The organism is Aeromicrobium sp. Root472D3, assembly GCF_001426485.1.
Taxonomy (GTDB): domain Bacteria; phylum Actinomycetota; class Actinomycetes; order Propionibacteriales; family Nocardioidaceae; genus Aeromicrobium.
Genome location: NZ_LMET01000001.1, coordinates 1,433,311 through 1,489,150 on the forward strand (window position 1 = coordinate 1,433,311; position 55,840 = coordinate 1,489,150).

Here is a 55,840-nt window from a genome sequence, read left to right on the forward strand (position 1 = left end):
CGCGGACCATGCCGATCTCGGCCGGCGTCTCGTAGTGCGGGCCGGGCAGCTGGACGTACACGCCCTCGTCGAGGCTGGGGTCGGCCTCGCGGCACAGGGCGCGCAGGCGGCTGGAGTACAGGTCGGTGAGGTCGACGAAGTGCGCGCCCTCGAGTGGCGACGTCGCCGTCATGTTGATGTGGTCGCTGATCAGCACGGGGGTGCCGGGGGACCATGCGGGGTTGAGGCCGCCGCAGCCGTTGGTCAGCACGAGCGTCGAGACGCCCGCGGCGGCGGCCGTGCGGACGCCGTGGACGACGGCGGCGACGCCCTTGCCCTCGTAGAAGTGGGTGCGACCGAGGAAGATCAGCAGCCGCTTGTCGCCGAGGCGCACCGAGCGGACCGTCCCGCCGTGGCCCTGGACGGCGGGGGCGCTGAATCCGGGCAGCTCGGCCAGGGGCACCTCGTGCTCGGGGGTGCCCAGCGCATCGGCGGCGGGGAGCCAGCCGGACCCCATCACGAGGGCGATGTCGTGGTCACCTCCACCGGTGCGTTCACGGAGGGCATCGGCGGCCTGTCGGGCGAGTTCGGTGGAGGTCACCTGCCGTACATTACGACAATGCCGAAGATCATTGGTGGCTCGCTCGAGCAGCACCGCGAGCAGACCCGTCGCCGTGTCTTCGACGCGTTCACGGCGCTGCTGGCCGAGCGCTCGTTCGACGCCCTGACGATGGCCGATCTGGCCGCGCAGGCCGGCATCGGCCGCACCGCGATCTACAACCACTTCGCCGACAAGGACGCCGTCGTGGTGGGCTTCGCGAGCGCCGAGACCGACCGCTACCTCGCCCGGCTGGGTGCCGCCCTCGAGCGGGCGGAGGGACCGGCCGAGGCGATGCGCATCTACGTCCTCGAGCACCTCGACTCCTCGGACGAGTTCCACTTCGGCTTCGGCCCCGAGCTGTACGGCATGCTGTCGCGCGAGTCGATCGCCGAGATCCGCGAGCACGTCGTCGCAGTCGAGTCGGTGCTGCGCGGCATCATCGACGACGGTGTCGCGGCGGGCGTCTTCACGGTCGACGACGTGACGTCGACGATGGCGCTGGTGCACTCGTGCCTCTCGACCCGCCGCGTCACGCCCGCCGCCGTCGAGACGTTCGTGCTGCGCGCCCTCGGCGCCCCCTGACCCCCGCCCCGACCCGGACCCGCGAGTGGTGCGGTCTGGTCTTTCTGGGACGGTGTGTCGGACCACAGAGCACCGTTCGGGCACGCGAACGCAGCACTCGCGCGACGGTCCCGGACGCGGCTCGGCCCGGCCACGAACATCCGTGGCCGGCCCGAGCGCGTGCGCGTGACTACTTCGTGACCGTGAAGGAGCCGCGCTTCAGGGTCGCCGTCCGCTGGAAGCTCGCCGTGCCGGCGAACTTCACCGAGACGGCCCACGTGCCCTTGGCGAGCTTGGGGATCGTGACGGCCGCCTTGCCGTTCCTGACCGTCACCGTCTTGGTCTTGGACTTCTTGCCCTTCTTCTTGAAGGTGACGACGGCCTTGCCGGTGACCGCGGCGCCGTTCGCGGCCGAGACGGTGATGGACGTCCGGCCCGTCCTCTTCGTGGTGGGCTTCGTGGTGCTGCCGCGCTTGACGGAGACCTTCGACGGCGCGATGGGCTGGGCCACGGGGGGCGTCACGACCGGCGGCTCGACGACCGGCGGCTGGGTGGACCCGAAGGTCAGCGGCGTGTACGTCTCGTAGGCGGGCTGGGTCGCGCCGCCGCCGGGGTACGTGTAGATGCCGTAGTTCTTGAGCGTCGTGGCCGTGGCCGTCGTGTCGAGCGCGGCCTTGTCGATCGTCAGCTCGGTCGTGAACGACCCGTCGGCGCCCAGCTCGACGGCTCCGGCGTTCGGGCCACCGATCGTCGCGGTGTCGGCCGCCAGGACGGCCCACTTGGTGGCACTGCCGAGGTTCGAGCGGGCCGACGCCGCGGCGCTCTCGGACGGCTTCCAGACGTCGGCGTACTTGCCGAACGCGATGTAGGTGCCGGAGGGCTTGCCGGCGAGCGGCGGACGGCTGCCCGTGGCGATCGCGGGGTCGAAGTTGCGGCCCGAGACCGTGATGGTCGCCGTGTCGCCCTGGGCGATCGCGGACTCCGAGACCGTGACGGTCGGCGCGGGCCCGGCGATCGACAGACCGACCGTCAGCGGTGCAGCGGGCTTGGCCGCGTCACGAGCCCCGCCGGACGAGTACCAGTACGACGACTGTCCGGTGAGCTGCTGGAAGTCGATGTACGACTGCGGGAACGATCCCCAGCTCGCGCCGGAGGTCGCCTGGGCGGTCCCGGTGCCGGTCTGGACCGTGACGCCGAGGTAGTCGGGCGTGATCGCGGGGCTCGAGGACCCACCCACGACGAGACCGGAGCTCGTCACGTCGACGTTCTTGAGGGTGGCGAGGGTGATGGTCCGCGGAGCGATCGTGGTCCACTTCGTGGTGTCCTGCATGTCGGTGCCGTAGCCGCTGGCCGTCGCGGTGACGGTGCCCGTGCCGTCGGGCCTGACCACGAGCTTGGGGTTGGTCGCGGACCAGTAGGTCAGACCGCCGTAGAAGACCGACGTGAAGGATCCGGTCCACTGGATGTTGGCGGTGTTGTCGGCGACGCTGACCGCGCCCTTGCCGGCCGTGATCCTGACCTGGTTGCCGGTCTTGGAGGAGGTGCTCGCCGCGACGACGGGAGTTCCGGCGGCTGTCTGGCACTTGGTCGACCACGTGGGCGCGACGGGCGCACCGGTGGAGTCGGGCTTCTGGATCGTGACGTTGCCGTCGACGTTCTTGTAGAAGCCGTCGGCCTCGGTCCACAGGCGGCTCGAGCCGGTGTTGCCGGCCGCGCCGGCGGACAGGAAGTTGCAGCCGCCGAAGAAGGCCCCACCGCCCTGCTCGTCGCTCAGACCCCAGGTGAAGGTCGCGTCGACGACGGGGTTGCTGCCGACGGTGGTGACCGGGGCGGCGTGGGCGGGCGTGGCCGCCAGGGCGACGAACCCGCCGGTGGTCAGGACCGCTGCGACGGTCGTCGCGAGCCCTCGGCGGGCTCGGGAGGTGATGGACATGTTCTACCTTTCGGACGGTGCCGGGATGATCCCGGCGATCGGGGGAGGGGGGAGCGGTAAGGCAAGGCTGCCCTTGGTCAGATGGATCCGGGGCGCGGAGATCCGCGGTGCGGACGGCGTCACGCTCAGTCCTTCCGGACGGCGGAGTAGGCGAACGGGCTGGCTGCGGCCAGGAGGGCTGCGGCGAGCAGCACGCCTCCGAGCACCCAGACGCCGGTCTCGCTGGAACCCTCGGTCGACGGTCGGGCGCCCAGAACGGTCGACGCCGGTCGGAACTGGGTCAGGGTCGTCCCGCTGGCGGGCCGGTCGACGGCACCGGGGACGACCGCGGCCCCGGGCCCCCCGGTCGTGAGCCCCGGGGCGGCGGGCGCGTCGTTGCTCGGTGCCTCCGGCGCGTCGTTCTCGACCGCCGGGGTCTTGACACCCTTGGTGCTGGGCGGCCGGGTGACGACGGGTGCACCCGACGAGTAGCTGACGGTCACCGGCTTGGCGACCTTGTGGGCGTCCGCCGATCCGCCGCTGGAGTACCAGTACGAGCCGGTGCCGGACGTCAGCTGGAAGTCGATGAACGACTGGGGGAACGAGCCCCAGGTGCTGCCCGTCCTGGCCTGCGGGGTCTGGTCCCTCACGTCGACGGCGACCCCCGTGTAGGCCGGTTGCGCGGTGAAGCCGAGGTCCTTCGTCAGGTCGACGGGACCGAGGTCGGCCAGGACGGTGCCGGGTGCGTCGGGCACGGGCCGCCACGTCGTCATGTCCTCCATCGACGACCCGAACCCGCTGAGGGTCCCTGTCACGGTGCCGATGCCGTCGACGACCGTCAGTCGTGGATCGGACACGTAGAAGAAGCTGTAGCCCGAGTAGTAGACGACCGTGAAGGAGCCGGTCCACCTGATCGAGGCTGTCCGCGTCGTGGGATCGACCGTGCCGGTGCCACCGGAGATGACGACCTCGTGGTTGCTGAACGGGCCGTTCGTGCCGGACATCGTCGTCCCGGCCGAGGTCGTCTGCAGGCCGGCCCACGTCGCCGGCACCCAGCTGCCGTTCGCGTACTTCTCGATCGAGACGTCACCGGACCGCTGCCTCCAGCTCGACTGCGGCATGATCACGCCGCCGCGTCCCGGGTCGGGGATCTTGCCTGCGGAGAAGAAGTTGAAGGTCCCCGGGGCGAACGCCCGGTTGTTCGACTCGTCGTTGACCCCCCAGCGCAGCTGGGCATCGGTGATCGTGCGGGTCGTGGACGGCGCCTCGGTCGTCGGCGTCGGTACCTCGGGTGTCGGGGTCGGCTCCGGCGTCGGAGCGGTGTCGTCGGGTGTCGGGGCGGGCGTGGGTGACGACGACGTCGGCGAGGCGGTCGGTGTCGTCGCGGTCGCCGTCGGATCGGGCTCGGCCGGGTCGGCGTCGGCGGCCAGCGCCATCGTCGCCGAGCCCATGAGGACGGCGGCGGTCGCGAGGACGGCCAGCGCGGTGCGGATGTCAGATCGCATGGGCGGGCCTGCGCATCCTGCGGATCCGGATCGCGGCGAAGGCGACGGCACCGAGCAGCGCGACGGCCGCGAGCCCGACGAACGCCAACGGCACCCAGCCGGGCAGCCCGCCGTCGTCGGTCGTGGCCGATGCCGAGGCCGGCGCCGGGTCGGCCGCGATCGGGAAGTTGACGGTGGGGGTCGCGCCGGAGGCTGCCCCGGTGAGCTTGAGGACGTGGGTGCCGGTCGTCGTGCCCTCCGGCAGCTGCAGGACGCCGGCGATCTCGCCGGACGGACCGGCGCTGAGCGGGCCGACGGCCGCCATGCCGTCGTCGAGCGTCGCGACGACCTGCTCGCCGGGGGTGAACCCGCTGCCGGTGAACGACAGCACCCGTCCGACGACCGCGGTGCTCGGGTCGACGACGGTCCTGGCGTCGGCCGCCTTCGCCGTGGTCGGCTGGGCCGCCGCGGACGTCGGGGCGTCCGCGCTGGGGGCCGCGGCGCCGGCCGCGGGTGCGTCGGTCGCGGACGCCGCGGGCTCCCGCGAGGCGCCCAGCGACCCGAACGCCACGGGGGTGAAGGTCTCGTTGCGGGCGTTCTTGACCCCGTGCGCACCGATCGTGATGACGCCGCACGTGACCTTCAGGCAGTCGACCTCGACGGCCTTGCCCGAGCGGTCGACGGTCTTGAACGTGGCGCCGGGGACGGTCAGGGACGTCGACCAGCGTCCGTCCGCCGCGATCGTGCCGCCGTTGGCGGCACCCGCGGTGTCGCTGCCGGGGAACGCCACGAACCGCTGGAAGCCCTGGTTGTTCTTGCTCTCGCTGTCGGGCACGTAGCGGTAGTTGGTGCCCACCTGGCCACCCCTGCTGGGCTGCCACGTGCCCGACACGGTGCCGAAGAAGACGTAGACGCCGCCGTGCCCGCCCTTGATCGACTGGAATCCCGACCCCTTGACCTCCAGCGTCGTCGCGTAGGTCGGGTCGGCCTTCGCGGCCCCCTGGTCGTTGCTGACGGTGACCCTGGCGGCGGCCTGGGCGGGCGCGGGGACGGACAGGGCGACCGCGCACAGGGCCGTCGCGGTCAGGAGAGAGCGGACACGCACGGTGCCTCCTCGGAGTGGTCGATCAGGTGGGGCAGGACGACGAGGCGTCCGCGGTGGTCGATGACGTCGACGGGGTGGCCGTACACCTCGCCGAGGACGTCGGGGGTCAGGACGTCGCGGGGGTGGCCGTCGGCGCGCAGGCGGCCCTCCGCGAGCACGCACACACGATCGGCGTGGGCGGCCGCGACGGTCAGGTCGTGCAGCACCGCGACGACCGCGTGGCCGTCCGCCGCGAGCCGGCGCGCCTCCGACAGCACCTGCTCCTGGTGGCGGATGTCGAGGGCCGCGGTGGGCTCGTCGAGCAGGACGACGGACGTCTGCTGGGCCAGCACGCGGGCGAACGACGTCCGGGCCTTCTCGCCGCCCGACAGCGTCGGGAACGAGCGGTCGGCCAGCGGCAGGACGTCGGTGCGCTGCATCGAGTCGGCCACCACGACGTCGTCGAGGTCCTCCTCCGGCAGACGCGCCCACGGCGCTCGGCCCATGCGGACGACGTCGACGGCCCGGAAGCCGAAGGCGAGCCGCTGCTCCTGCGGCAGGACGGCGCGCCGGCGGGCCAGGGCGGCGACCTTCCAGCGGTGCAGCTCGACGCCGTCGAGCTCGGCGCGCCCCACGGACGGGACGACGTCTCCCGACATGACGCCCAGCAGCGTGGTCTTGCCGGCACCGTTGGGCCCGACCAGTGCGACGAGCTCTCCGGGGACGATCTCGAGCGAGACGTCGTGCAGGATCGGGTGGCCGCCGAGCTGCGCGGAGACCCGCGTGATGCGCAGGGTCATGCCGTCTCGCCGCCCGAAAGAGCATGGTCGCGGGGCGCCGGCACGACAGTTCCGCGGTTCGCTCGCTGGCGCTCGCTCATGCCCACCCCCCGGCCGTCCGGCGCGTGCGGCGCAGCAGCCAGAAGAAGAACGGTCCGCCGACCAGCGACGTCAGCATGCCGATCGGCAGATCGGCTCCCGTCACCGCGGTGCGCGCGATCAGGTCGGCGGCGAGCAGCAGCACGGCCCCGGCCAGCGCGCTCGCCGGGACGAGCACGCGGTGGCCCGGGCCGACCAGCATCCGGATCAGGTGCGGCACGACGAGGCCGACGAAGGCGATGATGCCCGCGAACGACACCGCCGCGGCGGTGAGCAGCGCCACCAGCACGATCGCGACGAGGCGCAGCCGCTCGACGTCGATCCCGACGTGACGCGCGGCGCGGTCGCCGAGCGCGAGGACGTCGAGGCGGCGGGCCATCAGCATCGCGCCGACCAGCCCGACCACGACCAAGGGGGTGACGACGCCGACGTACTCCCAGCGGCTGCCGTTGAGGCTGCCGAGCTGCCAGAACACGATCTGCTCGCGCTCCTGCGTGTCGCCGAGGAAGATCATGAGGGCCAGGCCGGACGCGCACACCGCGTTGACCGCGATGCCCGTCAGCACGAGCGTCACGACCTCGGTGCGTCCGTCGGCGCGCGACAAAGCGTAGACGAGCAGCGTCGTGACGAGGCCGCCGACGAAGGCGAACAGTGCGGTCGTCCACGTGCCGATGAGCTGGATCTGGAAGACGATCACGACGGCCGCGGCGAAGGCGGCACCGGTCGAGACGCCCACGACGCTGGGCTCGGCCAGCGGGTTGCCGAAGATGCCCTGCATCAGGGCGCCGGCGGTCGAGAGCGCGGCACCGACGACGATCGCGAGCGCGATGCGGGGGAACCGCACCTGCCACAGGGTGTTGTCGCCCTGCGGGTGCGTCGGCAGCGTGCCCCAGTCGAGCCCGATGCGGTGCATCAGCGAGCCCCACACCTCGTGCGCCGGGATCGCGAGCTGGCCGCGGCCGGCCGCGTAGACCGTCAGCAGCACGAGCGCCGCGCCGAGCACCACGAACAGGGCGGTGGCGCGGGCGCCGCGGCGGCGGGGGAGCGCCGGCGGCTCGGCGACGGTCGACGACGCGCGCGCCGGCAGCGTCGCCGTCATCGCGTCGACCCCGGCGCGTAGACCGACACGGCCAGCGAGTTGAGCACCTCGGCCGTCCGGGGACCGAAGCTCAGCACCTGCGTGTCCTGCATGTCGACGATGCGGCGCTTCTGGCCCGCGGGGGTGTTGGCGATCGCGGGCAGGCGGTCGAGCAGGCCGTCGACGCCGCCGACCGACTCCAGGCCCTTGCTCATCATGATGATGAGATCGGGCTGCGCCGCGATGATGGCCTCGTCGTTGACGGGTTTCATGCCGTTCCAGTCGATCTCGCGGGCGACGTCGTAGCCGCCGAGCGCGTCGATCAGGCCGTCGGCGCCCGAGCCCTCGCCGAACATGTAGTAGACGCCGGCCTGGCCGCGGACGTACAGGAACACCATGCGCAGCTTGTCCTGCACGGCGGTCGGCGCGATCTTCGCGATCTCGGCCCGTGTCGCGGCGGTCTCCTGCTCGATGCGCTGCCCGAGCTCGACGCCCTCGTCGGGGACGCCAAGGGCGTCGGCGACCTCCTGCGTCAGCGATCCGATGTTGTCGAGGCTGCGCCGGGAGTCGGTGACCACGACGGGGATGCCGGAGTCGCGCATCTGCAGGATGACGTCCCACGGCCCGAGCGACGTGTCGGTGAGGATCACGGTGGGGTTCAGCTCGAGGATCGACTCGGCGTTGAGGTCGTGGCCGTTGCTCGTGACGAGCGGCAGCTTCTTCGCCTCGTCGAACTGGGTGGAGACGTCGCGGCCGACGACCTGGTCGCCGAGACCCAGCTCGAAGACGGTCTGCGACAGCGTCCCGTAGATGTCGAGGGCCAGGATGCGGCTCGTGTCGGTGATCGTGACCTCGGTGCCCTGGGCGTCGGTCACGGTGACGGGCAGTTCCTGCCGGGGCGACGAGCTGACCGGGGTGATCTCGGTGTCGGCCAGCGAGGCGTGCGACGCGCCCTCGTACGCCTTGGGGTCGTCGAGGACCGTCGCGGCGGACAGGTCGACGGCTGCGACGTCCGAGCTCTCCCCGGCGCCCCCGGTGCCGCCGGGGGACGTGCCGCACGCGGCGACGACCGTCGTCGCGAGGGTCAGCGCGGCGAGGCGGCGGGCGGCGGAGAGGACGGGACGTCGCACGGGAATCCTTCGATCGGGCTCCGGTTCCGGTCACGGACCGGCTGAGCAAGGGTAGGCTAACATCACTAAGGGTTGCCTACCCATACTGTGACATACGTCATGACATGTTGTCATATCAATCTGACTGTGTGTCATAATCGTGGGGAACACCCGCCATCCGTCACCAGGAGACCGCCATGACCCTCGTCGCCGAGTCCCGCGAGACGTCCCTCTCGGCCCTCCTGCGCTCGGGCTCGCAGGCCGAGCACACCGCCGCCGAGGGCTCGACCTTCATGTCCGAGCTGCTGGCCGGTCGCATCGACGGTGCGGGCTACGCGCACTTCCTGGGTCTGCTGCGCCGCGTGTACGAGGCGCTCGAGACGACGGCCGCCGAGCTGGCCCACGACCCCGTCGCCTCGGCGGTCGTCGACCCGTCGATCGAGCGGCTCGCGGCGATCGACGCCGACCTCGACCACTGGGGCCGCGTCACGGTCGACAGCCCCGCGACCGACGCCTACGTCGCGCGCATCCGGGCGTCCGCCGCGTGGGGCGGGCTGTTCGTGGCCCACCACTACACGCGCTACCTCGGCGACCTCAGCGGCGGTCAGGCGATCGGTCGCATCATCGGCCGCGAGTTCGGGCTCGACGGGGGAGTGGGCACGGCCTTCTACTCGTTCGAGAACGTGCCCAAGCCCAAGCTCTACAAGGACGCCTACCGCGCCCGGCTCGACGCCCTGCCGCTCGACGACGCCGGGCGTCTGCGCGTCCTCGACGAGGTCAAGGCGGTCTTCGCCCTCAACGGCGGCCTCTTCGCCGAGATGACGACCCACCTCGACCGCTACACCCGCTAGCCCACCTCGCCGACGAGGGGGTTACCGCCCCTCGGCGAGGGGGTTGTCGCCCTTGGGTCGGGCGACAACCCCCTCCTCAGGGGGCCGTAACCCCCTCCTCGGCGGGAAGCGGGCGATTGGCCTCGGGGGGCGCCGGTGCGAGAGGATGGCCGCGTGGCTCATGTGACGATCGTCGGCGGCGGACCCGGTGGATACGAGGCGGCGCTGGTCGCCTCACGACTCGGGGCGCAGGTGACGCTCGTCGAGCGTGACGGCATCGGCGGCTCGACGGTCCTGACCGACTGCGTGCCCAGCAAGACGCTCATCGCGACGTCCGACCTGCTCACCGACGTCAGCACCGCGGGCGAGCTGGGGGTCAAGGTGCCCGCCTCGATCCGCGCCGACCTGGCCTCGGTCGACGCCCGCGTCCTGCGCCTGGCGCAGGCCCAGTCCGACGACATCGCGCACCGGCTCGCCGCGAGCGACGTCGTCATGATCGACGGCACCGCGACGATCGAGACCGCCGGCTCCGTGCGGGTCGAGACCGCGGACGGCGAGCACCTCATCGAGACCGACGCGATCCTCGTCGCGACCGGCGCCCACCCCCGCGTCAGCCCCGACGCGCAGCCCGACGGCGAGCGCATCCTGACGTGGGAGCAGGTCTACGGCCTGCAGGAGCTGCCCGAGCACATGATCGTCGTCGGCTCCGGCGTGACGGGGGCCGAGTTCGCGAGCGCCTACAACGGTCTCGGCGCGGCCGTGACCCTCGTGTCGAGCCGCGACCGCGTCCTGCCCGGCGAGGACGTCGACGCCGCCAACGTGATCGAGGACGTGTTCACCCGCCGCGGCATGACCGTCATGGGCAACTCGCGCATGGCGTCGGTCGTCCGCACCGACGCCGGCGTGCGCGTGACGCTGACCGACGGGCGCACCGTCGAGGGCTCGCACTGCCTGCTCGCCCTCGGCTCGATCCCCAACACGCAGGGCCTCGGCCTCGAGGAGGTCGGCGTCGTCCTGGACGACGCGGGCTTCATCACGGTCGACCGGGTCTCGCGCACGTCGGTGCGCGGCATCTACTCCGCGGGTGACTGCACGGGCGTCCTGATGCTGGCGTCGGTCGCGGCGCAGCAGGGACGCATCGCGATGTCGCACCTGCTGGGCGACGCGGTGCACCCGCTCGACCTGTCGAAGGTCTCGAGCAACGTGTTCACGTCACCCGAGATCGCGACGGTCGGCATGTCGCAGAAGCAGGTCGAGGAGAGCGATCTGCAGATCGACGTCGCGATGCTGCCGCTGGCCTCCAACGCGCGCGCCAAGATGCAGGGCGTGCACGACGGCTTCGTCAAGATCTTCTGCCGTCGGGGGATGGGCGTCGTGGTCGGCGGCGTCGTCGTGGGCCCCCGCGCCAGCGAGCTGATCCACGCGCTGTCGATCGCGGTGTCGGCCTCGCTGACGGTCGACCAGGTCGCCGACGCGTTCACGGTGTACCCGTCGATGTCGGGCTCGGTCGCCGAGGCGGCACGCCGTCTGCACCACATCGGCTGACAGGTTGTCGGACGGTCCTGGGACGGTCCCCCCTGCAACCGCAGGAATGACACGCGTGTAGTTCTCCGGATCGCCGATTTCTGGTCGCATTTCGGGAAAAACTGTGGGCATAATCGTCCGGCGGCCACTCTGGTCACATCCGTCACATCAGTCACAGGAATGGACTTCCCCCATGCTTTCCTGGAGCGCAGCCCGGCGTCTGTCGGGCCTCTCGATCGCCCTCGTGGTCACGGCGGGCCTGCTCGCGCCCTCTTCGGCGCAGGCCGCCGGCACCGAGGTGACGGGTGACGCTCCGGGTGCCGTGGCCCCGCCGGCGTCGTCGTCACCGGCCGCCACCGACGCGCCCGCGCCGGCCGTCGACGTGACGTCGACTGCCGTCCCGCAGGCCGGGCCCGCCGAGACCACGCAGCCCGACCCGGCCGCGCCCTCGACCAGCAAGGTCGTGGCCGAGCTGCCCAAGACGACGACGTCCGACTTCCGCATGGTCGGCGTGACGTGGACCAGCGGCCCGGCCACGGGCGTGACGGTCGAGGTGCGCACCCGCACGTCGGGCACGTGGTCGGCGTGGACGACCCTCGATCCCGAGGTGCAGGACGGCGAGGGCGGCCAGCCCGGCACCGAGCCCCTCTGGGTGGGCGACGCCGACGGAGTCGCGGCGCGCGTCACGAGCCAGTCGGGCGAGCTGCAGGGCGTGCGCATCGCGACGATCGACCCCGGCGCCGACGACGCGACGCAGGCCGGCGCCGCCGCACAGGCACAGGCCGGTGACGGCACCGAGGTCACGGGCGCCTCGTACCGCACCGCCGCCGCGACCGCCGTCGCCGCGACGTCCGACGGGGCGCCGGCCTACACCGGCCAGCCCACGGTCATCACGCGCGCCCAGTGGGGCGCCTCGGCGGGCACGCCGTGCGACACGCCGGCCGCCGGCGACCGCACCCGCGGCGTCGTCGTCCACCACACCGCGGGCACCAACTCGTACACCAAGGCGCAGTCGGCCTCGATCGTGCGGGCCACGCAGGCCTATCACGTCACGTCGCGCAAGTGGTGCGACCTCGGCTACAACTTCCTGGTCGACAAGTACGGCCAGATCTTCGAGGGACGTCGCGGCGGCATCGACCGCGCCATCCGCGCCGCCCACTCCGGCAACGCCGCGGTCAACACCTACACCATGGGCGTCTCGATGATGGGCAACTACGACCTCGTCAAGCCGACGGCCGCGCTGAAGGACGCCATGGTCAAGCTCATCGGCTGGCGCATGGGCACGAACTACCTCAAGGCCAAGGGCACCTACAGCCTCGGCGGCAAGACGCTCAACATGATCGCCGGGCACCGCGACGTGCTGCAGACCGCGTGCCCCGGACGCTACGGGTACGCGTGGCTGTCGGAGTCGGGCGGGCTGCGCGACCGCGTAGAGGCCTACCTCGCGGGCTACACCAGCACCGTCAAGTCGCGCTACAACGCGCTGGGCGCCACGGCGGCCGGTCCGATCTTCATCGGCGAGGCGCAGACGTCGACGGGCAGCCGGCTGCGGGCCAAGAACCTCGACATCTACGCCAAGGGCGCGGGCGGCACGGGCCGTGCGTTCACCGTCGCGGGTGCCGCCCGCACCGAGTACGACCGGGTCGGCTCCCGCACCGGCGCGCTCGGCTACCCGACCGGCGACGCCGTCGCGGTGTCGGGCGGCACGCGCCAGCCGTTCGAGGGCGGATACGTCATGACGGTCGCCGCGACGGGCCGCGCCACGGCCTACACCCACTCGGGTGCGGTCATCACCGGCGGCGGACCCGCCACGCCGGCTCCGGCGCCGGCCACGACCAAGCCGGGGACGGTCGGGTCGATCACGGTCAAGGCCGGCCGCAAGTCGGCCCGCCTGCGGTGGACGGCGGTCGCGCGGGCGACGTCGTACGACGTCTGCCTGGTCGCCACGAAGACCACCAAGACGTGCGACCGGAGCATGACCGGCGTGACGTCACCGACCGCGCTGATGTCGCGGCTCAAGCCGACCAGGGACACCGACTGGTACGCCAAGGTGCGCGGCGTCAACGGCGGCGTGAAGGGCTCCTACTCCAAGCTCAAGGGCTTCAACCTCTCCGGTGGTGTGGCGCCCGCGAGCACCTCGACGGCCCCGACGTCGTCGGGCACGCCGGTGCTGAACGCCGCGTCGATGTCGAAGGCGTCGACCTCGTCGGGCTCGGCCAACACCGTCACGGTGCCGGCGTCGGGACGCATCACGCTGTCGGGTCACGGATTCGGCCACGGCATCGGCATGAGCCAGTACGGCGCCCAGGGCGCGGCCCGCCAGGGCGTCACCTACGACCGGATCCTTGCGACGTACTACCCGGGCACCGCCCTGGGGGCCCGCGGCGGCTCGATCCGCGTCCTGATCTCGCAGGACACCTCGGACGCCGTCGACGTCCGCGCGGCGTCGGGGCTCCGGTTCCGCAAGCTCGCCTCGTCGTTCAAGAGGTCGCTGCCGACGTCGGTCGGCGGCCGCAAGGTCACGACGTGGCGCATCGTGCGCGTCTCGTCGCGCAAGACCCAGTCGACGCTGCAGTACCGCGTCTCGGGCAGCAGCACGTTCCGCACCTACAAGGGCATCCGCTGGACCGGCGACGGCCAGTTCGAGGGCCCGGCCCGCATCGCGCTGGTGCTGCCCGGCGGCACCGTCACGAGCTATCGCGGTGCGATCCGCTCGGCCGTGCCGGCGAAGGGCTCGACGGCCCGCGACACCGTCAACGTCCTGCCGCTCGAGCACTACGTGCGCGGCGTCATCGCCGCCGAGATGCCGGCCGGCTGGGCGGCGGAGGCGCTGAAGGCGCAGGCCGTCGCGGCCCGGACGTACGGCGTCCGCAGCCTCGCCCCGTCCCGCTACTACGACATCTGCAGCACCACCGCGTGCCAGGTGTACGGAGGGGCGTCGCGCGAGACCGCGTCGACCGACGCCGCGGCCCGGGCCACCAGCGGTCAGTACGTGTCCTACCAAGGTGCGCCGGCGTTGACGCAGTTCTCGTCATCCTCGGGCGGGCGCACCTCGGTGGGTTCACAGCCGTACCTCGTGGCGGGCGACGACCCGTACGACGGCTGGTCGGGCAACGCCAACCACGACTGGACGACCACGGTGTCGGCCAGCACGATCCAGAAGGCGTACCCCCGCATCGGCACGCTGCGCTCGCTCACCGTGACGAAGCGGTCGGGCGGCGGGTCGTGGGGCGGACGCGTCTCGGCCGTGACGCTCGCGGGGACCGCCGGCTCCGTCTCGATCTCCGGCAACGACGCCCGTTGGGCGTTCGGCCTCAAGTCCAATTGGTTCAGCTTCAGCAGTTAGGTTTCACACATGCGTTTCATCTCGGGGGCGATCGTCGGGGCCGTGCTGGCCACGTCCATGACGTACGTCGCAGCAGGATCGGCCCAGGCCGACGACATCGCGCTGCCGACGTCGACGGCCGCAGCCGTCGACGTCGAGAGCACGACGGTGCCGGCGGCACCGCAGGCACTCTCGGCGCAGGGCGTCGAGGGGGCCGACGCGGCGGGTGCGGCCGGTGACCCGTCCGATCTCGTCGCCGAGCTGCCGGCGCGCAGCACCGACGACTTCGGGCTGGTCGGCGTGACGTGGGACCGCGGCTTCGACACCACGGGCCTGCTGGTCGAGGTCAGGCTCCGCACGGACGGCGCGTGGGGCGAGTGGGAGGAGCTGCACGTCGAGGCCGACGACGGCTCCGAGGGTGGCCAGGACGGCACCGAGCCCCTGTGGGTCGGATCGGCCGACGGCGTCTCGGTGCGCGTGACGAGCCCGAGCGGCGAGCGTCCGGCCGGGCTCAAGGTCGCCACGATCGATGCCGGCGCCACCTCGACGTCGACCTCCGACGTCAGCCCCGCGGTGTACCGCGCGTCGGCCGCCGGGTCCGTCACGACGGCCGCGACCACGTCGCGTCCGGCGATCATCCTGCGCTCGCAGTGGGGGGCCGCACCCAACACCAAGTGCGACAGCCCGACGGTCAGCAGCGGCATCCGCGGCGCCGTCGTCCACCACACCGCCGGCACCAACTCGTACACCGCGGCGCAGTCGGCGCAGATCGTCCGGGCCACGCAGGCGTACCACATGAAGTCGCGCAAGTGGTGCGACCTCGGCTACAACTTCCTGGTCGACAAGTACGGCCAGATCTTCGAGGGCCGCAACGGCGGCGTCGACAAGGCCGTGCGCGCCGCCCACTCCGGCAACGCCGCAGTCAACACGTACACGATGGGCGTCTCGATGATGGGCACGTTCGCGACCAGCGCCCCGACGCAGGCCACCAAGGACGCCGTGGCCAAGCTCATCAGCTGGCGCCTCAGCGCGGCGGGAGTCCCGGCGACCGGCACGTACTCGCTGGGCGGCAAGACGCTCAACCGCATCGCGGGCCACCGCGACGTCGTCGGCACGGAGTGCCCCGGGGCCGCGGCGTACGCGTGGCTCAGCGCCTCCGGCGGTCTGCGCCAGAGCGTCGCGTCGATGATGTCGGCGTCCGACACCGCGATCTCGCAGCGCGCCGACAAGCTCGGCCCCAAGGCTACCGGCGCGCTCGTGAAGGCCGAGTACCCCTTCGGCTCGGCCCCGGGTGGCACGAAGGCCCGCTACCGCAAGATCGACATCATCTCGACGCGCTTCGGCACGTTCTCGCTGGGTGACGTCGTGCGCTCGCGCTACAACTCGCTCGGCGCGCAGTCCGGCGTCATGGGTGCACCGACCACGATCGTCACGACGACGCGTCGCTCCCAGGTGCGGGTGCAGCGCTTCCACCACGGCACGATCTACCGCGTCAAGCGCAAGAACAAGCCGCTCGCGGGCTTCGCGCTGTACGACCGGATCGAGAACAAGTACCGCTCGCTGAAGGAGGCCAGCGGCAAGCTGGGCGTCCCGACGAAGTCGCAGCGGGCGATCTCCGGCGGACGTCAGCGCGCGTACTTCACGCAGGGCACGCTGACCCTCGAGGCGAACGGCCGTGTCACGGTGTCCGTGAAGTGATCGCCGTCGCCCGGACCGCCGCGATCGCCGCGGCGGCCAATGCGCTGTCCCTGGGCTTCGCGGCCTGGGTGTTCGACCGCTTCGACATCCGCTTCGGCTGGTTCGTGGCGGCGGTCGTGCTGTTCACGGTGCTGACGGTCGTGCTGCGCGGCGTCGTGGTGGGCACCGTCAACCGGTTCGCCCGCGGCTACACGATCGTGGGTGGGCTGGTGCTGACCCTGCTGGTGCTGGCCATCGTCGATCTGGTCGTCCCCAGCGACGGGTTCGAGATCGAGGGGTGGGGCACGTGGATCGGCGTGACGCTGATCGTGTGGGCCGCGGGCGTCGCCTTCGGCGAGGTCGACAACCAGGCTCCCGCCCCCCGGCGGCACTGACCCCACCCTGACCCAGAAGTGCGGAGAACCGGACCACATCCCTGACGGGATTCGGTCCGGTTCTCCGCACTTCTGGGCGGGGTTACTCCGCGGCCGGGGCGTCCTTGATGTCGGCGACGACCTCGCCCGAGCCGATGGGTCCGCCGACCTCGACCTTCAGGCCCGTGACGACGCCGGCCTTGTGGGCGTTGATGGGCTGCTCCATCTTCATGGCCTCGACGACGATGATCTGGTCGCCGGCGGCGACCTCCTGACCCTCGGTGACCGTGACCTTGACGACGGTGCCCTGCATCGGGGCGACCAGCGAGTCGCCGGACGCCGCGGCGCCGGCTGCCTTGCCGGCCTTGCGCTTGGCCTTCTTGGCGCCCGCGGGGGCTGCCGAGGCTCCGAGGCCTCCGGGCAGGACGACCTCGACGCGCTTGCCGCCGACCTCGACGACGACGCGCTCGCGCTCGGCGGGCTCGTCGGCGTCCGCGGACGCGCCGGAGTACGGCTCGAGCTGGTTGTCGTAGTCGGTCTCGATCCACGTCGTGTAGACGTCGAACGAGCCGCCCTCGGCTGTGAACGCCGGGTCGTCGACGACCGAGCGGTGGAACGGGATGACGGTCGGCATGCCGTCGACGACGAACTCGTCGAGCGCGCGACGCGAGCGGGCCAGCACCTGCTCGCGGCTCGTGCCGGTGATGATGAGCTTGGCGATCAGCGAGTCGAACGCGCCGGGGATCGTCTCGCCCTCCTCGTAGCCGCCGTCGAGGCGGACGCCGGGGCCCGACGGGGGAGCCCAGCGGGTCAGCGTGCCGGGGGCGGGCAGGAAGCCGCGGCCCCCGTCCTCGGCGTTGATGCGGAACTCCATCGAGTGCCCGCGGATCTCGGGGTCGCCGTAGCCGAGCTCCTCGCCGGCGGCGATGCGGAACATCTCGCGCACCAGGTCGAGGCCCGTGACCTCCTCGGAGACGCAGTGCTCGACCTGCAGGCGGGTGTTGACCTCGAGGAAGCTGATCGTGCCGTCGGCCGCGACGAGGAACTCGCACGTGCCGGCGCCGACGTAGCCGGCCTCGCTCAGGATCGCCTTGGAGGACGTGTAGAGCCGCTCGATCTGGTCGTCGGTCAGGTAGGGCGCCGGTGCCTCCTCGACGAGCTTCTGGTGGCGGCGCTGCAGCGAGCAGTCGCGGGTCGAGACGACCACGACGTTGCCGTGGCTGTCGGCCAGGCACTGGGTCTCGACGTGGCGGGGCTTGTCGAGGAACTTCTCGACGAGGCACTCGCCGCGGCCGAAGGCGCTGACGGCCTCGCGCACGGCCGACTCGTAGAGCTCGGGGATCTCCTCCATCGTGCGGGCGACCTTCAGGCCGCGACCGCCGCCGCCGAACACGGCCTTGATCGCGACCGGCAGGCCGTTCTCCTCGGCGAAGGCGGTGACCTCGCTGGCGTCCTTGACGGCGTCCTTGGTGCCCGGGGCGAGCGGGGCGCTCGCCTTCTGCGCGATGTGCTTGGCCTTGGCCTTGTCGCCGAGGGCCTCGATGGCGTGCGGCGGGGGGCCGATCCAGATCAGCCCGGCGTCGATGACGGCCTGGGCGAACTCGGCGTTCTCGGCCAGGAAGCCGTAGCCGGGGTGGACGCTGTCGGCGCCCGAGCGCTTCGCGACGTCGATGATCTTCTCGATCGACAGGTACGACTCGGCCGGCGTCGAGCCCTCGAGGGAGTACGCCTCGTCGGCGATGCGGACGAACACGGCGTCGCGATCGGGCTCGGCGTAGACCGCGACGCTGCCGATGCCGGAGTCCTTGCAGGCTCGGATGACGCGGACGGCGATCTCGCCGCGGTTGGCGATCAGGACCTTGGCCAGGGGCTTGCTCACTGAGTCTTCTCCTTGTGCGACGGAATCCTGCCGCAGTCTAGGGCGTCGATTAGTAGGACGTCATATGAGGTAGCCCACGTCCGGCTTGTCGCGTCTGGTTAATGGTTGTTAACATCGCGGCATGTCCTTCGCCCTGTCGCCCGAGCACGAGACCTTCCGCCGCAGCGTCCGCGAGTTCGCCGAGGGCGAGGTCGCACCGCACGTCGCGGCGTGGGACAAGGCCCACCACTTCCCGGTCGACGTCGTGCGGGCGATGGGCGACCTCGGCCTGTTCGGGCTGACGGCGCCCGAGGAGTTCGGTGGCTCCGGGGGCGACTTCACGTCGCTGTGCGTCGCGATCGAGGAGCTCGGCCGCGTCGACCAGTCGATCGGCATCACGCTGCAGGCCGGGGTCGGGCTCGGCATCACGCCGATCCTCGAGTACGGCACCGCCGAGCAGAAGCAGACGTGGCTGCCCGACCTCGTGGCCGGACGTCGTCTGGCCGGCTTCGGCCTCACCGAGCCGGGCGCCGGCTCGGACGCCTCCGCGACCAGGACCAAGGCCGTGCTCGACGGCGACGCGTGGGTCGTCAACGGCTCGAAGCAGTTCATCACCAACTCCGGCAGCGACATCACCTCGCTCGTGACCGTCACGGCCCGCACCGGCACGCGCGAGAACGGGACTCCCGAGATCTCGGCGATCATGCTGCCGTCGGGCACGCCCGGCTTCGTCGCCGAGGCGGCCTACGACAAGCTCGGCTGGCACATCTCCGACACCCACCCGCTGTCGTTCAGCGACGCCCGCGTGCCGGCCGACCACCTGCTCGGCGAGCGCGGACGGGGCTACGCGCAGTTCCTCGCGACGCTCGACGACGGACGCGTCGCGATCTCGGCGCTCGCGGTCGGCTGCCTGCAGGCGTGCCTCGACCTGTGCGTCCAGTACGCGGGGGAGCGCACGACGTTCGGCGCGCCGATCGGCGCCAAGCAGGGGGTCGCGTTCCAGATCGCCGACATCGCCACGATGGTGCGCGCCGGCCGGGCGCTGACGTACCAGGCCGCCGCGCTCAAGGACGCCGGCGCGTCGGCCCGGGAGTTCAAGCAGGCCGCCTCGATCGCGAAGCTCTACACGTCCGAGTCGGCCGTCACCGCGACCCGCATCGCGACCCAGGTGTTCGGCGGCTACGGCTTCATGGAGGAGTACCCCGTGGCCCGCTTCTACCGCGACGCCAAGATCCTCGAGATCGGTGAGGGCACGTCCGAGGTGCAGCGCATGCTGATCGCGCGCGGTCTCGGCCTCCCGGTGGAGTAGGCCGAGGCACCGCGTCGACCCGGAACGAGCGGTCGACGACGTCACACCCGGTGTTCACCGCGGCCCGCCGTCATAGGCGACGCCATGGCACCTCTCGTCAGGTGAGCGGCACGGACCGCTCGCCGTCGAGTGGTCGGAGTCTCCTGTGTCGTGTCGTCTGTGCGGGTCCGCACGCCTGAGGAGCGTCCTCGATCTCGGGGCCACGCCGCCGTGCGAGCTGTTCCTGACCGCCGAGGGGCTCGACCTGCCGGAGCCGACCTACCCGCTGCACCTGCGTTTGTGCGAGGACTGCCTGCTGCTGCAGATCCCCGCGCTGATCCTGCCCGAGGAGACGTTCGTCGACTACGCGTACTACTCCTCGTTCTCCGACTCGTGGGTCGAGCACGCACGTGCCTTCGTCGACGGCGCGGTCGAGCGCCTGGGCCTGACGTCCGACAGCTCGGTGATCGAGGTCGCGAGCAACGACGGCTACCTGCTGCAGCACGTCGTCGCGGCCGGCATCCCGTGCCTCGGGATCGAGCCGTCGGTCAACGTCGGCGAGGCGGCCCGCGAGCGTGGCGTCCCGACGCTCACGACGTTCCTCGACGAGCAGGTCGCGGACGACGTCGTCGCCGAGCGGGGCCCGGCGTCGCTCGTCGTGGCCAACAACGTCTACGCCCACGTCCCCGACCTGCTGGGCTTCAGCCGGGCGCTGCGGACGCTGACGGCCGACGACGGCTGGGTCAGCATCGAGGTGCACCACGCCCTCAACCTCGTCGCGCTGGGCCAGTTCGACACGGTCTACCACGAGCACTTCCAGTACTACACGGTCCTGTCGATCAGCCGGGCGCTCGCCACCGCGGGCCTGACGGTCGTCGACGTCGACCTGATCGGCACGCACGGCGGCTCGATCCGCGTGTGGGCCCGGCCCGCCGAGGTCGCGGGCGAGCCGAGCCGGGCCGTCGCCGACGCGCTCGCCGAGGAGGAGGCGGCCGGCCTGCACGCCGTCGAGGGCTACCTCGACCTCGAGCCCCGTTCGCAGCGGGTGCGCCAGGAGCTGCTGCGCTTCCTGCTCGACGCCAAGGCCGCCGGCCGCCGCGTCGTCGGCTACGGCGCGCCGGGCAAGGGCAACACGCTGCTGAACTACTGCGGCATCCGCCCCGACCTGCTCGAGTACACCGTCGACCGCAACCCGTACAAGCACGGTCGGTTCACGCCCGGGACGCGCGTCCCGATCCACGCGCCCGAGCGCATCGCCGACGACCGCCCCGACGTCGTCCTGGTGCTGCCGTGGAACCTCGAGACCGAGATCGCCGCCCAGCTGTCGTACGTCCGCGACTGGGGCGGCGAGATCGTCGTGCCCCTGCCGCACGTCCACACCGTCCCGGCCCCCGCGGCCGCCACTCCCACGGAGGTCCTGTCATGAAGGTCGTGCTCTTCTGCGGCGGCTACGGCATGCGCATGCGCAACGGCGACGCCGACGTCATCCCCAAGCCGCTCCAGATGGTCGGTCCGCGGCCGCTGATCTGGCACGTCATGCGCTACTACGCGCACTTCGGGCACACCGAGTTCGTGCTGTGCCTGGGCTACGGCGCCAAGCAGATCAAGGAGTTCTTCACGTCGTACTCCGAGACCGAGTCGAACGACTTCGTGCTGCGCGACGGCAAGGTCGAGCTGCTGTCGACCGACATCAGCGACTGGTCGATCACGTTCGTCGACACGGGTCTCGAGACGCCGATCGGCGAGCGCCTGCGCCGCGTGCGACCGCACCTGAAGGGCGACGAGTTCTTCCTGGCCAACTACGCCGACGTGCTGTGCGACGCCCCGCTCGACGCCATGATCAAGGAGTTCCACGACTTCGGCGCCGCGGCCTCGATGATCGTCGTGCCGCCGCAGTCGTCGTTCCACATCGTCGACGTCGCGGACGGCGGTGGCGTCACCGGCATCTCGCCCGTCAGCGACCTGCCGCTGGGCGAGAACGGCGGCTACTTCGTGCTGTCGCAGGAGGTCTTCGACCACCTGCCCGAGAACGGCGACCTCGTGGCGGACGCGTGCACGGCGCTCGCGGCGCAGGGCAAGCTCTACGGCTACCGCTACGACGGCTTCTGGAAGCCCGCCGACACGTTCAAGGAGCGGGCCGAGCTCGACGCCGCCTACTCCGACGGCAGCCGTCCGTGGGCCGTCTGGGAGGACCGCGGTGTGACCGCATGATCCGGCTCGGCCTCGACGACGTCCGCGAGGTCGCCCTCCTCGCGGCGCACTGCGACGACCTCGCGATCGGCATGGGCGGCACGCTGCTGACGCTCAAGCGGGCGCACCCCGACGTCCGGGTGCGGGCGCTCGTGCTCGGCGGCGCCGGCACCCCCCGCGAGAGCGAGGAGCGGGCAGCCCTCGCGGCGCTGGCGGGCGACGTCGACCTGACGATCCTCGACGTGCCCGACGGTCGCGCCCCCGCCCACTGGGACCGCATCAAGGACGCGATGGGCGAGTTCGCCCGCGGCGGCGACGCCGACCTGGTCTTCGCCCCGCACCGGCGCGACGCGCACCAGGACCACCGGCTCGTCGCCGAGCTCGCGCCGACCGAGTTCCGCGACCACCTCGTGCTGGGCTACGAGATCCTCAAGTGGGAGACCGACACCCCGCAACCCGTCCTGATGCACCCGCTCGAGCCCGACGTCGCGGCCCAGAAGCTGCGCGTCCTCATGTCGTCGTACCCCTCGCAGCAGTCGAAGGACTGGTACGACGAGTCGGCGTTCGCGGCCCTCATGCGCCTGCGCGGCGTGCAGTGCCACCACGAGCACGCCGAGGCCTTCGTCGTCGAGAAGGCCGTCCTGTCCCTCGTACCTCCTCCCTCCTCCCGCCCTCTCCCAGGAGCTGAACACGCATGAAGGTCCTCCTCACCGGCCACCAGGGCTACCTCGGCACCGTCATGGCGCCGATGCTCGCCGAGTCCGGTCACGACGTCACGGGCCTCGACACGGGCCTGTTCGCCGACTGCGTCATCGGCCCCGCGCCGGTCGACCCCGAGACGCTCGCGGTCGACCTGCGCGACGTCACGCCGGAGCACCTCGCGGGCTTCGACGCCGTCATCCACCTCGCGGCGCTCTCGAACGACCCCCTCGGTGCCCTGGCGCCCCAGATCACGTACGACATCAACCACGCCGCGTCGGTGCGCCTGGCGCGGGCGGCCAAGGAGGCCGGCGTCTCGCGCTTCCTGTACGCCTCGACGTGCTCGGTGTACGGCTCGGCGGGCGACGGCCTCGTCACCGAGGACGCGCCCCTCAACCCCCTGACGCCCTACGCCGAGAGCAAGGTGCGGGTCGAGGCCGACGTCAGCGAGCTGGCCGACGACTCGTTCAGCCCGTCGTACCTGCGCAACGCGACGGCCTTCGGGTTCTCGCCGCGCCTGCGCGCCGACATCGTGCTCAACAACCTCGTGGGGCACGCCGTGCTGACCGGCGAGGTCAAGGTGCTGTCGGACGGCACCCCGTGGCGACCGCTCGTGCACGCGCGCGACATCGCGACGGCGTTCGTCCGGACGCTCGAGGCGCCCGCCGATGCGATCCACGACCGCGCGTTCAACGTCGGCACCGAGGCCAACAACGTCACGGTCGCCGAGATCGCCCAGGCCGTCGCCGACACCGTCCCGGGCTCACGGCTGTCGATCACGGGCGAGACGGGCGCCGACCCCCGGTCGTACCGCGTCGACTTCTCGCTGATCCGCCAGGTCCTGCCCGGCTACGACGCGACGTGGTCGATCGCCGACGGTGCCGCCGAGCTGTTCGACCACTACACGCGCCACGGGCTGACGCAGGAGTCGTTCGACCGGCGCTTCACCCGGCTCGCGGTGCTGAAGCGGCGACAGGCCGAGGGCAGCCTCGACGAGAGCATGAGGCCGCTGATCCGATGAGGGCCGGTGCCACGAGATCAGACCAGCGACGACCGGAGGCTCGCCCACGAGCCGGCCGACCGGTCGCGGTCCGACACGATCGTCACGGGGTCGGGCCACGCGATCGCGAGGTCGGGGTCGTCGTACGCGACGCCGATGTCCTCGCCGGGCTCGTGCGGGCGGTCGATGCGATAGCAGACGTCGGCCGACTCGCTCGTCACCTGGAACCCGTGCAGGAAGCCGGGGGGGACGTAGAGGTGCGCGTGCAGTTCGTCGTCGAGCTCAAACATCGCCTGCTGACCGAAGGTCGGGGAGCCCGGCCGGACGTCGACCAGCACGTCGACGACCGAGCCGTGCGCGCACCGCACGAGCTTGGCCTCGCCGCGACCCCCGCGACCGTGCAGGCCGCGGACGACGCCTCGTCGCGACCTCGACTGCGAGTCCTGGGTGAAGTCGCCCGAGCGCACGGCGATGCCGGCCTCGGCGGCGGCACGGTCGAAGATCGCGGTGTCGAACGTGCGGGCGAACCAGCCGCGGTCGTCGCCGAACTCCTCGGGGACCATCAGCAGGACCTCGTGCAGGGACGTGCCGTCGACGCGCATGGGGTCATGCTGCCATGACGGCGCCCCCCACGTGCTGCGCCTGCGGGTCCGACGCCACCGACATCGTGCTCGACCTCGGCAGCGTCCCGGTCGCCGACACGTTCCCGCCCGTCACGAGCGACCCGGCGGCCGATCCGCGGCACCCCCTCGCGATGGCGCTGTGCCGCACGTGCGGGCTGGCGCAGATCGCCCACGACGACACCGAGGCGGAGCAGCCCCTCGGCGTCGAGCCGCGGGCGCTGGTCGAGCAGGCGGGGCGCGCCGTGGCGGTCGCCGCCGGCCGCGGCTGGCTGCCGGGCCGGACCGTGCGCGAGTTCCCCAGCCCGCACGGCGGCACCTGGGTGCCGCTCGTCACGGCGCGCGGCCACGTCGAGACGTCCGGTCGCGCGTCGGTCGTGCTCGACAGCTTCGGCGTGATGCACGAGCCCGACCAGCGTGCGGCGTGGCGAGCACGCGCCGCGGCGACCGACGCCGACGGCGTCCTGCTGGTCCAGTTCCACTCGCTGGCGGCGATCGTGCGCCACTCCCAGTGGGCGTCGCTGCGGCACGGCCACGCCGCGTACTACTCGCTGACGGCGCTGCGCCGCCTGCTCGCCGACGTCGGCATGTCGCTCGTCGGCGTCGAGTCGTTCGACCTCTACGGCGGGACGGTGCTGGCCGCGGCACGGCACGGCGAGCACGGCCCCGACGCCGGCGTCGACGCGATGCTGGCCGACGAGGACGCCCTCGGCGTCACCGATGCCGCGGTCGTCGGCCGCCTGCAGGCCACGGTCGACCGTGACGTCGCGGGGCTCCGCAGCTGGCTCGAGGCGCGATCGGCCGAGGGCCGCCGCGTGCTGGGCTACGGTGCCGCGTCGGTGGCGGTGGCCCAGCTCGGGCTGGCCGGTGTCGACGCCTCGCTGCTCGGGGCGGTCGCCGACGCGTCGCCCGGCAAGCAGGGGCGGCGCATGCCGGGCACCGACGTCCCGATCGTCTCGCCCGACGACCTCGTGGCGTCCTCGCCCGACCTGGTGCTGCTGACGCTGCCCGACCTGCTGCCCGAGCTCGAGGCGTCGTACCCCGCTCTCGCGGGGCGATGGGTCGTCAGGGGTGACCGTGAGCCGTCGTGATCAGGTGAGCAGCGCCCACTGCCGGTGCTCCCGCACGTCGCCGAGCGGCGGTGCCGCCCAGCCCTCGCAGACGAATCCGGAGGTGGCCAGCGCCGCCTCGAGCGCGGTGTCGTCGACCGGCACGAACCACGCCACCCGGCGCACGTCCGCCCGCACGCCCGCGACGACGAGGTCGACGACGTCGGACGCCATCTCGTCGGGCACCTGCGAGGAGCACTCGGCGGTCGAGGTGCCGGCGTCGACGCGGCACGTGAGCCGTCCGACGGCCACGCCGTCGACCAGCACGGCCGATCGCGGCGGCGTCACCTCGACGGTGCCGCGCGGTCCGGTGGACGTCCAGGTCGCCGTCGCGCGGCGGTCGGACCGTCCTCGACGGCGCACCCGCCGCACCGCGATGCGGGCCGTCGCCGGCAGCATCTCGACCCCGTGGGCCACGCGACGGACGAGCGGCTGCGGCATGTCGTCCATGGTAGGCCGACCTCCCACGAGGGGCCGGGCCGATGGGTGAGCCGCGCCCCGTGAGGGTGCTGACGATCGGGCCCGCGCCGCTGTCGGCCGACAGCCGCGGCGGCATGGCCACGGTCCTGACGCTGATGGAGGCCCACCCCGATCCGCGGGTCACGATCCGCGTCGTCCCGACGTACGCCGACCACGGGCTCGTGCGCCGGACGCTGCTGGGCCTGCGCGGCATGCTCGTCGCGTCCGCACTGATCCTGGCGGGGCGCGTCGACGTGCTGCACGTGCACCTGGCCCACGGGGGCAGCGTCGCCCGCAAGTCGCTGCCGCTCGCGGCTGCCCGGCTGCGCGGCACCGCGACCGTCGTGCACGAGCACAGCTACGACTTCTCGGGCTGGTTCGACCGCCTGCCGGCGTGGGGCCGGGCGCTGGTGCGGCGGGGCGTGGCGGCCGACGTCTGGCTCGTGCTGGCGACGCACCACGTCGCCGAGTTCGGCCGACGCCTGCACATGGACGAGGGGCGCATCCGGGTGCTTCACAACCCCGTCGTGCTGCCCCGGACCGCCGCGGGGCACGACGTGCCCGGTGCCCACGACGTCGTCCGAGCCGTCTCGCTCGGGCGTCTCGGTCGCCGCAAGGGCAGCTACGACGTCGTCGCGGCCGTGGCGCTGCTGCCGTCCGACGTCCGGGGGCGGTTGAGCGTCGTGCTGGCCGGCGACGGCGAGATCGACGAGGTGCGCGCGGCCGTCGCGCGGGCCGGGGTGTCGGACGTCGTCGAGGTGCGCGGCTGGCAGGGCCCCGCCGAGCGCGACGACCTCGTGCGCGGGTCGGACGTCTTCCTGCTGCCGAGCTACGAGGAGGGCCTGCCGATGGCGATGCTCGAGGCGATGGTCCAGGGTCTCGCGCCGATCGTCAGCCCCGTCGGCGGCATCCCGAACGTCGTCGGCGACGGCGTCGAGGGCCTGCTGGTCGAGCCGGGCGACGTCGACGCGCTGGCCGTGGCCCTGCGCCGTCTCGTCGACGACCCGGACCTCCGGCAGCGGGTCGCGGCCGCCGCCCGGGCGCGCGCCGAGCACTTCGACGTCGACCACTGGTACGACGACCTGACCGAGCTGTGGATCAGCCTCGATCGCGCCGCGCGGCGGTCACGCGGCTGATCGCCTCGCCGAGGGCCGCCGCGACGTGCGGCCGGCCGTGCCGCTGCGTGTAGGTGTCGCGCGCGATCCGCCCCTGACGCTCGGCCTCGGCCGGGTCGGCGAGCACGTCGAGCGCATCGGCCAGGCCCCGGGCGTCGTCGACGTCGACGACGGGCCCGCCGGGCGGCTGCAGCTCGGGCAGCGCGCCCTCCGGCGACACCAGCGGCATGACGCCGAGCTGCATCGCGAGCACCTGGACGCCGCTCTGGGTGGCCCGGCGGTAGTGCACCAGCGAGCCCTTCGCGCGGGCGAGGGTGCCGAGCTCGTCGGCGTAGCGGAACGGTCCGCGCTGCCAGCGGACGCCGGCCGGCAGGTCGCCCGCGAGGTCGCCGTCGCCGATCAGCACGAGCTCGTCGCCGCGGTGGTGCGGTCCGTCGCGGTGCATCGCCCAGGCCTCGAGCGCCACCGGGATGTTCTTGTAGGCGTTGAGGCGGCCGCTCAGCACGAAGTCGCGGCGCCCGTCGGCCTCGACGAACGGCGGCACGGCGGAGTCGGCGACGTCGCTGCTGAGGGGGACGACGGCGCGGTCGCCCCGGCCGGCCTGGTCGGCGACGTACTCGCTGAAGAACACCGTCAGGTCGGCGCGGGCCCGCCACCGGTCGAAGACCGCCCGCTCCCACCGCGGGCGCTCCTCGCCGGCGTCGTGCGGCCGGTCGTCGTGGACGACGTCGATGCGCGGCGCGGCGCCGGCCAGCGAGATCCAGCGGGGGTCGCGGACGAGCTCGGAGACGACGACGTCGGGGGCGAAGTCGCGCACCTCGCGGCGCACCCGCAGGAACGGCCGGTACGTCGAGGCCTGCTTCGGCCGCGGGTCGAGCACCCACTCGTCGTGGCGGGCGGGCCCCGACTCGGGGTGCTGGTCGGACGTCAGGAGCCGCACGTCGTGACCGACCGAGCGCAGCGCGTCGGCGTGGACGCGGGCCAGCGGGCGCATCCAGGGGGACATCCACAGGATCTTCACGACAGGACCTCCGTGATCGCGTTCTCGTAGGCGTCGGCCATCGCCTCGATCGTGTAGTGGTCGCGCGTGCGCGCGAGGCCGCGGTCGGCGAGGGCGGACAGGCCCGTCGGGTCGTCCAGCACCGCGGCCAGCGCCGTGCGCCACCCCTGCACCGTGACGTCGTCGACGACGACGCCCGCGCGGCCGTGGTCGAGCATGTCGGGCACGGCGCACGTCGCCGAGGCCACGACGGGCAGGCGGCGGGCCATCGCCTCGAGGATCGTGAGGGGGAACGCCTCGGACCGGCTCGGCAGGCACACGACGTCGGCGTCGGCGAAGGCGTGGTCGGGGCCGGGCGACCAGCCCCGCCAGCGCACGCGGTCGCGCAGGTCGTCGGGGGTCAGCGCCTCGAGGCGCGCTCGGTCGGGGCCGTCGCCGAAGACGTCGAGCGTCCACGCCCGGTCGCGCAGCCCGTCGAGGGCCTCGACCAGCAGGTGCGGGTTCTTGAGCTCGACGATCCTCGACATCATGACGAGCCGCAGCGGGGCGCCGGGGTCGCGTTCCGGTCGCGGCGGGACGTCGGCCAGCCCGGCGGCGTGCGCGACCCCGTTCGGGGCGACGAACCGGCGCCGGGCGACGTCGTGGTGGGCCTCGACCTGCTCGCGGTGGCGCGGCGACAGCGCGACGAAGCCGTCGGCGCGCCGCATCGCGCGCGCCAGCCCCGCCGAGTACGTCGGTCCGTCCGGGTCGGGCGGCACGTGGGCGCCGACGAGCCAGCGACGGTCGTCGGCGCCGGGGCGCGCGCGCCACAGCGTGCCGAAGCCCGTCTCGGTGTTGGTGTCGCCCGTGACGACGACCGACGGGCCCGGCGGCAGGTCGGTCGCCGGCGCCCACCACGGCTGTCGGACGACGCGGACGGAGTGGGGCACCTCGGCGACCAGGGGGCCGAAGCGCTGCAGGGCGACGATCGTGACGTCGTGGCCGCGTCGCGCGAGCTCGGTCGCGAGGACGACGTGGTGACGCTCGGCGCCGCCGTACACGAGGCGGTTGATCGTCAGGACGACCGACGGACGGTCGGTCGCACCCCGCCGCGCCCGGGTGCGGCGCTTAGAGCGCTGCACCCGGTCGAGCACCGAGGTGCCGGCGAGGTACAGGTCGCCGCGCCGCGAGCCGGTGCCGCCGGACTGGTCGATCTGCAGGGCGATGTTGGTGCGCAGCAGGTCACCCGAGCGGGTCGACGCCGCGGGGTCGGAGGCGACGGTGCCGGCCGACTCGTGCAGCACGCCCGGCTCGTCGGCGAGCACGAGACGCCAGCCCGCCGCCCGCGCCCGCTGCTGCCACTGCGACTCCTCGCCGTAGAGGAAGTACTCCTCGTCGAACGCGCCGACCGCGTCCCACGCCTCGCGGCTGATGGCCAGGCACGCGCCGGTCAGGTAGCCGTCGACGTCGTCGGGCCGGTCGGCGTACAGCTCCGAGAGGGGGGTGCGCCGCAGCTGCTCGGCGTAGCCCGCCGCCGACACGAGGGCGCGCACGACGCCGCGCGGGCGGTGCGCGACGTCCCACGGACGTCCGGCCCCGCTGGACGGGGGCGTCAGGGGCGCGGCCGCGGCGACGCCCGGACCGCGGATCGCGGCAAGGGTCGCGGTCAACGGTCCCTGCAGCAGGGCGTCGGGGTTGACCAGCAGCAGGTCGTGGCCGGGCACGGACGCCGCGAGGGCGTTGACCGCTGCCGCGAAGCCGATGTTGCGCCCGCCGCGGTGCCACGTGACGTCGGGGTGGTCGCGGACGACGTCGTCGAGCTCGGCGGCGTGCTCGGCGGAGTTGTCGTGCACGTGCACCGGCACGTCCGGCAGGTGCGTCGCGAGCCCCGCGAGGCACGTGCGCAGCAGGTCGGGGGTGCGGTAGGCGACGCAGCAGATCGCGAGGGGACGGCTCACGGCGACGGCACCTCCGCGGTCTCCTGGCCGGCGCGGAGCATGTCGCGGACGGTGCGCAGGCGCACGGGGCCGACCACGAAGTTGACCGCGAGGTACGCGACCCCCGCCGCCGCGACGGCCAGCAGCACCGGTGCGGGGCGCAGCAGCTCGGCGACGCCCGCTGCGACGACGAGCGAGGCGAGGAGCCGGATCGCGAAGCGCCACGGCGTCCGGTAGCTGCTGTGCCGCGAGAGCTTCCACGACGCGACGACCTGGCCGCTGAGCTCGGTCACGAGCAGGGCCGCGGCGGCACCCACCGCCCCCCAGACCGGGATCAGCAGCAGGTTCAGGACGATGTTGACGATCAGGTTGACGACGTTGAGCCGCACCAGGAAGACCTGCTGGTGGGCCGCGAACAGCGCCTGGCTGACGGTGCCGTTCAGGAACGTCACGCCGACGGCGACGAACAGCAGGGCGAGCGTCGGCGTGCCGTCGTCGACGAACTCGGCCGAGCCGATCAGGTGGACGACGGGGCCCGCCAGCACGAGCCCCACGACCGCGATCGGCGCGCCGACGAACATCATGGTCTCGACGCTGCGGGCGGTGAACGTCGCGAACCGCTCGCGGTCACTGCCCCACAGGCCCGTCATCATCGACAGCGTCGACGACGCGAAGAAGGTCGGGATGACCGACAGCGTGAACGCGAGCGTCGAGGCGAGGTAGTACGTGCCGACCTGCAGTGGGCTGTCGAGCAGGCTCAGCATCACGCCGTCGATGCGCCAGTACAGGACGCCGATCACGAGCACCGCGGTCTGGGGCAGGCTCTCGCGCAGCAGGTCCCAGCTCTCGCGCAGCGCGAAGACGGGCCGCCAGCTGACGATGCGCGACGCCGCGACGCCCTGCACCACGAGGACGACCAGGGGCGGGACGACCTGGACGATCGCGAACCACACGAGCCCCGCACCGGTCTGCAGCAGCACGAGCGTCACGCCGAGCGACAGCACGCGGCTCACGACGTCCGACCACGCGACGGCCTTGAACCGGACGGTCGCGAGGAACACCGGCTGCACGCACGAGCCGACCGTCGTCAGGGCCAGCCCGATCGCGACGATCGGCAGCACCGTCACGACCTCGCGCTCGCCGGAGTAGACCAGCAGACCGGTGACCGTCGCGACGAGCGTGAGGGGCACGCCGTACACCAGCGACAGGCCGGTGTTGATGCGCACGAGCCGCTCGAGGTCGCCGTGCCCCGACGTCACGCGGCGCACGACGACCGCACCGATGCCGAGCTCGGTGAAGCTCGTCCAGAGGCTGACGAACACGATCGCGGTGGTGAGGTGGCCGTAGTCGTCGCCACCCAGGTGGCGCACGGTCAGCGCGACCGTGACGATCGACGCGACCATGCCGAGCACCCGGAACACCAGCTGGTAACCGAAGGCGGCGGCCATGCGCTTCGCCGTCGGCAGCGGCACCGAGACGGTAGGGTCGGTCTCCGACGGCGACGAGGGGAGCTCTGCTGATGCGGGTGTTCGTGCCTCTTCCCGACGGGACGGCCGCGGCCGACTGGGCTCGCCGCTCGGCGCGTGGTGAGGTCCCCGACTCGTCGCCATACGGGCTCCACCACCTCCGGGATCACGGTTTCGACGTCACCTTCGGTGATCGCGAGCTGACGGGCCCCTGGGCCCGGGTCGCGCGGTCGTTGCGCTATCGGACGTCGGGGCTCGAACCGGTCGAGGCGTTGCTGGACCTGCGCCGGATGTCACGAGGTGAGAGTGACGTCGTGCTGGCCTATGACGAGCGAACCGGGGTTCCTGCGGCGTTGTGTGCGCCACACTCGCGGTTCGCGCCCGTCGTGACCGGCATCGGGTGGCTGACGACCCGCGAGGAGGCCCACCCGGTGCAGCGCCGCCTCGCGTCCGTCGCCCTGCCCCGAGCCGCTGCCGTGTGGACGCAGTGCAGCGCGATGGTGCCGGTGCTGTCGCGCGAGTGGGGCGTCCCGGGGCACCGGGTGCACTACGTGCCGCTGGGCATCGACACCGACTTCTACCCTGAGCAGCCGTGGGCGCTCGCGACGCCGACCGTCGCGAGCGCGGGGGAGGACCGCTTCCGCGACCACGCCCTGCTGGTCGAGGCGGTCCGCCGCACCCGCGACACCGTGCCGGAGGCCCGGCTCGAGCTCGCGACGGGCCTGCCGGTCGACCTGCCGGACGACCTCGGCACGCTCTACACGGGTCGCATGGGTGGGCGCATGCGCGACCTGTACGGACGGTCGACGGCCGTCGCGATTGCCCTGCGCCCGACGCGCACGGGTTCGGGGCTGACGGTCGTGCTCGAGGCCATGGCGAGCGGACGACCGGTCGTGGTGACCGACAACCCCGGCATCTCCGAGTACGTCGAGCACGGGGTCACGGGCCTGCTGGTGCCGCCCGACGACGTCGACGCGTTCGCGTCCGCGCTGCGCCAGCTGCTCGCCGACCCCGACCGCGCCCGGGCGATGGGCCGCGCCGCGGCCGAGCACGCCCGCACCGCGATGACGTCCGCGGGCATGAGCACCGTCCTGGCCGGCATCCTGCGCGCCTCCGCCTGAGCCTCCGCGGGGTCATGTCAGGCGATCTGGGCGTGCAGGTGGTCGCGGGTGGCCGCGGTGTTCGCGAGCCTCCAGACGACGTGATCGGCCGGCGCCCCGTCGTACGGTCGCAGCAGCCGCGCCGTGCCGCTCGGCTCGAAGCCGGCCCGTGCGAGCAGCCCGGACGGCCCGGGGTTGCCCACCGCCACGGGGGCCACGACCCACGGCACGACGTGCGGGCGCTCGAGGACCCCCAGCACCGCCGTCGCCGTCGACCACGTCGTCACCGCGTGCGGCACGCTGCGCGCCGTCCACAGCGACAGCTCGGCCAGGCCCGAGCGGGCGTCGATCGCGAACGTGATCTCGCCGAGGACGTCGCCGGAGGCCCTGGCCAGCACGTGCGGCACGACGGTGCCGTCGCGGGCGCCGGCGCGGAGGTCGCGGACGCGCTCGACCCACGCGGTCAGCGAGCTCTCGCGGTCCCAGGTGTCGAGGCCCTGCGACAGGGACGGCCGCAGCCGCGCCTCGTCGAGCAGCCGCGCCCGGCGCCACGACGGCCCGTCGGTCAGGCGCGGGGCGCGCAGGAGCACGTCGAGGCCGTCGACGCGTCGCGGGCCGGCCGTGGCCGGGGCCACACGCCGGTTCGCGCGAACGCGGACGATTCGTCCGTCATGGTTGCCGCTCGCGATACTCATGCACCACGAGACTATCCACCGGTGGCGAAGCCGCCGGACGAACGACGAGCCGAGACGTGGAGGACGAGCTGTGCGGGTTGACGAGCTGGTGCGGTCGCTCACGAGGCGGCCCGTCGCGCTGCTCCTGGTCGCGCTCGTCGCGGTGCTGGGCGCCGCCTACGGGTGGACGTCCGCGTCGACGACGTACGAGAGCCGCGCCGTCGTGCTGGTCATCCCGCCGCCGGCCGCCGACGGGGGCGCCGCCGCCAACCCGCTGGTCAACCTCGACTACAACATCAGCCAGCTGGCGCTGACGGTCAGCACGCAGCTCGAGGGCGACGACGTCCGCGACGCGGTCGTCGCCGCCGGAGGCGACGGCGTCTACTCGGCCGACACGCTCAGCAGCGACAACGCCGCGGTGGCCCAGCTGACGCCGCTGATCTCGCTGACCGCGTCGGGTGACAGCGCCGACGGTGCGCAGCAGGCCGCCGCCGCCCTCGTCGAGCAGGTCTCGACGCAGCTCACCGCGATCCAGACGTCGGCGAGCGTCGCACCGGCCTCGCAGGCCACGACCGTCACGTCCGCCGCACCCACGACGGGTGTCGCGGTCGGCAACGCGCAGCTGCGGGCGGCCGGCGTGACGGGCCTGGCGGCCGGGTTCGTCGCGCTCGTGGCCCTGGTGGCGCTGACCCCCCTGCTGAAGGGCGGGCGCGGCGACGGCCCCGGACGCAGCGGCGTCCCCCGCTCGGCGGTCCGCGAGCTGCTGCAGGACGAGTGGCAGCGCAGCGGGCGCAACGTGCCGCTGACCCGCGCCGAGGCGCGGCAGGCGTGGCGCAGCGCCGAGGCCCGGCTCGAGGCCCAGCAGCGGTCCGGCACACGGCAGGTCGAGCGCTCGCGCCCGATCCGCCCGGGTCGTGGCTGACGCAGCCGCCGGCCCGACCGGCGTGCGCGGCCCCCGCGTCGTGGTCGACGACCGCGTCGGCGTCGGCGCGACGGTCGTCGCGGTGGTCTGCGGCTGGCTCCTCGCGACGCGCCAGTCGGTCGTCGTCCCGTTCACGCTGGGCCTGACGCCCGTCTCGATCGCCTGGTACGTCGGGGGTCTGCTCCTGCTGCTGTGCTGGCTCGGACGCCAGCACGTCCGGCCGCCGCACCGCCCGTCCGCGCTGCTCGCGATGGGCATGCTCGCGGCGACCCTGGTCTCGTGCGCCGGCCTGATGGTGCGCGGTCCGGTCGGCGACCAGGCCTCGCAGTCGCTGCAGCTCGTGACCCGCGAGGTCGGGATGCTCGCCGCGGTCCTGCTGGTCATGGTCGTCATCGGCAGTGCCGCCGATCTCGTGCGCGTCGTCCAGGGCGTCGTCGTCGGCGCAGCGGTCAGCGCCGTGCTCGCCCTGCTGCAGGTGGCGACGGGCGTCGAGCTGGCCGGGGCGCTGGTCCTGCCCGGGCTGACCGACCAGGGCAGCGGCGCGATGGCCGGCGAGCTGCTGCGCGCCGGCGCGGTCCGCCCCGCGGGCAGCGCGGGGCACCCGCTCGAGCTGGCCGCCGTCCTGACCGTGGTCTTCCCGCTCGCGCTGGGCCTGACGCTCTCGCGACGCGATCGGGGCGGCACGGCCTGGCCCTGGGCCGTGGCATCGGCGGTCATCGCACTCGGTGCGGTGTCGACGATCTCGCGCTCGGCCTTCGTGGGGATCGCGGCGGCCCTCGTCGTCATGGCGTGGCGCTGGCCCGTGCGGCGGGTCGTGACGGGCGGGTCGGCCGTCGTCCTCGTGGTGGTGGGTGCCGTCGTGGCCGGGGTGCCCCTCGTGTCGCGCCTGGCCGACGTGCTGGTCGGCGGGACGTCCGACAACTCGGTCGGCTCGCGCACGTCCGGCCTGTCCTACGCGCTCGAGCGGCTGCCGAGCCACTGGCTGCTCGGCCAGGGCGCGGGCACGTACGACGTCGCGCAGCAGCCCGTGCTCGACAACTTCTACCTGACGCGTCTCGTCGAGTCGGGGGTCGTCGGGCTCACGGCGCTCCTGATGCTGGTCGGCGGGGCCTGGCTCATCGCGTTCCGGGCGTCGCGCCGCGGCGTCACGTCGCCGGGCGCCGGCGACTTCGAGCTCGTCAACGGCATCCTCGGCGCCGTCACGGCCGCCGCGGTCGTCGCGCTGATCCTCGACATCGGCGGCTTCGCGCAGATCTCGACCCTGCTGTACGTCCTCGTCGCGCTGGCCGGCTCGGCAGCCCTCACCACCGGGAGCACCCACCATGGCTGAGCCGTTCCTGCCCGTCTCGACGGCCCGTCAGGCGCGCCTGCACGAGCTCGTGCCGGGTGGCGCCCACACCTACGCGCGCGGCTCCGACCAGTACCCCGACGGCATGGCGCCGGTGCTCACGCACGGCGCGGGGGCGCGCGTCTGGGACGTCGACGGACGCGAGTACGTCGAGTACGGCATGGGGCTGCGGTCGGTCACGCTGGGGCACGCCTACGCGCCGGTCGTCGACGCCATCACCGCGGCGCTGGCCCGCGGCAACAGCTTCAGCCGGCCCTCCGAGATCGAGCTGACCGCCGCCGAGCGCTTCCTCGAGCTCGTGCCCACGGCCGACATGGTCAAGTTCGCCAAGAACGGCTCCGACACGACCACCGCGGCGGTGCGGCTGGCCCGGGCGGCGACGGGTCGACACAAGATCGCGATCAGCGACCAGCCCTTCTTCTCGGTCGACGACTGGTTCATCGGCACGACCGCGATGGCTGCCGGCACCGACGAGCTCGCGCGCCCCCTGACCGTCCGCTTCGCGTACAACGACCTCGACTCGCTCGAGCGGGCGCTCGCCGGCGACGACGTCGCGTGCGTGTTCCTCGAGGCCGCCACGGGATCGGCCGAGCCCGATCCCGGCTTCCTCGAGGGCGTGCGGGCGGCGTGCGACCGCCACGGCACGCTGATGGTGCTCGACGAGATGATCACGGGCTTCCGCTGGTCGGCGCACGGGGCGCAGCACGTGTACGGCGTGACGCCCGACCTGTCGTGCTGGGGCAAGGCGATGGGCAACGGCTTCGCGGTGTCGGCGCTGGCCGGACGCCGCGACGTCATGGAGCTCGGCGGGCTCAACACCGACGCCGACCGGGTGTTCCTGCTGTCGACGACCCACGGTCCCGAGACGTCGGGGCTCGCGGCATTCCTGGCCGTCGCGGACGCCTACACGTCCGGCGACCCCGTCGGGCTGATGGAGCGGGCGGGGCGCGACCTCGCCGAGGGTGTCCGCGCGGCCGCGGACGCGGCGGGGGTCGGCGAGCACGTCACGGTGTCGGGACGTCCGTCGTGCCTCGTGTTCGGCACGCGCGACCCCGAGGGCCGGCCCAGCCAGGCGTGGCGCACGCTGTTCCTGCAGGAGCTGCTGCGACGCGGCGTGCTGGGGCAGTCGTTCGTCACGTCGGCGGCGCACACCGAGGCCGACGTCGCCCAGACCGTCGACGCCGTCGCGCAGGCGTGCGAGGTCTACCGCCGGGCGCTCGACACGGGGTCGGTCGAGGGCTTCCTGGTCGGTCGGCCCGTCGCGCCGGCCGTCCGGCGGACGGCGGCCCCGCGCCGGTTGTAGCCGGGGGAGGTGGCGGCTAGAGCGCGCTCATCTTCGCGCAGGGCAGCGGGATGTGCTTGGCCCCGTCGCCGAAGTCGACCTGCGCCGACGTCGTGCCCTGGAGGCTGACGATGCGGCCCATGCCGTAGGTGTCGTGCGAGACGCGTGCACCGACCTCGTAGACCTCGTGCACCACCTCCGGTCCGGCCTGGAAGGGACTGGATGCGTGGTAGCGGCGCTTGCGGGGTGTGGTTGCCATCGTTCGTCCATCCTTGCACCTCCGGGAGCCCCAGACCAAACATTCGCCCTAGTTCGTCCGCTCCCACAGATCGGTCCAGGCGATGCCGAGCTCGCCGACGAGCAGTCGCAGCAGGGGCAGCGACAGCCCGACGACGTTGTGGTGGTCGCCCTCGATGCCCCGGACGAAGGCGCCGCCCAGGCCGTCGATCGTGAAGGCCCCGGCCACGTGCAGGGGCTCGCCGGTCGCGACGTACGCCGCGATCTCGGCGTCGGTGACGTCGGCGAAGTGCACGACCGTCGAGGCCGTCTCGAGGAACTCGTCGTCGCCGCGGCGCACGCAGTGGCCCGTGTGCAGCACCCCGCTGCGCCCGCGCATGCGCCGCCACCGGGCCGTCGCGTCGTCGGGCCCGTCGGGCTTGCCGAGGATCTCGCCCTCGAACGCCAGCACGGAGTCGCAGCCGACCACGAGCGCGTCGGCACCGACCCGCTCGGCGACGGCGCGGCACTTGAGCTGGGCGAGGGCCGCGGCGAGGTTGCCGGCGTCGGTCGAGGTGACGAGGTCCTCGTCGACGCCCGAGACGACGACCTCGGGCTCGATGCCCGCCGACCGCAACGTCGCGAGGCGCGCCGGTGACTGGGAGGCCAGCACGATCCTGACCGGGGCGGCCATCAGCGCAGGGCCCCGTCGTCGTAGCGCTGGCGGACGGTCTCGAGCCGGTCGTCCCGCAGCAGCGCCGCGACCAGCGACTCGCTGCCGCCGACACCCGTCCACGTGCCCTCGATGCCCGTCGTCACGAACCAGGCGTGGTCGGCGGGCCACATCAGGTTCGGGCTGTTGATGTCGCGGGGCGCGCCGTTGCCGTAGCCCTGCGCGCCCCACCGACCGGCCTCCGCGAGGGGACCGCCGAACAGGAAGTACGTCTCGTCGTTGGCGCTCAGCAGCGGGCCCTCCATGACGTGCGGCGGGAAGGCCGGCGGCGGGGGTGCGACGGGCTTCTCCTTGGTGAAGATGCGACCGGGCCACTTCGGGGGGCCCGAGAACGCCGTGAGGAAGCCGGCCGCCTCGCCGCCGTGGATGTCGCCGTAGCCCTCCCACAGCGCGAAGAAGCAGTCGTCGGGGGTCGCGGTGTACGCCCGGAGCACGTCGACGAGAGCGGCCAGGAGCGCCGCGTCGAGGTGACCCTCGAACCGCTCGCCGTCACCCGTCGTCGAGTGCAGCACCCGCACGTACGCGTCGAAGCCCGGCGGGCCGACCTGCGTGCGCAGGGACGGCGCGGCCGACGACGTCGCAGCGTCGCTGACGAACCAGTCGGCGGCGTCGAGATCGGTGAGCGGGCGCAGCGGCATCGTCAGCGGCCGAAGGCCGAGCGGCGCCACTGGTCGGGACCGAACGTGTGGGGTGCGCGTGCCTGGCGGGCCGGGTGCCCCCACTCGCTGCGCGGGGCCGGCTTCGTCCGCGCGGCTGCGTGCGCCGCGGCGGCGTTGCGTGCGGCCACGACGGCGACCAGGGCCGCGAGCTCCTCGGGCGTCAGGTCGCCCTTGACGACCCGCAGCACGGGCGTGTGCGCGGGGGCGTCGACCTCGGCGGGCGTCTCGTCGGCCGTCACAGCGGGATGTTCCCGTGCTTCTTGGGCGGCAGCGTCTCGCGCTTGGTGCGCAGCAGGCGCAGGCCCTTGACGATCTCGGCCCGGGTCTGGCTGGGCTCGATGACGGCGTCGACGTACCCGCGCTCGGCCGCGAGGTACGGGTTGCACAGCGTGTCCTCGTACTCGGTCATGAGCTGGGCGCGCAGGGCCTCGGGGTCGTCCGCGGCCTTGAGCTCCTTGCGGTACAGGATGCCGACCGCGCCGGACGCGCCGACGACCGCGATCTGGGCCGAGGGCCACGCGATGTTGAGGTCGGCGCCCAGGTGCTTGGAGCCCATGACGTCGTACGCGCCGCCGTAGGCCTTGCGGGTGATGACGGTGATGAGCGGGACCGTGGCCTCGGCGTAGGCGTAGATCAGCTTGGCGCCGCGGCGGATGATGCCGTTCCACTCCTGGTCGGTGCCCGGCAGGAAGCCCGGCACGTCGACGAATGTCAGCACGGGGATGTTGAAGGCGTCGCACGTGCGGACGAAGCGGGCGGCCTTCTCGGACGCGTCGATGTCGAGGCAGCCCGCGAGCTGCATCGGCTGGTTGGCGACGACGCCGACGCTGCGGCCCTCGACGCGTCCGTAGCCGATGACCAGGTTCTGGGCGAACAGCGGCATGACCTCGAGGAAGTCGCCGTCGTCCAGCACGGACTCGATGACGGTCTTGATGTCGTACGGCTGGTTGGCCGAGTCGGGGATCAGCGTGTCGAGGGCGTAGTCGGTCTCGGTGCGCTCCAGATCGGTGTCGACCGGGTAGACCTCGGCCTCCTCCATGTTGTTCTGGGGGAGGAACGAGACGAGCGCCTTGGTGTACTCGATCGCGTCCTGCTCGTCGGCGCCCATGTAGTGCGCGTTGCCCGACTTGGTGTTGTGGGCGCGGGCGCCGCCGAGGTCCTCCATCGAGACCTCCTCGCCCGTCACGGTCTTGATGATGTCGGGGCCCGTGATGAACATGTTCGACGTCTTGTCGACCATGATCACGAAGTCGGTGACGGCGGGGGAGTAGACGTGACCGCCCGCGTTGGCGCCCATGATGAGGCTGATCTGCGGGATGACGCCCGAGGCGTGCACGTTGCGCTTGAAGATCTCGCCGTACAGGCCGAGCGACACGACGCCCTCCTGGATGCGCGCGCCGGAGCCCTCGTTGATGCCGATGATGGGGCAGCCCGACTTGATCGCGAGGTCCATGACCTTGGTGATCTTCTCGCCGTAGACCTGGCCGAGGCTGCCGCCGAAGACGCTGAAGTCCTGGCTGAACACGCACACCTGGCGGCCGTCGATCGTGCCGTAGCCCGTGATGACGCCGTCGCCCAGCGGGCGGTTCGCGTCGAGGCCGAAGTCGGTCGCGCGGTGACGGGCCAGCGCGTCGAGCTCGACGAACGAGCCCTCGTCGAGCAGCTGGTCGATGCGGTCGCGGGCGCTCTGGCGACCGCGGGCCGACTGCTTCTCGTGGGCGCGCTCGGCCATCTCCACGAGGGCCGTGTCGCGACGCTCGATGAAGTCGGCGAGCTTGCCGGCGGTCGTGTGCAGCTCGGGCTTCTCAACGATCTCTTGTTCGGTCACGGGGGTCAGCGTAACGACCGTCACGCCGAATGGGTATGTGAGTCTGTTCTCATGTCCTACCGCGACCTCGACCGTCCGCCCCTCGACGCGGGGGCCCTCCGGTCGGCGTTGACGGGGCCCCGGCGCCTCTGGACCGACGTCGTCGTGACGTCCTCGACCGGCAGCACCAACGCCGACGTCGCCGCGGCCGCCCGGGCGGGAGCACCGGAGGGCACGGTCCACACGACCGACGTCCAGACGTCGGGCCGGGGACGTCTCGACCGGGCCTGGAGCTCGCCGGCCGGATCGGGCGTCATCGTCTCGGTCCTGCTGCGGCCCGACGCCGTCCCGGCCGCGCGCTGGGTGTGGCTGCCGCTGCTGGCGGGGCTCGCGGTCGACGCCACGGTGCACGAGTGCGGCGTCGAGTCGGGGCTCAAGTGGCCCAACGACGTCCAGGTCGACGGGCGCAAGATCGCCGGCATCCTGCTGGAGCGGGTCGAGACCGACCACGGGCCCGCCGCGGTCGTGGGCGTCGGCCTCAACACGACCCTGCGGCGCGACGAGCTGCCGGTCGAGACCGCGACCTCGCTGGCGCTGGAGGGGGCGACCGACACCGACCGGACGATCGTCCTGCGCTCCCTGCTGCGCAACCTCGAGGCGCTCTACCGCGCCTGGGCCGCGTCGGAGGGCGACCCGGCCGCGGGCATCCGCGACTCCTACCTGCGCCGCTGCGTCACGATCGGCCAGCGCGTCCGGGTCAGCCTGCCGCGCGACGAGGCCGTGGAGGGCGTCGCGACGGGTCTCGACGAGCACGGACGCCTGCTGGTCGACGGCCGGGCGATCAGCGCGGGCGATATCACCCACCTGCGTCCCGCGTAGTGACAGAATCGTCGCCATGAGCGAGCGCCAGCGAGTGAACAGCCAGGCACAGAGCACGTCGTCGACGACGTACTCTGCCCTTCCGACGGAGATGACGAAGTGAGCCTGCCCAGAAAGCTGATGATCGACGGCGAGCAGACCGTCGAGACGACCCGCACCCACGTCAAGCGGCTGTTCCTGCCCTTCGTCGTGCTGCTGGTGGTGTGCGTGGCGGCGGGCTTCCTGATCGCCCAGATCGGCGACAAGGGCGACGGCAAGGCCGGCTGGATCATCGTCGGGCTCGCCGCGATCCTGGTCGTGTGGGGATCGCTGATCCCGTTCCTCAGCTGGTACCTGTGGACGTACACGCTGACCAACAAGCGCATCGTCGAGCAGAAGGGCATCCTGACCCGCACGGGCCGGGTCATCCCGCTGAGCCGCATCAACGACGTCGCGTACGAGAAGAACCTCAACGACCGCATCCTCGGCTGCGGCACCCTGATCATCCACGACGCGAGCGAGCAGGCGGGCCTCGAGCTCGACGACATCCCGCGCGTCGAGGCGTTCCACCGCACCGTCACGAACCTGGTGTTCGAGCGGCACGAGTCGCAGAGGAACGATGAGTCCGTCTGACGTCGACCGCGCCGACCTGCGCGACACCCTGGCCCGGCTGATCCTGCGGCACGACCTGACGCTGACCAGCGCCGAGGTCACCGACCAGGGCGGGGTCGAGCACGCCCGGGGCCTGCGCCTGTGGCGGGCGCTGGGGTTCCCCGAGACGGGTGACGCCCTCGCGTATGGCGAGCCCGACGTCAAGGCGCTCGCGGCCGTGGCGGTCGCGCTCGACGGCCAGATGCTCGACGAGTCGACGGTGCTGCGGATGACCCGCGGCCTCGGCGCCACGATGGCGCGGCTGGCCGACTGGCAGGTGTCGGCGCTGGTCGACCAGATCGAGCACGACGTCGAGAGCGGCAAGTCGCCGACCCGCCTCGAGGCGGCGGCCGAGCTGGCCCGCTCCGCCGCGCCGGGCTTCGAGCACCTCATGGTCTACGCGTGGCGGCGCCACCTCGCCGCCGCGGCGGCCCGGGTCGAGGCACTGGGGGCCGCCGACGCCGAGCTGCTCTCGACGACCATGACGGTCGGCTTCGCCGACCTGTCGCGCTTCACGTCGTTGTCGAACGGCCTCGACGACAGCAGCCTCGGCGCCCTGGTCGAGAACTTCGAGACCCGCTGCGCCGACATCATCACGGCGCACGGCGGACGCGTCATCAAGACGCTCGGCGACGCCGTGCTGTTCGTGACCGAGGACCCCCGGCAGGGCACCCGCACGGCACTCGACCTCGTCACGCAGATCGCGTCGCGCACCGAGCTGCCCAACATCTGCGTCGGCCTCGCGACGGGATCGGTCATCAACCGGCTCGGCGACGTCTACGGACCGCCCGTCAACCTCGCGGCCCGTCTGTCGCACGTCGCCCGCAGCAACCGCGTGCTCGTCGACGCCGCGACCGCCGAGGCGCTGGGCGACGAGTTCGACACGCGCGTGCTGCCTCCGCGTCCGCTGCGCGGCTTCGGCAACCTGTCGCCCATCACGGTGAGCGACCGGCGCGGGTTCCGCGCCCGGTAGGCGTCGCGGCCCCGATAGGCTGACGACCGTGCCGACACCAGATCTCGCCGTCATCGGCGGTGGACAGCTCGCCCGCATGATGCAGCCGCCCGCGATCGCCCTGGGCCTTCGCATCCGGCTCCTGGCCGAGGGCCCCGACGTCTCGGCGGCGCAGGTCGTGCCCGACCACGTCGTGGGCGACCACACCGTGCTGGACGACCTGCGCGGCGTCGTCGACGGCGCGCCCGTCGTGACGTTCGACCACGAGCACGTCCCGCCCGAGCACCTGCGCGTCCTCGAGACCGAGGGGCACGCCTGCCGTCCCGGCCCCCACGCCCTGCTCTACGCGCAGGACAAGGCCGCGATGCGCGAGCGGCTCGGCGCGCTGGGCGCACCGTGCCCGCGCAACGCACCGGTCGCGTCGCGCGACGACCTCGAGGCGTTCGGGTTCCCCGCGGTGCTCAAGACGACGAGGGGCGGCTACGACGGCAAGGGCGTCTGGGTCGTGCGGTCGCAGGACGACGCCGACGACGCCTTCGCGGCCGACCGTCCGCTGCTGGCCGAGGAGCTCGTCGACTTCCGGCGCGAGCTGTCGGCGCTCGTGGCGCGCTCGCCGTCGGGCGAGGTGCGCTCGTACCCCGTGGTGGAGTCGCGCCAGGTCGGCGGCGTGTGCGCCGAGGTCGTCGCGCCGGCGCCCGACCTCGACCCCGCCCTGGCCGCCGAGGCGCGGTCGCTGGCCGAGCGCATCGCGACCGAGCTCGACGTCACCGGCATCCTCGCCGTCGAGCTGTTCGAGACCGGCGACGGACGCCTGCTGGTCAACGAGCTCGCGATGCGTCCGCACAACACGGGTCACTGGTCGATCGACGGCGCCGTCACGAGCCAGTTCGAGAACCACCTGCGGGCGGTCCTCGACCTACCCCTGGGGGGCACCGGCGCCCGTCAGCCGTGGTCGGTCATGGTCAACGTGCTGGGCGGCGCGGTCGACGACCTCGAGGCGCAGCGGTCCGTCGTCCTGGCGGCCGAGCCCGACGTCAAGGTGCACCTGTACGGCAAGTCGGTCACGGCCGGTCGCAAGGTCGGTCACGTGACCGCGGTCGGCGACGACCTCGACGACGTCCTGTCCCGCGCCCGGCACGCCGCCGCCCTGCTCACCGACGGGTAGGGCGCGCCCCCGCTCGCCGGTGTTGGCCCGGCCGCGGTGGCGACCGGGCTGGGTAGGGTTGGGGCATGAGTGAGCAGCCGCGCGTCGGCATCGTGATGGGGTCGGACTCCGACTGGCCGACCATGGAGGCCGCCGCGACGGCCCTCGACGAGTTCGGCATCGCCCACGAGGCCGACGTCGTGTCGGCCCACCGCATGCCCGACGAGATGCTGGCCTACGGCCGCGAGGCGCACGGGCGCGGGCTCGAGGTCATCATCGCCGGCGCCGGCGGCGCGGCCCACCTGCCGGGCATGCTGGCCGCCGTCACGCCGCTGCCGGTCGTCGGCGTCCCCGTGCCGCTGAAGTACCTCGACGGCATGGACTCGCTGCTGTCGATCGTCCAGATGCCGGCCGGCGTGCCGGTCGCGACGGTCTCGATCGGCAACGCCCGCAACGCAGGGCTGCTGGCCGTCCGCATCCTGGCCGCGGGCGACCCCGGGCTGACGGCGCGGATCGTCGCGTTCCAGGCCGAGCTGGCCGACGTCGCCCGCGCCAAGGGCGAGAAGATCCGCCACCCCGCGAAGGGCGGCGCCGGCTTCCGCTGACCCGCCCGCGTCAGCGGGCGAGGGGTCAGGCCTCGATGTGGTCGTCGCCGACGAGGCGCAGGGTCTTGTCGGACCAGCGGCGCAGGTCGGCCAGCAGCGACGTGTCGTGCATCAGGTCGGTGCCGTACGACGGCATCATGTCGACCAGGCGCGGACGCCAGGCGGCCAGGCGGTCGGGGAAGCACGTCTCGAGGACGTCGACCATCGCCGCGACCGCGGTCGAGGCACCGGGCGAGGCGCCCAGCAGACCCGCGATCGTGCCGTCGGCGTGGCTGACGGTGCACGTGCCGAACTCGAGCGTGCCCGACATGCCGTTGCGGCGGATCGTCTGGACGCGCTGCCCGGCCGTGATGAGCTCGAACTCGTCGCCGTCGACGCTGGGCGCGAACTCCAGCAGCCCCTCGACGCGCTGCTCGCGCGACTTGAGCAGCTCCTTGACGAGGTACACCGTCAGCGGCATCGAGTTGAGCCCGACGCCGAGCATCGAGAACAGGTTGTCGGGCTTGACCGAGCGGGGCAGGTCGGTCAGGTGCCCCTCCTTCAGGAAGCGGGGCGAGAAGCCGGCGTAGGGGCCGAACATCAGGCTGGGCCTGCCGTCGACGACGCGGGTGTCGAGGTGCGGCACCGACATCGGCGGAGCGCCGACGGGGGGCTTGCCGTAGACCTTGGCGTGGTGGCCGCGCGCGAGATCGGCGTTGGTCGAGCGCAGGAACTGGCCGCTGACCGGGAAGCCGCCGAAGCCGCGGATCTCGGGGATGCCCGACTTCTGCAGCAGGTGCAGCGCCCCGCCGCCCGCGCCGACGAACACGAACCGGGCGTTGACGCGGGTCTTGCGACCGGTCGCGGCCTCCTTGACCGTCACGGTCCACGTCGAGTCGGGGTTCTGCTTGAGGTTGCGCACCTCGTGGCCGTAGTTCAGCTCGGCACCGGCCGACTCGAGGTGGCCGAGCATCTGCCGCGTCAGCGAGCCGAAGTCGACGTCGGTGCCGCCGGAGCTCCAGTTCAGCGCGAGCGTCTCGTCGTCGTCGCGCCCGGCCGACATCAGCGGCAGGCGACGGGCGATCTCGGTGCGGTCGTCGACGTACTCGATGCCCTCGAACAGCGGGTTGTCGACGAGGGCGGCGTGGCGTGCCTTCAGGTACGCGGCGTCGTCGGCGCCCTGCACGAAGCTGACGTGCGGCACGGGGTTGATGAACGACGACGGGTCGCCGAGGAGGCCCTGCGACACGCCGTGCGCCCAGAACTGGCGCGACAGCTGGAACTGCTGGTTGACCGTGATGGCCTTGGTGACGTCGACCGTGCCGTCGGGGCGCTGCGGCGTGTAGTTCAGCTCGCACAGGGCCGAGTGGCCGGTGCCGGCGTTGTTCCACGGGTCGGAGCTCTCGCGGGCCGGGCCGTCGAGGCGCTCGAAGAGGCTGATGCTCCAGTCGGGCTCGAGGCTCCTGACCAGGGTGCCGAGCGTGGCGCTCATGATGCCCGCGCCGACGAGGAGCACGTCGGTGTGGACGACCGCCGGGGTGTGGCGATCCGTGAGGACGAGGGAGGAGCGTTCGGTCACGCGTGGATCACCGCGAATTCAGGTCGTAGGTCTGGTGCTGTCGGCTCTTGTGAAGCCACGCACAAGCCTTGCGCGCCGGACGCCCCGATGCCGCATGGAGACGGTGTGATCTTGTCCGATCGGCGTGTGACGTACGTCTCGTGCTTCAGGCCTCGCGGACGTACGACGTCAGGGCCGTGAGCGTCGGCTGGGCGGGGGACGACGCGAAACCGAACCGGACGGCGGGGGTCACGGGGGCCAGCTCGCCCAGCTCGGTGCCCTCCCACGTGGCCCGGGCGCACGTGAGGCGGCGGACGTGGCGTGCGGCGTACCACTCGGTGCGCCCGTGGCCCGCCGTCCCGTATGTCTGGACGCCCGGCATGAGCCGCTTCGCGAACGGGTTGCAGAAGCGGGCCCAGGCCGACGTGCGGCGCAGCAGCGCCGGCACGAGCCCCAGGACGGGGGAGACCCACAGCTGCCGGCCGGGCGTGAAGCGCACCTGCAGCGACCGCGTGTGCACCGACCACTCGTCACCGGTCTCGACCGAGACCGGCTCGATGCGCACCTCGTCGAACGCGTAGGTCGATGCGATGAAGTCGGCGACGTCCTGCCGGGGCGCGATGAGGATGCGGTGGCCCGAGGGCTGCTCGATCATCGTGTCGGCGAACGTGCCGAACGGGCTGACGTCCCACACGCCGACGACGATGCGCGTGCCGGAGGTCGTGCCGATGCCGGCGATGTGACCCTCGAACGAGCTCGTCATGACGTCAGTCTGTCCGGCAGGGTGAAATGGCACGGGCGGGCGACCCTCAGGACGGCTGGTGCCCGGCGCCGGTCGGTGCCGAGGACGAGGCGGCCGAGTCGGCGATCATCGCGTTGAGGTCGAACCCCGTCGTCGTCCGGACGAGCTCGACGACCTGTGCCATGTTGCTCGCGAGCGCCTTCGGCAGCGCCGAGGCGCCGTCGGTCGACACGACGGTCAGCTGGTCGATGTTGCCCATCGGCGCGGCCAGCTCGCGGGCGACCTCGGGCAGGATCTTGACGAGCATCTCGAGGATCGCGGCCTCGCCGTACTCCTTGTAGGCGTCCGAGCGGGCCTGCATGGCCTTGGCCTCGGCCTCGCCGACGGCCTGCTTGGCGGCCGCCTCGGCCTCGCCCTCCAGGCGGACGGCGTCGGCGATCAGGGCTCGGCGCGACTTCTCGGCCGATCCGAGCCGCTCGCCCTCGATCGCGGACGCCTCGGCGGCGGCGATGCGGGCGGCCTTCTCGGCCTCGGCGTTGGCGACCTTGGCGGTGCGGGCGCCCTCGGCCTGCGAGACCGTCGCGTTGCGCTGGGCCTCGGCCTGCTGCTCGATGCGGTACCGCTCGGCGTCGGCGGGCTTGCGGACGTCGACCTCGAGCTGCTTCTCGGTCACGGCGGCACGCCGCTCGGCGACCTTGGCCTCCTCGGCCAGCACCTCCTGGTCGCGGGCCGCCTTCGCGAGCGGTCCGGCGGCGGTGGCCTGGGCCAGGGCGGTGTCGGTCTCGACCTTGATCTCGGCGCGCTTCAGCGCGAGCGTCCGCTCGGCGATCGCGACCTGCTCGTCGGCGGCGAGCCGGCTCTGCTCGCTGATCTTGTGCGACTCGGCCTCGGCGATGTCGGCCTGCTGCTTGATCTTGGCGGCCTCGGGTCGTCCGAGGTCGCGCAGGTACGTGCCCTCGGCGTCCGAGACGTCCTTGATCGAGAAGGAGTCGAGCGTCAGCCCCTGCACGGAGAGCGACGCCTCGGCGGCCTCGGCGACCTTCGAGGCGAACGCGCCGCGGTCCTGGATGATCTGCTCGACCGTCAGGGTGCCGACGATCGCGCGCAGCTCGCCCTCGAGCACCTCGGTCGTGAAGACGTGGATCGAGTCGGTCTGGCCCAGGAAGCGCTGCGCGGCGGCCCGGATGTGCTCCTCGTCGCCGCCGATCTTGACGACCGCGACGGCCTGCACGTTCAGGCTGATGCCCTGGCTCGACGGCGCCTTGTGCACCTGCAGGGTGATCTGCAGCGACGACAGGGGGATGCGTGCCATCGACTGCACGAACGGGATGACGAACGTGCCGCCGCCCACGACGACCTTCTGGCCCGTCAGATCGACGGCACGCTTGTCGCGACGTCCCGTGATGATGAACGCCTCGTTGGGGCCGGCGACCTTGTACCGGGTCACGATCGTGCCGACGAGCAGCACGAACAGCAGGGCGAAGCCGGAGATGGCGATGATGGTTGTCATCGGGGATGACCCTTCTGGGTGGCGGTGCGGGGGAGGGAGGGGTCCGCTCAGACGAGCGGGGCGACCTTGACGGCCGAGGGCGAGAGCGACTGGACGACCGCGATCGACGAGCCCAGCGGCAGGTCGGTGTCGGCGAGGGCGTTGTACTTCATGCGGTGTCCCGCGACCGTCACGGCGACCTCGCCGTACGAGCCGGCCTTGATCGGGCTGACGACCGTGCCGGTCGTCCCGATGACGGTCCAGGCGCTGACGTTGGCGTCGGTCTTCGAGCTCTGCATCGCGCGCATGCCGAGCCCGGCGCCGCCGCCGACGACCAGGCCCGCGACCGCGGCGGCCGCGAGCGTCCCGGCCGTGCCCCACGCGTCGGGCAGCAGCAGACCCGTCAGGCCGAACGCCGACAGGAACGCCGCGAGCGCCGTGCCCGACAGGAACGGCGTGTCGAGGTCGAAGACGTCGAGGACGCCGTCGAACACCACGGTGACCAGGAGGAGGGTCAGCCCGACCCCGGCCAGAACGAGGAACAGCATGGGGGAGTCCTTGGGGAAGAGTCGGTGAGGGACGGGGACCAATCTAGTGCGACAGGTTGTTGTCGCGGGGTGGGTTTCGGCGAATGGCAGGGTGGACGTCATGGCCCTCCTGCCGTTCGACCTCCCGGCGGGCTTCGCGGCCCACGCCGGGCGGGACGAGCAGTGGGCCACGTGGGTGGCTGGCGTGCCCCGGCTCGTCCACGGGCTGCTCGACGAGTGGGGCCTGCGGCCCGACGGCGCCCCGATGCACGGGCGCACCGCCCTGGTCGTGCCGGTCGTCGCCGACGGGGTGCGCGCCGTGCTGAAGGTCGCGTGGCCGGGCGGCGAGGGGCGGCACGAGATCCTCGGCCTGCAGACGTGGCACGGACGCGGGGCCGTCCGGCTGCTGCAGGCCGATCCGCGCCGCAGCGCGATGCTGCTCGAGCGCCTGCACCCCGACGACCTGTCGTCGCTGCCCGTGCTGGCGGCGTGCGAGGTCGTCGCGGCGCTGTACCCGCTGCTGCACGTCCCGGCGCCCCCGCAGCTCGTGCCGCTGACCCGCCTCGTCGAGCGCTGGACCGACGACCTGGGTCGCCTGCCGCGCCGGGCCCCCCTGCCGCACCGCATCGTCGAGCAGGCCGTCCACCTGGGCCGGGCGCTCACGACCGACGCGGACAGCACGGGGCGGATGATCCACGGCGACCTGCACTACGCCCACGTGCTGGCCGCGGATCGCACGCCGTGGCTCGCGATCGACCCGGAGCCCGTCTCGGGCGACCCGCACTACGAGCCCGCGCCGCTGCTGTCGAACCGGTGGGACGAGGTCGTGGCCACCGGTGACGTCCGCACCGCGGTCAGGCGCCGCTTCCACGCCGTCGTCGACGCAGCGGGACTCGACGAGGACCGGGCCCGCGACTGGGTCGTCGTCCGCGAGGCGCACCGGGCGATGTGGGCGATCGAGGACGGCGACGCCGAGCGCGTGACCGCGGCGATCGCGATCGTCAAGGCCGTCCAGGACTGACCCTCGCGGATGTCGGGGCGCGCGGCTAGCGTGGCGGCATGCCTCTCGTGACCTTCAAGGACCTGTGTATCGACGCCCACGACGTCGCGGCGATCGAGGCGTTCTGGTCGTCGGCGCTGCACCTCGACGGCGAGCGGGCCGACGACGGAGCCGTCCTGCGGGGGGCACGACCCGGCCAGACGGTCTGGATCAACGCGGTGCCCGAGCCCAAGACCGTCAAGGGCCGCGTGCACCTCGACCTCGTCGCGGCCTCGCTCGACGCGTTCGCCGGGCTCGAGCGCGTCCCGGTCGACGACGTGTCGTGGACGACGTTCCTCGACCCCGAGGGCAACGAGCTGTGCGTGTTCGTCGACGCGAACCGCCCGCCCGGGCTCAAGGACGTCGTCGTCGACGCCGCGGACCACGCCGCCATCGCCGCCTGGTGGGCCGACCTCTGGGGTGGGACGCTCGCCACCGACGACGGCTACACGTACCTCGACGACGTCCCCGGGGCACCTGTCGACTCGTTCGACTTCGTGCCGGTGCCCGAGCCCAAGACCGTCAAGAACCGCCTGCACTGGGACGTCACGCTCGAGCCGGGGGTCACGGTCGACGACCTCGTGGCCCGCGGCGCCGTGCTCCTGGCCCGACCGACCGACACCGCGCGGTGGACCGTCATGGCCGACCCCGAGGGCAACGAGTTCTGCGTCTTCGACCCGCAGGCGTCGTGACCGGCACGACGACCCGGCTGCTGCGCCCCGACGACGCGGCCGGCCTCGCGGCGGTGCGCACCGCCAACCGGGCACGGCTCGCGCCGTTCGAGCCGCGCCGCAGCGAGGCGTTCTACACCGAGGCCGGCCAGCGCTCCACGATCGACGAGCGTCTCGCGGCGCACGCCGAGGGGCGGGGCGTCCCGCTCGCGATCGTCGACGACGGCGACGGCGTCGTCGGCGAGATGACCCTGAGCGGCGTCGTCCGCGGGGCGTACCAGTCGGCCAGCGTCGGCTACTGGGTCGCCGAGCACGTCGCGGGCCGCGGCGTCGCGTCCGCGGCGCTGGCCGACGCGCAGGCGATCGCCTTCGGCACGCTCGGCCTGCACCGCCTCCAGGGCGAGACCCTCGTCGACAACATCGCCTCGCAGACCGTGCTCGAGCGGGCCGGCTTCGTGCGCTACGGCCTCGCGCCCGACTACCTGCGCATCGACGGGCGGTGGCAGGCGCACGTCCTCTACCAGTGCATCGCGTCGGCCCGGCCCCTGCCGCGCGTGAAAGAGTGAGCCGGTGGCCACCATCGACCTGACCTCCGACGTCGTCGCGCTGACCGGCGCACTCGTCGACATCGCCTCCGAGAGCCTGTCCGAGCAGGAGATCGCCGACGCCGTCGAGGCGGCGCTGCGCCCGCTCGGGCACCTCGACGTCGTCCGCGACGGTCACACGATCGTCGCCCGCACGTCACTCGGGCGCGGTGAACGGGTCGTGATCGCAGGGCATCTTGACACCGTGCCGGCCAACGCGAACTTCCCCTCGCGGCTCGAGGGCGGCGTGCTGCACGGGCTCGGCTCGTGCGACATGAAGGGGGGCGTGGCGGTCGCCCTGCTGCTCGCGGCGTCGGTCCCCGACCCCGTCCGCGACGTCACGTACGTGTTCTACGACGCCGAGGAGATCGCGGCCGAGTTCAACGGGCTGGGCCGACTGGCCCGCGAGCGTCCCGAGCTGCTGGCCGGCGACTTCGCGATCCTGATGGAGCCCTCCGACGCCGGTGTCGAGGCCGGCTGCCAGGGCACGATGCGCGTCGACGTCCGCACGGCCGGCGAGCGCGCCCACGCGGCCCGGTCGTGGATGGGCAGCAACGCGATCCACGCGCTCGCGCCCGTGCTCGACCGGCTCGCGACGTACGTGCCGCGCGAGGTCGAGATCGACGGGCTGGTCTACCGCGAGGGTCTCAACGCCGTCGGCATCCGCGGGGGAGTCGCGGGCAACGTCGTGCCCGACGAGGCCGTCGTCACGGTCAACTTCCGCTTCGCCCCCGACCGGTCCGAGGCCGACGCCCACCAGCACCTGCAGGAGGTGTTCGAGGGCTTCGGGCTCGTCGTCACCGACTCGGCCCCCGGGGCCGTGCCGGGCCTCTCGCAGCCGTCCGCGGCCGCCTTCGTCGCGGCCGTCGGCGCCGAGCCGCGACCCAAGTTCGGCTGGACCGACGTCGCCCAGTTCACCCAGCTGGGCGTGCCCGCGGTCAACTACGGCCCGGGCGACCCGATCTACGCGCACAAGGCCGACGAGCACGTGCCCGTCGAGCACCTGCACCGGGTCCTCGACACCCTCACCCGATGGCTGACACAGAATGGATGACCACGTGCCCGACCGCATGCCCCACCAGAAGGGGCCCGTGCAGCTGCGCCGCGACCAGCGGCCCGACACCACGACCGACCAGCGCCTGCTCGACTCGCGGGGCGATGCGGGCTGGGTGCACACCGACCCGTGGCGGGTCCTGCGCATCCAGGCCGAGTTCGTCGAGGGCTTCGGCGCGCTCGCCGAGCTCGGTCCGGCGGTCAGCGTCTTCGGCTCGGCCCGCACGCGTCCCGACGACCCGATGTACGCCGCGGCCACCGAGATCGCGGCCAAGCTGTGCGCCGAGGGCTACGCCGTCATCACGGGCGGCGGTCCGGGCGCGATGGAGGCGGCCAACCGCGGCGCGAGCGAGTGCGGCGGGGTCTCGGTCGGTCTCGGCATCGAGCTGCCGCACGAGCAGGGGATGAACGAGTGGGTCGACCTCGGCGTCAACTTCCGCTACTTCTTCGTCCGCAAGACGATGTTCGTCAAGTACGCGCAGGGCTTCATCGTCCTGCCCGGTGGCTTCGGCACGATGGACGAGCTGTTCGAGGCCCTGACGCTGGCGCAGACCGGCAAGGTCACCTCGTTCCCGATCGTGCTGTTCGGCAGCGCGTACTGGGGCGGCCTGGTCGACTGGCTGCGCGACACGATGCTGGCCGACGGCAAGGTCGGTCCCGGCGACATCGAGATGCTGCACGTGACCGACGACGTCGACGAGGCGATCTCGTACTTCGTCGCCAAGGACCGCTGAGCGTGGAGCCCGCCCCCGACGTCGTCAGGTGCCCGTGGGGCGACGACCCCCAGATGATCGCGTACCACGACCGGGAATGGGGCCGCGAGCTCCACGGCGAGACCGCCCTGTTCGAGCGGATGTCGCTCGAGGCCTTCCAGTCGGGGCTGTCGTGGGCCGTCATCCTGCGCAAGCGCGAGCGGTTCCGCGAGGTCTTCGCGGGCTTCGACCCGCCGACCGTGGCGGCCTTCGGCGAGGCCGACGTGGCGCGGCTGCTCGACGACGCGGGCATCGTCCGCAACCGCCTGAAGATCGAGGCGACGATCTCGAACGCCCGCACGGTGGTCGCGCTCGACGAACCCCTCGACGACCTGCTGTGGTCGTTCGCGCCCGGGCCACGGCCCGCGCCCGTCACGTACGCCGACGTCCCGGCCACGACGCCCGAGTCGGTCGCGATGGCCAAGACCCTCAAGAAGCGCGGCTTCCGTTTCGTCGGGCCCACGACGGCGTACGCCCTGATGCAGGCCACGGGCATGGTCAACGACCACCTCGCCGACTGCGTCGCACGCGAGGCCGCCGGCGCCGTGTGACCGGATCGCCGGCAACCGCACGTCCCCGGCCAGGCGTGGCTCCGCACGATCGGGGTCGCGCCGTCCTACGATCCGATCATGTCCAACCGGAGGATTCCCCGCTCCCGCCGAGCAGTCGGCGCGGTCGCGCTGCTGCTCACCGCCGTCGTCGTCGCGATCGTCGGCATCGTCGTCTCGACGGTCCCCGTGCTCGTCGCCGCGACCCTGTACGCCGTCGTCGTGGGCGGGGTCGCGACGCGGCTGCTCTCCGACGAGATCGCCCAGCTGCGCCGCGACTGGGCCCGTGACCGCGCCCAGCTCGCCGACAGCAACCGCACCGCCGCGGTCGCCCGCTCCCGCGAGCACATCGCCTTCGCCGAGCAGATGGGCCAGCGCGTGAGCCTGCGCGACGCCCAGATCGCGACGTTGCGCGACGCGATCGTCACCGCCGAGATCGAGCTGGCCCAGGCGCGCGAGCGCGTCTACGCCGAGCGGGCCCGCAGCGCGGCCCTCGAGGCCGACGCCGACTCGGCGCAGTCCGACCTCGAGTCGGCCCGGGTCGACCTGCGCCGCGCCAGCGACGCCCTGGCGGCCAGCGAGAGCGCCGAGCTGCAGGTGCGGGCCGAGCTGCTCGCGTGGGAGACGGCCGCCTCCGACGAGACGCGCCGCCAGCACGACCGCAAGCTGGCCTGACCGCCCGACGCGCAGGTTCTCAGCGGCCGGTGAAGACCGGCTTCTGCTTGGCCAGGAAGGCCTCGACCGCCACCGCGTGATCGGTCGACGCGCCGGTCATCGCCATCTTCTGGCCCTCGTGCTCGAGCGACGACGGCAGGTCGTGGGTCGCCGAGAACGCGACGGCGCGCTTGATCGCGCCGTACGCGAGTGTCGGCCCCTGGGCCAGCTCGCCGGCCAGCGCGGCGACGGCCGCCTCGAACGCGTCGTCGTCGACCACCGAGGTGGCCAGGCCGATCGACAGCGCCTCGTCGGCCGAGATCGTCCGGGGGCGCAGCAGCAGGTCCATCGCGCGTCCCTGGCCGACCAGGCGGGGCAGCGTCCACGACGCGCCGGTGTCGCACGAGAACGCGATGCCCGCGAAGGCCGTGTTGAAGCCGGCCGACCGCTTGAGCACGCGGAAGTCCGAGGCGAACGCGATCGAGGCACCGGCCCCGGCCGCGATGCCGTTGACGGCGGCGACGACGGGCTTGGGCATCGTCGCGATCGCCGTCGCGATCGGGTTGTAGTGCTCGACGACGGTCGAGGAGGAGCCGAGGTCCTCCCCGCCCGTCAGGCCCGACACGTGCTCCTGCAGGTCCTGGCCCACGCAGAACGCCCGCCCCGAGCCCGTCACGACGACGACCCGGACGGCGCTGTCGGCGGCCGCCTCGTGCAGCGCGTCGCGCAGCGCGACCTTCGTCGCGAGCGTCAGGCTGTTCATCCCGTCGGGGCGGGCGAGGGCCACCGTGGCGATCCCGTCGGCGACGTCGTAGGTGACGGGGGAGGTGTTCAAGGGGGTCTCCTGTGGGACTGAGGTCGAAACCGATCCGGTCATAGGCGATAATGGTAGAACGCTTGGACCGTCGGGTTGAGCGCCGTTACGAGAGGGGAACTGATGGCCGCCATGAAGCCACGGACCGGAGACGGACCGATGGAGGTCACCAAGGAGGGGCGCTGCATCGTCATGCGCGTCCCGCTCGAGGGCGGAGGACGTCTCGTTGTCGAGCTCAACAACGAGGAAGCTGCCACGCTCGGCGACGCGCTCAAAGCGGTCTAGGTGTACGGCCTCACGGTCCGCTGGTCCCTGAAAGACGCTCCCAAGGGCACCCTCAAGGCCTTGCGGGCCTATGTCGAGGACGAGTCGCACGCGAAGTTCGCCGGCCTCGACGGGCTGCGCTTCAAGACGTGGCGTGCCGTCAAGGGCGAGTGGTTCGAGGGCAGCTACGTGTTCGTGTCCGACGAGGCGCGGGCCGGCTTCCAGAAGTCGTTCGAGAAGATCGCCAAGGAGTCGGCCGGCTCGAAGATCATCGGCTCCAAGCCGATCCTGATCGAGGCCTGCGAGATCGTCGCGGTCGTCCGCGGGCCGGCGGGCTTCCGCTCCTCGAGCCACTTCGAGCACGAGCGCAAGGACGACTGACCGCCCGCGAGTCACTCACGCCCGCCGAGGAGTCACCCACGCCCGGCGTGAGCGACTCCTCGGCGGGCCTACGTGACTCGTCGGCGTCAGGGGAGGAGCTGGGCGACCAGCAGACCGTCGCCCAGCGGCAGCAGCACGCTGCGCAGCCGGTCGTCGGTCGAGACGCGCTTGACGACGTCGCGGATCGCCGAGGTCTCGGGATCGCGCTGCGACGGGTCGGCCACGCGGTCGTGCCACAGGGCGTTGTCGAACACGATGAGGCCGCCGGGCCGCACGAGACGCACGGCCTGCTCGAGGTACTCGCCGTACTCGACCTTGTCGCCGTCGAGGAACACCAGGTCGTAGCCGTCGTCGGTCAGGCGCGGCATGACGTCGAGGCCCGCACCGGCGATGAGCCGGAAGCGCTGGGGGGCGTACTCGGCGGCGGTGAACGTCTCACGCGCCAGACGCTGGTGCTCGGCCTCGAGGTCGACCGACGTCAGCACGCCTCCGGGCTGCATGCCGCGCAGCAGCCACAGCCCCGAGACACCCGTGCCGGTGCCGATCTCGGCGACCGCCCGGGCCCCGATCGCCGAGGCGAGGAACGACAGCGCCGATCCCGCGCCGGGGGAGATGGGGACGACGCCGACCTCGTCGGCCCGGCGTCGGGCAGCGGCGAGGTGGTCGTCCTCGCTCTGGTGGTCCTCGGCGAATGCCAG

The 55,840-nt window shown here is 72.7% G+C and carries 56 protein-coding genes (2 of these 56 running past the window's edge); 31 read left to right on the forward strand and 25 right to left on the reverse strand.

The features are described 5' to 3' along the window. Positions 1-580 carry the 5' portion of a purine-nucleoside phosphorylase gene (locus ASD10_RS07065; RefSeq protein WP_056606649.1) on the reverse strand. Its footprint begins 212 nt before the window's first position, so 580 of the gene's 792 nt are visible here — the first part of the coding sequence; the start codon lies at positions 578-580; its stop codon lies beyond the left edge, outside the window. An 18-nt stretch (positions 581-598) separates the two neighbouring features. Here ASD10_RS07065 and ASD10_RS07070 point away from each other — a divergent pair, with 18 nt between their 5' ends. Further along, complete coding sequence (locus ASD10_RS07070; RefSeq protein WP_056609968.1) at positions 599-1,162, forward strand: TetR/AcrR family transcriptional regulator; 564 nt, start codon at positions 599-601, stop codon at positions 1,160-1,162. A 169-nt stretch (positions 1,163-1,331) separates the two neighbouring features. Here ASD10_RS07070 and ASD10_RS07075 read toward each other — a convergent pair whose 3' ends face one another. The 6 genes from ASD10_RS07075 to ASD10_RS07100 all read right to left on the reverse strand — a co-directional run bounded on the left by ASD10_RS07075 (position 1,332) and on the right by ASD10_RS07100 (position 8,707). Next, positions 1,332-3,074 carry a hypothetical protein gene (locus ASD10_RS07075; protein WP_056606652.1) on the reverse strand — a complete coding sequence of 581 codons (1,743 nt, stop codon included), beginning with the start codon at positions 3,072-3,074 and terminating at the stop codon, positions 1,332-1,334. A 125-nt stretch (positions 3,075-3,199) separates the two neighbouring features. After that, the gene (locus tag ASD10_RS07080; protein WP_056606655.1) at positions 3,200-4,558 is read right to left on the reverse strand and encodes a hypothetical protein; all 1,359 of its coding nucleotides are present in this window, start codon (positions 4,556-4,558) and stop codon (positions 3,200-3,202) included. Then, positions 4,548-5,642 carry a hypothetical protein gene (locus ASD10_RS07085; protein WP_056606658.1) on the reverse strand — a complete coding sequence of 365 codons (1,095 nt, stop codon included), beginning with the start codon at positions 5,640-5,642 and terminating at the stop codon, positions 4,548-4,550. The genes ASD10_RS07080 and ASD10_RS07085 overlap by 11 nt, the downstream gene beginning before the upstream one ends. Continuing rightward, positions 5,621-6,421 carry a heme ABC transporter ATP-binding protein gene (locus tag ASD10_RS07090; RefSeq protein ID WP_056606662.1) on the reverse strand — a complete coding sequence of 267 codons (801 nt, stop codon included), beginning with the start codon at positions 6,419-6,421 and terminating at the stop codon, positions 5,621-5,623. Before ASD10_RS07090 ends, ASD10_RS07085 begins: the two co-directional genes overlap by 22 nt. Before the next feature lie 76 nt (positions 6,422-6,497). After that, the gene (locus ASD10_RS07095) at positions 6,498-7,598 is read right to left on the reverse strand and encodes an iron ABC transporter permease (protein ID WP_056606665.1); all 1,101 of its coding nucleotides are present in this window, start codon (positions 7,596-7,598) and stop codon (positions 6,498-6,500) included. After that, a complete protein-coding gene (locus ASD10_RS07100; protein WP_056606668.1) occupies positions 7,595-8,707 on the reverse strand; it encodes a hemin ABC transporter substrate-binding protein in 1,113 nt (370 codons plus the stop codon). Before ASD10_RS07100 ends, ASD10_RS07095 begins: the two co-directional genes overlap by 4 nt. Positions 8,708-8,883: 176 nt before the next feature. On the opposite strand from ASD10_RS07100, the gene ASD10_RS07105 reads away from it, so the two are divergent. From ASD10_RS07105 to ASD10_RS07125, 5 genes are all read left to right on the forward strand, one after another. Then, the gene (locus ASD10_RS07105) at positions 8,884-9,537 is read left to right on the forward strand and encodes a heme oxygenase (biliverdin-producing) (RefSeq protein ID WP_056606673.1); all 654 of its coding nucleotides are present in this window, start codon (positions 8,884-8,886) and stop codon (positions 9,535-9,537) included. Between the two features lie 153 nt (positions 9,538-9,690). Continuing rightward, on the forward strand, positions 9,691-11,061 hold the full coding sequence (locus ASD10_RS07110; protein WP_056606676.1) for an NAD(P)H-quinone dehydrogenase: 1,371 nt from the start codon (positions 9,691-9,693) through the stop codon (positions 11,059-11,061). Positions 11,062-11,233: 172 nt separating this feature from the next. Then, positions 11,234-14,386, forward strand: coding sequence for a SpoIID/LytB domain-containing protein (locus ASD10_RS07115; protein ID WP_082556071.1), 3,153 nt, complete (start codon positions 11,234-11,236; stop codon positions 14,384-14,386). A gap of 9 nt (positions 14,387-14,395) precedes the next feature. After that, entirely contained in the window at positions 14,396-16,063 is a 1,668-nt protein-coding gene (locus ASD10_RS07120; RefSeq protein WP_056606681.1) for an N-acetylmuramoyl-L-alanine amidase, read from the forward strand. Then, positions 16,060-16,437, forward strand: coding sequence for a phage holin family protein (locus tag ASD10_RS07125; protein WP_056606684.1), 378 nt, complete (start codon positions 16,060-16,062; stop codon positions 16,435-16,437). Before ASD10_RS07120 ends, ASD10_RS07125 begins: the two co-directional genes overlap by 4 nt. A gap of 82 nt (positions 16,438-16,519) precedes the next feature. Here the strand turns inward: ASD10_RS07125 and ASD10_RS07130 are convergent, their stop codons facing one another. Beyond that, a complete protein-coding gene (locus ASD10_RS07130; protein ID WP_082556072.1) occupies positions 16,520-18,295 on the reverse strand; it encodes a biotin carboxylase N-terminal domain-containing protein in 1,776 nt (591 codons plus the stop codon). Positions 18,296-18,416: 121 nt separating this feature from the next. Between ASD10_RS07130 and ASD10_RS07135 the strand changes: the two genes are divergently transcribed. The 5 genes from ASD10_RS07135 (at position 18,417) to ASD10_RS07155 (ending at position 23,472) form a co-directional block, all read left to right on the forward strand. After that, positions 18,417-19,583, forward strand: coding sequence for an acyl-CoA dehydrogenase family protein (locus ASD10_RS07135; RefSeq protein ID WP_056606687.1), 1,167 nt, complete (start codon positions 18,417-18,419; stop codon positions 19,581-19,583). 145 nt (positions 19,584-19,728) lie between these two features. Then, positions 19,729-20,988: a class I SAM-dependent methyltransferase gene (locus ASD10_RS07140; protein WP_056606690.1), complete on the forward strand. Its 1,260-nt coding sequence runs from the start codon at positions 19,729-19,731 to the stop codon at positions 20,986-20,988. After that, positions 20,985-21,773: a hypothetical protein gene (locus tag ASD10_RS07145; protein WP_056606692.1), complete on the forward strand. Its 789-nt coding sequence runs from the start codon at positions 20,985-20,987 to the stop codon at positions 21,771-21,773. Before ASD10_RS07140 ends, ASD10_RS07145 begins: the two co-directional genes overlap by 4 nt. Further along, positions 21,770-22,450 carry a PIG-L deacetylase family protein gene (locus ASD10_RS07150; RefSeq protein ID WP_056606695.1) on the forward strand — a complete coding sequence of 227 codons (681 nt, stop codon included), beginning with the start codon at positions 21,770-21,772 and terminating at the stop codon, positions 22,448-22,450. The genes ASD10_RS07145 and ASD10_RS07150 overlap by 4 nt, the downstream gene beginning before the upstream one ends. Then, the gene (locus ASD10_RS07155; protein WP_056606699.1) at positions 22,447-23,472 is read left to right on the forward strand and encodes an NAD(P)-dependent oxidoreductase; all 1,026 of its coding nucleotides are present in this window, start codon (positions 22,447-22,449) and stop codon (positions 23,470-23,472) included. The genes ASD10_RS07150 and ASD10_RS07155 overlap by 4 nt, the downstream gene beginning before the upstream one ends. A 17-nt stretch (positions 23,473-23,489) precedes the next feature. Here ASD10_RS07155 and ASD10_RS07160 read toward each other — a convergent pair whose 3' ends face one another. Beyond that, on the reverse strand, positions 23,490-24,053 hold the full coding sequence (locus ASD10_RS07160; RefSeq protein ID WP_056606702.1) for a dTDP-4-dehydrorhamnose 3,5-epimerase family protein: 564 nt from the start codon (positions 24,051-24,053) through the stop codon (positions 23,490-23,492). A 14-nt stretch (positions 24,054-24,067) separates the two neighbouring features. On the opposite strand from ASD10_RS07160, the gene ASD10_RS07165 reads away from it, so the two are divergent. Continuing rightward, positions 24,068-25,162 carry a methyltransferase domain-containing protein gene (locus ASD10_RS07165; protein WP_056606705.1) on the forward strand — a complete coding sequence of 365 codons (1,095 nt, stop codon included), beginning with the start codon at positions 24,068-24,070 and terminating at the stop codon, positions 25,160-25,162. On the opposite strand, the gene ASD10_RS07170 is transcribed toward ASD10_RS07165, so the two are convergent. Beyond that, positions 25,163-25,621: a hypothetical protein gene (locus ASD10_RS07170; protein ID WP_157432484.1), complete on the reverse strand. Its 459-nt coding sequence runs from the start codon at positions 25,619-25,621 to the stop codon at positions 25,163-25,165. Positions 25,622-25,662: 41 nt separating this feature from the next. Between ASD10_RS07170 and ASD10_RS07175 the strand changes: the two genes are divergently transcribed. Further along, a complete protein-coding gene (locus ASD10_RS07175; protein WP_056606712.1) occupies positions 25,663-26,775 on the forward strand; it encodes a glycosyltransferase family 4 protein in 1,113 nt (370 codons plus the stop codon). On the opposite strand, the gene ASD10_RS07180 is transcribed toward ASD10_RS07175, so the two are convergent. Genes ASD10_RS07180 through ASD10_RS07190 form a run of 3 tightly spaced genes read right to left on the reverse strand, consistent with a single transcriptional unit; the run spans position 26,738 to position 31,142 of the window. Continuing rightward, on the reverse strand, positions 26,738-27,775 hold the full coding sequence (locus tag ASD10_RS07180) for a glycosyltransferase family 4 protein (RefSeq protein WP_200938155.1): 1,038 nt from the start codon (positions 27,773-27,775) through the stop codon (positions 26,738-26,740). The genes ASD10_RS07175 and ASD10_RS07180 overlap by 38 nt on opposite strands. Beyond that, the gene (locus ASD10_RS07185; RefSeq protein WP_056606716.1) at positions 27,772-29,691 is read right to left on the reverse strand and encodes a glycosyltransferase; all 1,920 of its coding nucleotides are present in this window, start codon (positions 29,689-29,691) and stop codon (positions 27,772-27,774) included. The genes ASD10_RS07180 and ASD10_RS07185 overlap by 4 nt, the downstream gene beginning before the upstream one ends. Then, on the reverse strand, positions 29,688-31,142 hold the full coding sequence (locus ASD10_RS07190; RefSeq protein WP_200938157.1) for an oligosaccharide flippase family protein: 1,455 nt from the start codon (positions 31,140-31,142) through the stop codon (positions 29,688-29,690). The genes ASD10_RS07185 and ASD10_RS07190 overlap by 4 nt, the downstream gene beginning before the upstream one ends. A 380-nt stretch (positions 31,143-31,522) precedes the next feature. Between ASD10_RS07190 and ASD10_RS07195 the strand changes: the two genes are divergently transcribed. Beyond that, positions 31,523-32,257 carry a glycosyltransferase family 4 protein gene (locus tag ASD10_RS07195; RefSeq protein WP_235501778.1) on the forward strand — a complete coding sequence of 245 codons (735 nt, stop codon included), beginning with the start codon at positions 31,523-31,525 and terminating at the stop codon, positions 32,255-32,257. A gap of 17 nt (positions 32,258-32,274) precedes the next feature. Here ASD10_RS07195 and ASD10_RS07200 read toward each other — a convergent pair whose 3' ends face one another. Then, positions 32,275-32,931 (reverse strand): GNAT family N-acetyltransferase, encoded by a 657-nt coding sequence (locus ASD10_RS07200; RefSeq protein ID WP_157432485.1) that lies wholly within the window; start codon positions 32,929-32,931, stop codon positions 32,275-32,277. Positions 32,932-33,001: 70 nt separating this feature from the next. On the opposite strand from ASD10_RS07200, the gene ASD10_RS07205 reads away from it, so the two are divergent. The 3 genes from ASD10_RS07205 to ASD10_RS07215 are packed head-to-tail and all read left to right on the forward strand — an operon-like array spanning position 33,002 to position 36,483. Then, positions 33,002-33,832 (forward strand): hypothetical protein, encoded by an 831-nt coding sequence (locus tag ASD10_RS07205; RefSeq protein ID WP_056606725.1) that lies wholly within the window; start codon positions 33,002-33,004, stop codon positions 33,830-33,832. Beyond that, entirely contained in the window at positions 33,825-35,162 is a 1,338-nt protein-coding gene (locus ASD10_RS07210) for an O-antigen ligase (RefSeq protein WP_056606727.1), read from the forward strand. The genes ASD10_RS07205 and ASD10_RS07210 overlap by 8 nt, the downstream gene beginning before the upstream one ends. Then, the gene (locus ASD10_RS07215; RefSeq protein ID WP_056606730.1) at positions 35,155-36,483 is read left to right on the forward strand and encodes a glutamate-1-semialdehyde 2,1-aminomutase; all 1,329 of its coding nucleotides are present in this window, start codon (positions 35,155-35,157) and stop codon (positions 36,481-36,483) included. The genes ASD10_RS07210 and ASD10_RS07215 overlap by 8 nt, the downstream gene beginning before the upstream one ends. Before the next feature lie 16 nt (positions 36,484-36,499). Here ASD10_RS07215 and ASD10_RS18315 read toward each other — a convergent pair whose 3' ends face one another. The 5 genes from ASD10_RS18315 to ASD10_RS07235 are packed head-to-tail and all read right to left on the reverse strand — an operon-like array spanning position 36,500 to position 39,898. After that, positions 36,500-36,721 (reverse strand): hypothetical protein, encoded by a 222-nt coding sequence (locus tag ASD10_RS18315; protein WP_082556074.1) that lies wholly within the window; start codon positions 36,719-36,721, stop codon positions 36,500-36,502. Positions 36,722-36,769: 48 nt separating this feature from the next. Continuing rightward, entirely contained in the window at positions 36,770-37,372 is a 603-nt protein-coding gene (locus tag ASD10_RS07220) for a nucleoside triphosphate pyrophosphatase (protein WP_056606733.1), read from the reverse strand. After that, the gene (locus ASD10_RS07225) at positions 37,372-38,049 is read right to left on the reverse strand and encodes a hypothetical protein (RefSeq protein ID WP_157432486.1); all 678 of its coding nucleotides are present in this window, start codon (positions 38,047-38,049) and stop codon (positions 37,372-37,374) included. Before ASD10_RS07225 ends, ASD10_RS07220 begins: the two co-directional genes overlap by 1 nt. Before the next feature lie 2 nt (positions 38,050-38,051). Further along, positions 38,052-38,309 carry an acyl-CoA carboxylase subunit epsilon gene (locus ASD10_RS07230; RefSeq protein WP_056606739.1) on the reverse strand — a complete coding sequence of 86 codons (258 nt, stop codon included), beginning with the start codon at positions 38,307-38,309 and terminating at the stop codon, positions 38,052-38,054. Beyond that, on the reverse strand, positions 38,306-39,898 hold the full coding sequence (locus ASD10_RS07235; RefSeq protein ID WP_056609980.1) for an acyl-CoA carboxylase subunit beta: 1,593 nt from the start codon (positions 39,896-39,898) through the stop codon (positions 38,306-38,308). Before ASD10_RS07235 ends, ASD10_RS07230 begins: the two co-directional genes overlap by 4 nt. Positions 39,899-39,949: 51 nt before the next feature. Between ASD10_RS07235 and ASD10_RS07240 the strand changes: the two genes are divergently transcribed. The 5 genes from ASD10_RS07240 (at position 39,950) to purE (ending at position 44,087) form a co-directional block, all read left to right on the forward strand. Beyond that, the gene (locus ASD10_RS07240) at positions 39,950-40,756 is read left to right on the forward strand and encodes a biotin--[acetyl-CoA-carboxylase] ligase (protein ID WP_056606742.1); all 807 of its coding nucleotides are present in this window, start codon (positions 39,950-39,952) and stop codon (positions 40,754-40,756) included. A 99-nt stretch (positions 40,757-40,855) separates the two neighbouring features. Then, positions 40,856-41,368, forward strand: coding sequence for a PH domain-containing protein (locus ASD10_RS07245; RefSeq protein WP_157432487.1), 513 nt, complete (start codon positions 40,856-40,858; stop codon positions 41,366-41,368). Further along, positions 41,355-42,359, forward strand: a complete 1,005-nt coding sequence (locus ASD10_RS07250; RefSeq protein WP_056606748.1) for an adenylate/guanylate cyclase domain-containing protein — start codon at positions 41,355-41,357, stop codon at positions 42,357-42,359. Before ASD10_RS07245 ends, ASD10_RS07250 begins: the two co-directional genes overlap by 14 nt. Positions 42,360-42,378: 19 nt before the next feature. Continuing rightward, positions 42,379-43,503, forward strand: a complete 1,125-nt coding sequence (locus tag ASD10_RS07255) for a 5-(carboxyamino)imidazole ribonucleotide synthase (RefSeq protein ID WP_082556075.1) — start codon at positions 42,379-42,381, stop codon at positions 43,501-43,503. Between the two features lie 65 nt (positions 43,504-43,568). Beyond that, the gene (gene purE / locus ASD10_RS07260) at positions 43,569-44,087 is read left to right on the forward strand and encodes a 5-(carboxyamino)imidazole ribonucleotide mutase (protein ID WP_056606755.1); all 519 of its coding nucleotides are present in this window, start codon (positions 43,569-43,571) and stop codon (positions 44,085-44,087) included. Between the two features lie 25 nt (positions 44,088-44,112). Here purE and mqo read toward each other — a convergent pair whose 3' ends face one another. The 4 genes from mqo to ASD10_RS07280 all read right to left on the reverse strand — a co-directional run bounded on the left by mqo (position 44,113) and on the right by ASD10_RS07280 (position 48,403). Continuing rightward, positions 44,113-45,645 carry a malate dehydrogenase (quinone) gene (gene mqo, locus ASD10_RS07265; protein WP_056606760.1) on the reverse strand — a complete coding sequence of 511 codons (1,533 nt, stop codon included), beginning with the start codon at positions 45,643-45,645 and terminating at the stop codon, positions 44,113-44,115. A gap of 145 nt (positions 45,646-45,790) precedes the next feature. Continuing rightward, on the reverse strand, positions 45,791-46,387 hold the full coding sequence (locus ASD10_RS07270; RefSeq protein ID WP_056606762.1) for a hypothetical protein: 597 nt from the start codon (positions 46,385-46,387) through the stop codon (positions 45,791-45,793). Positions 46,388-46,433: 46 nt separating this feature from the next. After that, positions 46,434-47,876 (reverse strand): flotillin family protein, encoded by a 1,443-nt coding sequence (locus tag ASD10_RS07275; protein ID WP_056606765.1) that lies wholly within the window; start codon positions 47,874-47,876, stop codon positions 46,434-46,436. 47 nt (positions 47,877-47,923) lie between these two features. Continuing rightward, positions 47,924-48,403, reverse strand: coding sequence for a hypothetical protein (locus ASD10_RS07280; RefSeq protein ID WP_056606768.1), 480 nt, complete (start codon positions 48,401-48,403; stop codon positions 47,924-47,926). A 100-nt stretch (positions 48,404-48,503) separates the two neighbouring features. Here ASD10_RS07280 and ASD10_RS07285 point away from each other — a divergent pair, with 100 nt between their 5' ends. From ASD10_RS07285 to ASD10_RS07315, 7 genes are all read left to right on the forward strand, one after another. After that, complete coding sequence (locus ASD10_RS07285) at positions 48,504-49,403, forward strand: aminoglycoside phosphotransferase family protein (RefSeq protein WP_056606772.1); 900 nt, start codon at positions 48,504-48,506, stop codon at positions 49,401-49,403. Positions 49,404-49,441: 38 nt separating this feature from the next. Further along, entirely contained in the window at positions 49,442-50,113 is a 672-nt protein-coding gene (locus ASD10_RS07290) for a VOC family protein (protein ID WP_056606776.1), read from the forward strand. Beyond that, the gene (locus ASD10_RS07295) at positions 50,110-50,658 is read left to right on the forward strand and encodes a GNAT family N-acetyltransferase (RefSeq protein ID WP_056606779.1); all 549 of its coding nucleotides are present in this window, start codon (positions 50,110-50,112) and stop codon (positions 50,656-50,658) included. The genes ASD10_RS07290 and ASD10_RS07295 overlap by 4 nt, the downstream gene beginning before the upstream one ends. Before the next feature lie 4 nt (positions 50,659-50,662). Further along, entirely contained in the window at positions 50,663-51,730 is a 1,068-nt protein-coding gene (gene dapE, locus ASD10_RS07300; protein ID WP_056606782.1) for a succinyl-diaminopimelate desuccinylase, read from the forward strand. Beyond that, positions 51,723-52,463, forward strand: a complete 741-nt coding sequence (locus ASD10_RS07305) for a TIGR00730 family Rossman fold protein (RefSeq protein ID WP_056606784.1) — start codon at positions 51,723-51,725, stop codon at positions 52,461-52,463. The genes dapE and ASD10_RS07305 overlap by 8 nt, the downstream gene beginning before the upstream one ends. Then, complete coding sequence (locus ASD10_RS07310; RefSeq protein WP_056609981.1) at positions 52,460-53,032, forward strand: DNA-3-methyladenine glycosylase I; 573 nt, start codon at positions 52,460-52,462, stop codon at positions 53,030-53,032. Before ASD10_RS07305 ends, ASD10_RS07310 begins: the two co-directional genes overlap by 4 nt. 78 nt (positions 53,033-53,110) lie before the next feature. Beyond that, positions 53,111-53,704 carry a hypothetical protein gene (locus ASD10_RS07315; protein WP_056606787.1) on the forward strand — a complete coding sequence of 198 codons (594 nt, stop codon included), beginning with the start codon at positions 53,111-53,113 and terminating at the stop codon, positions 53,702-53,704. 19 nt (positions 53,705-53,723) lie between these two features. On the opposite strand, the gene ASD10_RS07320 is transcribed toward ASD10_RS07315, so the two are convergent. After that, positions 53,724-54,518, reverse strand: a complete 795-nt coding sequence (locus ASD10_RS07320) for an enoyl-CoA hydratase-related protein (RefSeq protein WP_235501779.1) — start codon at positions 54,516-54,518, stop codon at positions 53,724-53,726. 102 nt (positions 54,519-54,620) lie between these two features. On the opposite strand from ASD10_RS07320, the gene ASD10_RS18320 reads away from it, so the two are divergent. Next, positions 54,621-54,782, forward strand: a complete 162-nt coding sequence (locus ASD10_RS18320) for a DUF3117 domain-containing protein (protein ID WP_019145023.1) — start codon at positions 54,621-54,623, stop codon at positions 54,780-54,782. Between the two features lie 60 nt (positions 54,783-54,842). After that, a complete protein-coding gene (locus ASD10_RS07325; protein WP_235501780.1) occupies positions 54,843-55,142 on the forward strand; it encodes a hypothetical protein in 300 nt (99 codons plus the stop codon). An 86-nt stretch (positions 55,143-55,228) separates the two neighbouring features. On the opposite strand, the gene ASD10_RS07330 is transcribed toward ASD10_RS07325, so the two are convergent. Beyond that, a protein-coding gene (locus ASD10_RS07330; RefSeq protein ID WP_056609983.1) for an O-methyltransferase crosses the window boundary here: on the reverse strand, positions 55,229-55,840 show its 3' portion. Its footprint extends 18 nt past the window's final position; 612 of the gene's 630 nt are visible here — the last part of the coding sequence; its start codon lies off the right edge, out of view; its stop codon occupies positions 55,229-55,231.

Excerpts from the sequence above, each read along its gene's own strand:
- ASD10_RS07070 (WP_056609968.1), top strand. The coding sequence starts at position 599 with ATGCCGAAGATCATTGGTGGCTCGCTCGAGCAGCACCGCGAGCAGACC.
- ASD10_RS07075 (WP_056606652.1), bottom strand. The coding sequence starts at position 3,074 with ATGTCCATCACCTCCCGAGCCCGCCGAGGGCTCGCGACGACCGTCGCA.
- ASD10_RS07080 (WP_056606655.1), bottom strand. The coding sequence starts at position 4,558 with ATGCGATCTGACATCCGCACCGCGCTGGCCGTCCTCGCGACCGCCGCC.
- ASD10_RS07090 (WP_056606662.1), bottom strand. The coding sequence starts at position 6,421 with ATGACCCTGCGCATCACGCGGGTCTCCGCGCAGCTCGGCGGCCACCCG.
- ASD10_RS07095 (WP_056606665.1), bottom strand. The coding sequence starts at position 7,598 with ATGACGGCGACGCTGCCGGCGCGCGCGTCGTCGACCGTCGCCGAGCCG.
- ASD10_RS07105 (WP_056606673.1), top strand. The coding sequence starts at position 8,884 with ATGACCCTCGTCGCCGAGTCCCGCGAGACGTCCCTCTCGGCCCTCCTG.
- ASD10_RS07115 (WP_082556071.1), top strand. The coding sequence starts at position 11,234 with ATGCTTTCCTGGAGCGCAGCCCGGCGTCTGTCGGGCCTCTCGATCGCC.
- ASD10_RS07120 (WP_056606681.1), top strand. The coding sequence starts at position 14,396 with ATGCGTTTCATCTCGGGGGCGATCGTCGGGGCCGTGCTGGCCACGTCC.
- ASD10_RS07135 (WP_056606687.1), top strand. The coding sequence starts at position 18,417 with ATGTCCTTCGCCCTGTCGCCCGAGCACGAGACCTTCCGCCGCAGCGTC.
- ASD10_RS07145 (WP_056606692.1), top strand. The coding sequence starts at position 20,985 with ATGAAGGTCGTGCTCTTCTGCGGCGGCTACGGCATGCGCATGCGCAAC.
- ASD10_RS07150 (WP_056606695.1), top strand. The coding sequence starts at position 21,770 with ATGATCCGGCTCGGCCTCGACGACGTCCGCGAGGTCGCCCTCCTCGCG.
- ASD10_RS07155 (WP_056606699.1), top strand. The coding sequence starts at position 22,447 with ATGAAGGTCCTCCTCACCGGCCACCAGGGCTACCTCGGCACCGTCATG.
- ASD10_RS07160 (WP_056606702.1), bottom strand. The coding sequence starts at position 24,053 with ATGCGCGTCGACGGCACGTCCCTGCACGAGGTCCTGCTGATGGTCCCC.
- ASD10_RS07165 (WP_056606705.1), top strand. The coding sequence starts at position 24,068 with ATGACGGCGCCCCCCACGTGCTGCGCCTGCGGGTCCGACGCCACCGAC.
- ASD10_RS07170 (WP_157432484.1), bottom strand. The coding sequence starts at position 25,621 with ATGCCGCAGCCGCTCGTCCGTCGCGTGGCCCACGGGGTCGAGATGCTG.
- ASD10_RS07175 (WP_056606712.1), top strand. The coding sequence starts at position 25,663 with ATGGGTGAGCCGCGCCCCGTGAGGGTGCTGACGATCGGGCCCGCGCCG.
- ASD10_RS07200 (WP_157432485.1), bottom strand. The coding sequence starts at position 32,931 with ATGAGTATCGCGAGCGGCAACCATGACGGACGAATCGTCCGCGTTCGC.
- ASD10_RS07215 (WP_056606730.1), top strand. The coding sequence starts at position 35,155 with ATGGCTGAGCCGTTCCTGCCCGTCTCGACGGCCCGTCAGGCGCGCCTG.
- ASD10_RS18315 (WP_082556074.1), bottom strand. The coding sequence starts at position 36,721 with ATGGCAACCACACCCCGCAAGCGCCGCTACCACGCATCCAGTCCCTTC.
- ASD10_RS07220 (WP_056606733.1), bottom strand. The coding sequence starts at position 37,372 with ATGGCCGCCCCGGTCAGGATCGTGCTGGCCTCCCAGTCACCGGCGCGC.
- ASD10_RS07225 (WP_157432486.1), bottom strand. The coding sequence starts at position 38,049 with ATGCCGCTGCGCCCGCTCACCGATCTCGACGCCGCCGACTGGTTCGTC.
- ASD10_RS07240 (WP_056606742.1), top strand. The coding sequence starts at position 39,950 with ATGTCCTACCGCGACCTCGACCGTCCGCCCCTCGACGCGGGGGCCCTC.
- ASD10_RS07250 (WP_056606748.1), top strand. The coding sequence starts at position 41,355 with ATGAGTCCGTCTGACGTCGACCGCGCCGACCTGCGCGACACCCTGGCC.
- purE (WP_056606755.1), top strand. The coding sequence starts at position 43,569 with ATGAGTGAGCAGCCGCGCGTCGGCATCGTGATGGGGTCGGACTCCGAC.
- ASD10_RS07270 (WP_056606762.1), bottom strand. The coding sequence starts at position 46,387 with ATGACGAGCTCGTTCGAGGGTCACATCGCCGGCATCGGCACGACCTCC.
- ASD10_RS07275 (WP_056606765.1), bottom strand. The coding sequence starts at position 47,876 with ATGACAACCATCATCGCCATCTCCGGCTTCGCCCTGCTGTTCGTGCTG.
- ASD10_RS07280 (WP_056606768.1), bottom strand. The coding sequence starts at position 48,403 with ATGCTGTTCCTCGTTCTGGCCGGGGTCGGGCTGACCCTCCTCCTGGTC.
- ASD10_RS07285 (WP_056606772.1), top strand. The coding sequence starts at position 48,504 with ATGGCCCTCCTGCCGTTCGACCTCCCGGCGGGCTTCGCGGCCCACGCC.
- ASD10_RS07290 (WP_056606776.1), top strand. The coding sequence starts at position 49,442 with ATGCCTCTCGTGACCTTCAAGGACCTGTGTATCGACGCCCACGACGTC.
- ASD10_RS07305 (WP_056606784.1), top strand. The coding sequence starts at position 51,723 with ATGGATGACCACGTGCCCGACCGCATGCCCCACCAGAAGGGGCCCGTG.
- ASD10_RS07315 (WP_056606787.1), top strand. The coding sequence starts at position 53,111 with ATGTCCAACCGGAGGATTCCCCGCTCCCGCCGAGCAGTCGGCGCGGTC.
- ASD10_RS18320 (WP_019145023.1), top strand. The coding sequence starts at position 54,621 with ATGGCCGCCATGAAGCCACGGACCGGAGACGGACCGATGGAGGTCACC.